This is a genomic window from Pseudomonas sp. LBUM1649 (assembly GCF_059716155.1).
In genome coordinates this window covers 4,165,289-4,219,374 of the sequence record NZ_CP166807.1, presented here as the reverse complement: position 1 = coordinate 4,219,374, position 54,086 = coordinate 4,165,289, and the positions used below count along the sequence as shown (strand labels likewise).

Genomic DNA, 54,086 nt, shown 5'->3' with positions numbered 1-54,086 from the left:
GGCGTCATGCTGTTCGTAGGCGTAACGCGACTGCCCTGTGGTTTTCAGCGGCCCTTCGATGCGCGTGGTGGCGTGGCCGATGACCTTGCCTTGGTCGATGGGGTTGGTGGTGGCCGGGGTGTCGAATTTCATGCCTGGGCCCTCGCTTGCGCCATCACTAGAGCGAGCGTGCGCTCGACCAGCGTCAGTTTGAAGGCGTTTTCATGGGTGGGTGTGGCGCCGGCCAGTAACTGTTCGGCGAGCGCTTTTGCGCCTTTGGCCATCGCTGTTTCAGCGGTTTCTACGCGCCACGGTTTGTGCGCGACGCCGCCGAGGGCAATGCGACCGGAACCGTCCTGCTGGATCACCGCGGCCACCGAGACAAGGGCGAATGCGTAAGAGGCGCGGTCACGAACTTTCTGGTAAATGTGCGTGCCGCCAATCGGCGCTGGCAAGGTCACGGCGGTAATCAGCTCGTGCGGCGCCAAGGCGGTTTCGATGTTCGGCGTATTGCCGGGCAATCGATGCAGGTCGGCGATGGCAATGACGCGTGTCGTGCCGTCGGGTCGAACCGTTTCGACCTGGGCATCGAGCGCGCGCATTGCCACGGCCATGTCGCTGGGATGGGTGGCAATGCAGGCATCGCTGACACCGATAATGCCCAACTGCCGACTGAATCCGCCAATGGCGGCGCAGCCACTGCCGGGCTGGCGCTTGTTGCAGGCCTGATGGGTGTCATAGAAGTACGGGCAGCGCGTGCGTTGCAGCAGGTTGCCGGCGGTCGTGGCCATGTTACGCAGCTGTCCGGAAGCGCCGGCGAGGAGGGCGCGGGAGAGCACCCCGTAATCCTTGCGGATGCGCGCGTCGGCGGCGAGGTCGGTGTTCCTGACCAACGCACCGATTCTCAAACCACCTTCTGGCATGTCTTCGATGCGGTCCAGAGCCAGGTCGTTTACGTCGATAAGTTGCGTCGGCGTCTCGATGTCCAGCTTCATCAGGTCCAACAGATTGGTGCCGCCAGCGATGAAGCGCGAGCCATGGACCTGCGCGGAGAGCGAGGCGGCTTCGGCCGGCGACTGGGCGCGTAAATAGGTAAAGGGCCTCATGCGCTGGTCTCCGCGACTTCGGTGATCGCTTCGATAATGTTGGAGTACGCACCGCAGCGGCAGATGTTGCCGCTCATGCGCTCCTGGAGTTCGCTGGCGATTAGCTTGGGTGGTTCGGTGAGACTCGGGCTGGCGTGGCTGGGAATGCCATCGCGGATTTCCCCCAGCACCGCGACCGCCGAGCAGATCTGCCCCGGCGTGCAATAGCCGCATTGATAGCCGTCATGCTTGATGAACGCCGCCTGCATCGGATGGAGCTTGTCCGGCGTTCCGAGCCCTTCAATGGTGGTGACCTTCGAGCCTTCGTGCATCACCGCCAGTGTCAGGCAGGAATTGATGCGGCGACCGTCGACAATCACCGTGCAGGCGCCGCATTGACCGTGGTCGCAACCCTTCTTGGTGCCGGTGAGCTGCAGGTGTTCGCGCAACAGGTCGAGCAGGGTGGTGCGGGTGTCGAGTTCCATTGTCTGTTGCGCACCGTTGATCCAGATCGACACTTTGGTTTTGACCGGCAGCGCCGCGTTGGCGGCCGATGCTTGTGCAGAAATGAACGGAGGCAGGATCATGGCCGCTGCTGTTACCACGCCCACTATCAGCAATTCTCGTCGGGAAATCGTCATCACGTCGAGCATCGGTGCGTTTCCTATGGTTGATTGGTGATTACAGCTCTCATCCAATGACTGACCTGCGTGGTCAGGGAAATGTTTTTGCGGTTTTCGGCTATAGAGTTATGCGTGTGGCTCATGAGTCGATCAAGACAGGCGAGTAACGCGGTCCGGCACGCTATGATAGGCAGCCGCGCCCATTCCCCGGAGTCAATCCCAGCAATGCCCCAGATCACCCACTACAAAACCCCGTGCCCTGAGTCGGTCAACAGTCAGATCCTGCAGATGGTGGTCGACAACCTGACCGACATCAGCATGGTCGCCATCGCGCCGAGCAACCTGTTGTACAACGTCTACCAGTACGCGATTGGCTACGAGGTGCACCTGTACCTGGAGGCATTGAACGGGGCGAAAGGGATTGAGGTGGAATTGATCGTCGCCACGGATCTGGACGATCTGGACAAGGTCGTCGGTTTCCTGTTGTACCTGCCGGTCAAGGACGATCCCGACGCGTGCAGCGTGGCCTATATGGCCGTGGATGCCGGTCATCGGCGACAAGGGATTGCGCGCAGGATGCTGCGGGAGATGGTCGGTCGTTATCCGCATGCCGAGCTGACGTGCGCAGTGGCCAAGGTGCCGTACTTTGAGTCGATGGGCTTTCAGGTGGTGGGCGTGCGCGCCACCCAGGTGCTGATGAACACCCGCGATCACGGCAGCGACGGCTTGATGGCGCTGCTGGATGTGGCGCCGATCTATAGCTCGCTGGAGGTGCGGCAGATTCATACCTACCTGCTGCAAAAGCACGGCAAGCGTGCGATGCTTGATGCGGAGAAGCAGCGAGACCGGCATCTGGATCAGTTGACGCGCAAGGCCAATGAGTTTGTCCGCGAGCGATTGGAAAAACGCGACTAATAACTGTGGGAGCGAGCTTGCTCCCACATTGGTTCGCGTGTGATCAGGACAGCTTCACATTCATGGTAATCCGCGCCGTGAACACCTTCTTGCCTTCCACATCGTGAATGTCCACTGGCACGATCTTGTCGCCTTCCGAACTCCAGTCCACCGCTTCGCCATCAGCCACCGCCGTCACATCACTTTTGGCCTTGGCCAAGTATTCGACCGTCATGCCTTTGGGAATCCAGCGTGCGCCTTTCGGAATGGACACGTCGGTCATCATCCCGGCCGCCAGCTCGGCCGCATTGCACATCGCTATCGCATGCACGGTGCCCAAATGGTTGGTGATCTCCCGGGCGAACGGCACCTGGACGGTGGCGGAGCCTTTGCGCAGGTCCGTGACCTGCGGATTGATGGTAGAGAAGTAGGGCGCCACTTGGCAGGCCATTTTGCTGAACGCTTGCGGGCCTGCACTGCTGAACATGCTGAGGAATTGACTCATTGGTTGAAACCTCCTGGATGGCGAATTTGCAGAATGTTGTTCCGTCACAGAATATTGTTCTGTAACGGAACAGTATTCTGTCGGCGCGAAATCTGTCAACCTAGCATCAGCCTCAACCTTGGACTTTTTTGGACTGCATCCGCATGGAAACTGCCGATTTACTCGAACGCTGTTACCCCGGCCGCCGCGCCGAACTCAAGCGCGACATCTTCAGAAAGTCCCTCAAACTGTTTAACAAGCAGGGCATCGAGGCCACCACCATCGAGATGATTCGGGCCGAGTGCGATACCAGCGTCGGCGCGATCTACCACCACTTCGGCAACAAGGAAGGGCTGGTGGCGGCGTTGTTTTTCACGGCGCTGGACGATCAGGCCAAGCTGCGCGACAGCTACCTGGCCGACGCCGAAACCACCCAGGCGGGCGTTCACGCGTTGGTGCACAGCTACGTCGATTGGGTCGATAGCCAGCCTGAGTGGGCGCGTTTTCAATATCACGCTCGATTCGCCGTCACCAAAGGTCCGTTCAAGGACGAACTGGTGACGCGCAACAAGGCGCGCAACAAACTGCTGTTCGAGTGGCTGGGCGCCTCGGAGCGGGTCGAAGTGTTGCGCGGTTATCCGCCAGAGTTGCTGCCGTCATTGATCATCGGCCAGGCCGAGAGCTACTGCCGCGCCTGGTTGTCGGGTCGGGCCAAGGGCAGTCCGAAAGCGTATCGGGATCTGTTGGCCGACGCGGCGTGGCGCTCGATTGCCACATTCGAAAACCAATGACGCCCCCTTGTAGGAGCGAGCATGCTCGCGAAAAACCTGAGCACGCCGCGGGGTGTCAGGCTTCCAGCGCTATCGTTAACGGCCATCGCGAGCAGGCTCGCTCCTACAGGGGATTTGCGGTGGTATCAGAATGCACAAAGCCCGGCCAGGTGCCGGGCTTTTCAGTGTCTGGTTTTCGCGCATTTAAAAAAAGAGCCTCAAAGCTCTTTGATGGGGAGAAGTGGAGCCATTGAGGCTCAAGATGCGCATGAAGCAGGCGGTGAGCTTGATAGGGGTTCAGTGCACTCACCACCTGCGCAACGGCTTGGACAAGCAAGCGGCTGCGCAACTCCATCGTAGGAAGATGGGGGGGCGGTCTCAAGTACCACTAGTCGAATCCCCCCACAAGTGTCAGCTTCTGCGATTGCGTTCCCCGGGCCAACCGGCCTGATTCAGGGCCTCGAGCAGCGTTTCGGCATCCAGCCCCGGCACCGCGTGGCCGTTACCTTCGGTCGTTTCGGCGGCGAGCAAGGCGTTGATGATGGCTTCTTCAACGGCCTCGGTCGCCGCCAGGAACAATTCGCTGATGTGATCGTTGTTGACCATGTTCAGGTTGTCACAGGTCGGCGCTTTTTTGCTCTCGTAAGCCGCCGGTGGTACATGCCGGTTGCCGGTGGCGAAAGCGATGAAGATGTCGCCGCTGTGGTCTTCATTACCGCCACCGGTGCGGGCCAGGCCTAGGCTGGCGCGCTGGGCCAGGCGTGTGCATTGGTGCGGCAGCAACGGCGCATCGGTGGCCAGGCACACCACGATCGAGCCCATGCCCGGATGCGGCAGTGAAGCCTTGAGAAACGGTGAGTCGACCTGCTCCATGTAGCGCCCGACCGGGTAGCCATCGACGCGCAACTCATTGCGGATGCCATGGTTGGCCTGAACAATCGCGCCAACCGTCCAGCCGCCCTGGGCATTGTTCAACCGTCGCGAAGCGGTGCCGATGCCGCCCTTGAACTCGTGACAGATCATGCCGCTGCCGCCGCCGACATTGCCTTCGGCTACCGGGCCGCCCACAGCCGTGCGCAAGGCTTCGGCCACATGCTCGACGTTAACGTGAAAGCCGTTGATGTCATTGAGCAAGCCGTCGAAGGTTTCCAGCACCACCGGCATGTTCCAGTAGAGCCGCCCGTCGTCCGGTTGCTGCTCACGGTCCAGCACGATCAATGCATCGCGCACCACGCCCAGGCTATGGGTGTTGGTAAAGGCGATCGGGCTGGTCAATAGACCGGCCTCGCGAATCCACTCAAGGCCCGTCGCATCGCCGTTGCCATTGAGCACATGGACCCCGGCAAAACACGGTTGCTGGCTGGTGGAACCGGCACGGGGTTCGATCACGGTAACCCCGGTGAGGATATCGCGACCCTTGGCGGTGCGACCGCGCACATTGCTGTGGCCGACCCGCACGCCGGGTACATCGGTGATGGCGTTGAGGGGGCCGGGTTGCAGTTGGCCGAACTGGATGTTGAGGTCGCGGGCACGTGGTTTCATGGTTTCTCTCGTCTTCAAATTCGTGGTGGAAAAATGCTTTTGTGAGCACCGCATTCCCTGTGGGAGCGAGCCTGTGGCGAGGGGATTTATCCCCGTTGGGCCGCGAAGCGGCCCCAGCATTCCTTCAGGCACACCGAGTTGTCTGGCTTTGCGACTGCTTCGCAGCCTTACGGGGATAAATCCCCTCGCCACAGGCCCACTCCCACAGGGGATTGCGCCGGTTTACTGCCCGTTTTTGACCTTGCTCCAGATCCGCGTACGCACGCGCTCGGTGGCCGGTGGCAAGGGTTGCAGGGTGAACAACGTGGCCAGGGCTTCGGCCGACGGGTAAACAGCAGGGTTGGTGCGCGTAGCTTCCGCCACCAGCGCTGTCGCGCTGCGGTTGCCGTTGGGGTAGTTGAGGTGATTACTGACCGGGGCGATGACTTCGGCGCGCATCAGGTAATCGATGAAGGCCAGGCCCTGTTGCGGATGCGGTGCGTCCTTGAGTAATACAAGCGTGTCGAACCACACCGGCGCGCCTTCCTTGGGCAAGCTGTAGGCAATCTTCACGCCATTGCCGACCTGCTCGGCGGTGGCCTTGGCTTCGAGCATCGCGCCCGACCAACCCACGGCGACGCAGATGTTGCCGTTGGACAGGTCACTGATGAACTTCGACGAATTGAAATAGGCGATATGCGGGCGCAGCTTGAGCAGCAGCGCTTCGGCCTTCTTGTAGTCCTCGGGGTTGGTGCTGTTGGGCGGCAGGCCCAGGTAGTGCAGGGCGACCGGCAGCATTTCCGAGGGCGAGTCGAGCATCGCCACGCCGCATTCGCCGAGTTTGGCCAGGTTTTCTTCCTTGAACACCAGGTCCCAGGAGTCCACCGGGGCCTTGTCGCCCAGCACGGCGCGCACCTTATCCACGTTGTAGCCGATGCCGTTGGTGCCCCACAGATACGGCACGGCGTACTGGTTGCCCGGATCGTTGCTGGCCAGTTTCGCCAGCAGATCGGTGTCCATGTTCTTGAAATCCGGCATTTGGGCGTGAGGCAAAGGGGCGAGGGCACCAGCCTTGATCAGGGTCGGCAAACTAAAGTTGCTGGCCACCACTACGTCGTAGCCGCTGCGGCTGGTCAGCAGTTTGCCTTCGAGGACTTCGGCACTGTCAAAGGTATCGTAGACCGGCTGGATACCGGTGTCCCGCTTGAAGTCATGCAGGGTGTTCGGGCCGATGTAGTCGTACCAGTTGTACACGTGCACAGTTGGGCCATCGGCAGCAACCGCAGTCAGCGAGGCCACCAGACAGGCGCCCATCCCCAGATTGAAATACGAGCGGTGACCACTCATGATGCGGCACTCCTGGCCTGCTGCAGGCCGGTGATGATCAGGAGCTTGCAGCGTATCGACCGGGGTGGCCGTTACCCATTCCCATCATGGGTTACTCGAAAGGGGTAGTGCGTGGACGCGTTGTTGAAAGAGTTGCCGCTGCACCAGGGATTGGCGCGGGTATTTGGCGCGGTGGGCCAGGACGGGTTCTGGCGTGCGCTGGTCGACACCCTGCGCTTGCTGGTACCGCTGGACAACGCCTTGGTCGCAGTGATGCAACCGGGAAGGGTGCCGCGCTTGCTGATCGATTTCGACTCCAAGGACAGCGGCGACGAACATGAAGAACTGGCGGACTACAGCGCCGGCATGTACCTGCTCGATCCGTTTTACCTGGCCGTATGCGCCGGCATCGCCGATGGCTTACACAGCCTCGATTCGGTGGCGCCCGATCAGTTCCAGCAGAGCGAGTATTACCTGAGCTACTTCCGCACGGTGGTGGGTGGGGACGAGTTGCAGTTCATGCTCAACGTTGACGGCGCCGTACTCGGTTTATCCCTGGGCCGCTCGACCCGCTTCACACTGCAAGAGCAGGGCCGCTTGCTGTGCGTGCGCGACTGGGTGCTGGCCGCGATGCGTCGGCACCTGCAATTGCTCCCGCCGGAAGGCCCGGCTGTCGAAGCTGTAGCTGGGGACCTGGCGACCTTGCTCGATCGCTTCGACGCTCGCCTGTCGGTCCGCGAAATCGAAACCGCACGCCTGATTCTCCAGGGCTTCTCCAGCAAGGCCATCGCCCAGCAAATGGGCATTTCCCCGGAGACGGTGAAGGTGCATCGGCGCAATCTCTATCACAAGCTCAACGTGAACGGGCATGGTGAATTGTTTGCGTTGGTGCTCAATCCGCCAGGGTAAACACCAACGCCTTCAACCCACACTCAACATCGGCATCCGCAAACTCCGGCGGATTGTCCAGCCGTTGTTCAAACCGCAGGCTTGGCGCTTCACGGGTCACGCCGTCGATGAGGAAGTCCGCACCGAAGGCAGGGTCGTTCATGCAGGCCAGCACCGTGCCTTGGGGGCTGAGCAGTTCCGGCAGGCGACGCAGCACCCGTTGGTAGTCCTTGGTCAGCAGGAAACTGCCTTTCTGAAACGACGGCGGGTCGATGATGACCAGATCGTACGGGCCCTTGCCGATGACTTTGCCCCAGGACTTGAACAGGTCGTGGCCGAGGAAAGTCACCTTGCCGAGGTCATGTCCGTTGAGCCGGTGATTGTCGCGACCGCGGCTCAGGGCCGGGCTGGACATGTCCAGGTTGACCACGTGGGTCGCGCCGCCTTCGATGGCCGCCACCGAGAAGCCGCAGGTGTAGGCGAACAGGTTCAGCACCCGTTTGCCCTGGGCATTGGTCCGCACCCAGTCGCGGCCATAGCGCATGTCGAGGAACAGCCCGGTGTTCTGTTTGCGCCCCAGGTCCACCCGATATTTCAGACCGCCCTCGGTGATGGTCATTTCCTCGATGACGTCCCCGAGTAGCCATTCGGTGGTGCTTTGCAGCAGGTAGCGATGTTGTAGCAGCAGGGTATGCGCGCCGGATTGCGCCCATGCCGGTGACTGCGTGACGTCCAGCAACAGCTGCTTCAAAGCGTCCAGTTGCGCCGTTTCCGGTTCCTTGAACAGCGACACCAGCACCACGCCCTGCAACCAGTCGACGGTCAGTTGTTCGAGCCCCGGCCAGCAGCGGCCGCGGCCGTGGAACAGGCGGCGGGTTTCGGCGGGGGCGGCCGCCAGGGCGGTCGACAAATGCGCGTGGAGGGTGGCGAGGGCTTCAGGGTTCATCGGTCTGGGTCGGTAATCTGGGGGGGCGGCATTTAACCATAATTGCGCCCACAGATTTGTGGTGAGTTATCACGTTTAATTTAACTTTACGTGAGGATTTGGCGATCTTCCGGCCCCCATACTCGGCTCCAACGAACAACAACCGGGAGCCGGACATGTCGCAGTCAACTGCTTCACCCAAGGCCAGCCATCCACGCTGGCTACGGCTCACCCATTGGCTGAACGCCCTGGCGGTGCTGGTGATGGTTACCAGCGGTTGGCGCATCTACAACGCCTCACCGCTCTACGATTTCAGCTTTCCCAAGTCGATCACCCTTGGCGGCTGGCTTGGCGGCGCCTTGCAATGGCACTTCGCGGCGATGTGGTTTCTCGCGCTTAACGGCCTCGGCTACCTGATCATCAACCTGGCCAGTGGCCGCCTGAAACGACGCTTCTTCCCGGTTTCCCCCAAAGGTGTGCTGCAGGACCTGTGGGCCGCGTTGCGGGGCCGGTTGGGGCATGCCGACCTGAGTCATTACAACCAGGTGCAGCGTGTGGCGTACCTGTTCGTGATGGTCGATATCACGCTGCTGGTGATCTCCGGGCTGGTGCTGTGGAAGTCGGTGCAGTTCCCGCTGTTGCGTGAATTGCTGTGGGGCTACGAAGGTGCGCGCCATGTGCACTTCATCGCGATGGCGTTGTTGGTGGCATTTGTCGCGGTGCACCTGGTGATGGTGGCACTGGTTCCAAAAACGCTGCTGGCCATGATCGTTGGTCGCAAGGAGCACGTATGAACAAGCGCATTCAAGGCTCCGGGCTGGACGAGTCGTCCATCCTGACCGACGCCCGGAAAATCCTCGCCCCGCAGATCGAAGACCGCTCACGCCGCTCGTTCCTGCTGCGTGGCCTGACACTTGGCGGCGTGGCCATGTTGTCCGGTTGCAACCTCACCGACAACGACAGCGTCGAGACCGCGTTGTCGTCCATGTCGCGCTTCAACGACCGGGTGCAAGGCTGGCTATTCAACCCCAATGCCATGGCGCCGACCTATCCGGCGTCGATGATCACCCGGCCATTCCCGTTCAATGCCTTCTACGGCATCGACGAGGCGCCGACGGTGGAGGAGCAGAGCTACCGGCTGGAAGTCACCGGCCTGGTGGCGGACAAGCGCAGTTGGCGCCTCGAAGAGTTGCGCGCCATGGCGCAAACCGAGCAGATCACCCGGCATATCTGCGTCGAAGGCTGGAGCGCGATCGGCCGTTGGGGTGGCGTGCGCTTCAGCGATTTCCTCAAACGGGTCGGAGCCGACACCGACGCCAAATACATCGGCTTCAAGTGCGCCGACGATTACTACACCAGCATCGACATGGCCACCGCACTGCATGCGCAAACCCTGTTGACACTGACCTATGACGGCGCCGTGCTGCCGCGCGAATACGGCTTCCCGATGAAGCTGCGCATGCCCACCAAGCTCGGCTACAAGAACCCCAAACACATCCAGGCGATTTTCGTCAGCAACACCTACAGCGGCGGCTACTGGGAAGACCAGGGCTACAACTGGTTCGGTGGCAGCTGATGAAGTCCCGGCAATACCCCTCGTCCACACCCCATGCATCAAGGAGTTTCATCATGAAAAAGTTGACCACCGTTGTTCTGTCCATGTGCCTGGCCATCGGCGCCGCCAGTGTCTTTGCTGCCGATACGATGAGCAAGGACAGCATGAGCAAAGACTCGATGTCCAAGGACGCCATGCACAAAGACGAAATGAAAAAGGACGCCATGGCCAAGGACACGATGAAAAAAGACAGCATGTCCAAGGATGCAATGAGCAAGGACGGCATGAAGAAAGACGCCATGTCCAAGGACGCCATGAAAAAAGACCCGATGTCCCAGTAACGCAAACCTTCATTCGGGGTGTGACCTGAGCTCATGCCCCCATGACATTTGATAGCTTGGTAATATTGCAACGTCCTCAGAAACACCGATTTCGTCGACCGTTTGTATCAAAAATGAATTTCCGCAGAAGCCGCTGCTCATACTTGTAGGTAGCGGATTTCGAGCCCGCGTATTTATTGGTGCGATCAGGGAGCGGCAAGGTCATGAGTCGAGTATCGACAGCGGGCGAACACCTTCCTGGCGGGTTGATTCTGGTGGTTGAAGACGACCCGCTGATCCTGGAATTTCTCTGTGAAATTCTTCAGGACGAAGGTTATGTGGTGCAAGCGCAGACCAATGCGGACGCAGCATCGGTGTATTTGCAGGGGCATGCGCCCGAAGTCGGGATGTTGCTTACGGACATCACCATGCCGGGCACGCTCAACGGCGCGGACCTGGCCAATCTGTTCGGTGATCGTTGGCCGGACAAACCGATCATGATCATGTCCGGCTTCGAAACCCCGGCCAGCTCCGGGGTTCGGCATGAGGTGTCGTTCATCAAGAAACCCTGGGCGCTGGGGCAGCTACTTGATTGCGTAGACAGCGCCCTCAAGTCTCGTCGGACCCTGTAGGAGCTGCCGCAGGCTGCGATCTTTTGACTTTGATTTTAAAAAGCCAAATCAAAAGATCGCAGCCTGCGGCAGCTCCTACATTGATCGTGTACATTGCAGGAATCCCGCTGATCCTTGATAGGAAGGGCCCTTTGCCTGCTCCCACATCCGTCTTCAATGTCCCTTACCGCGCCTTCCTCTTCGACATGGACGGCACCATCCTCACCTCGATTGCCGCCGCCGAGCGAGTCTGGGCCACCTGGGCCAGGCGCCATGGTGTCGATGTCGAGACCTTCCTGCCCACTATTCACGGCGCCCGCGCAATCGACACTATCAATCGCCTGGCGTTGCCTGGCGTCGATGCCGCGGCTGAAGCGGCGTGGATCACCGAAGCTGAAATCGAGGATGTCGATGGCGTTGAAGAGGTGGCTGGCGCGGCGGCTTTTCTCCAGTCTTTGCCCGCTCATCAATGGGCGATCGTGACCTCTGCACCAAGGGCGCTGGCATTGCGGCGGATGGCAGCCGCGGGGATTCCCGAGCCGGATGTGATGGTCACTGCCGAAGACGTCACCGCCGGTAAACCCGACCCGGCCGGTTATCGATTGGCTGCGCAGCGGCTGGGTGTCGAGATATCGGATTGCCTGGTTTTCGAGGATGCGACGGTAGGCATTCTTGCGGCCGAGGCGGCGGGGGCGGATTTGCTGATCGTTACGGCGACGCATGAACAGCCGATTGTGACGGCGCATGCCACGGTGGCAAGTTATGACGAAGTTGTGGCCCGTGTAGACACCGACGGCGTGATTCGACTTAACACAATCTAATGTGGGACTTAGTAGATTTTAGGAATCAACCGCCAGCTCCGGGCGCAATAAGCCTCATATTCACCACCAAATTGCGCCCGTAACAGCGCTTCCTCGGCGTGAATGCGCGCGATCAGCGGAATCACGGTCAGCGCGGCCAGGAGCAGCCCGACCCCCGAACGAAAGGCCAGCGCCCAACCCACGGCAATCACCAACATCCCCAGGTAACTGGGGTTGCGCAAGCGGCGATAGATCCCATCGGTTACCAGGCTATGGCCCGGCTGAATCGCCACCAGTCCACTGAAGCGTTTGCCGAGCACGAACACCGGCCACATTCGCAGCACGCCGCCGATGATGAAGAGCAGCGCCCCGAGCCAACGCATGCCCTCGCCACCGAAGGTCCAGAAGTCAATCCGGTCGGTGTAGGCCGGGAAAAAACCGCTCAACAATCCGATCACCCCGAACGCTGGCAGCACCCAGCGATTGGCTCGGTCCTCGCGTTCACCGGAGCTTAGGTTGACCTCGGTAAACAGCGAAGCAATGGTCATGACCAGCGTTGCCAGGGCAACAACCACCAAGGCTGCATGGGAGAAAAACGCCGCCATGCCGCCCAGCCCCCAAATCGCCAGCCAGAGGTAAGCGAGGGTAGAGACGATGGCAAAAAACGCCAGTTTTGCGGAGATTTTCATAGGCGATTCCCATAGGGCTGCCGACACTCTTCAGTGTAGCGCCGATCGTTCCCACGCTCTGCGTGGGAATGCCTCAAGGGACGCTCCGCGTCCAGTGACGCGGAGCGTCACGGGCTGCATTCCCACGCAGAGCGTTTGGGAACGATCAGACTTCCAGCCGCGCATTGCGCCTGATCACCTGCGGCGGCTGCCCGAACGCTCGAAGGAACGCTTCGCGCATGCGCCGAGGATCAAGAAAGCCGGTTTCCAAAGCGACCTGCTCAAGCGTCAGGCGCCCACGTTCGAGCATCTGCCGTGCCGCCTCCAGGCGCAGGTTTTCGATGGCTTTAGCCGGCGACTGGCCGGTTTCGGCGCGAAATGCCCGGCTGAACTGCCGCGGGCTGAGACGCGCCACCTGCGCCAGTTGTTCCACCGATAACGTTTGGGCGAGGTGTTCCCTGGCGTAGCCGAGGACGGTCTGAATGCGGTCGGATTTCGGCTGCAGTTCCAGCAGCGCCGAGTGTTGTGACTGGCCGCCGGCACGGTGGTGGTACATCACCAGTTTCTGCGCCACGGCACGTGCGAGTTCGGCGCCGTGGTCCTTTTCGACCATGGCCAGCGCCAGATCGATGCCGGCGGTCATGCCGGCGGAGGTCCAGATCGAACCGTCGATCACGTAGATACGGTCGGCTTCTACCTTGATCGATGGAAAGCGTTCTTGCAGTTGCCGTGCATAAGCCCAGTGCGTGGTTGCCCGCCGGCCCTCGAGCAATCCGGCCTGGGCCATCACAAAGGCTCCGGAGCAAATCGACGCGGTGCGGCGCGCGGTTCTGGCGCTGGCACGCAAGTAGCCGAGTACGCCCTCGGGTGCCTGTTCGAGGATGGCGTCGCCACCGACCACGATCACCGTATCGAACACCCGCTCGTCGAACGCCTCGGTGCCGACACTCAGGCCACCGGAAGCGCGCAAGGTGCGGCCGTCTTCGGACAGTACACGCACGTCATACAGGGCTTCACCAGCGCTGAAGTTGGCGTACTCGAACACCGACATGGCCGCCAGCGCCATGGACTGGAAACCCTCGAAAACCACAAACGCCACGCTAATCATCTGCAGGTCCTCAAAACGCTGATGTCCGAAAAACGTAGATTAAACGTCATTTGCGACGGGCACGAGTCAATTTATAACTGCTCATGGCTGGCGACTGTCTCGCCTCACTGTGAAGGAAATTGAACATGGCTCTCTCCTCCAAAGGCACTGCACTGATCACTGGCGCCTCTTCCGGCATCGGCGCGGTGTATGCCGACCGTCTCGCCCGGCAGGGTTATGACCTGATTCTGGTCGCGCGCAGTCAGGCAAAACTCAATGCCCTGGCCAACCACCTGAGTGACTCGACCGGCCGCACTGTGGAAGTGGTTGCCGCGGATTTGAAAGACAAGGCCGGCTTGCTGCGGGTCGAACAGATTCTGCGTAGCGACGCTAGCATCACCCTGTTGGTCAACAACGCCGGAGTCGGCGCGGTCATGCCGTTGCTCGGCAGCCCCGTGGATGACATGGAAGACATGATCACCCTCAACATCACCGCGCTGACACGCCTGGCCTTTGCTGCGGTACCGGGCTTCGTCGCGCGTGGTGCCGGGACCGTGATCAACATTTCCTCGATCGTCGCCATCGCTCCGGAAATCCTCAACGGCGTATACGGCGGGACCAAGGCCTTTGTCCTGGGGCTGAGCCAATCGATGCATCGTGAACTGGCAGATAAAGGCATTCGTATCCAGGCCGTACTGCCGGGCGCGACCGCCACCGACTTCTGGAGTGAGGCCGGCAATCCGGTCGAGAACCTGCCACAGGAGATCGTGATGTCCGCCGAAGACATGGTCGATGCCGCACTGGTGGGGCTGGAGATGGGGGAAGTGGTGACCATTCCGGGATTGCACGACGGGGAGCAGTGGGATCGCTACGAAGCCCAGCGCCAGGTGCTTTCCGGGTTGTTCGGCAATTCCACGGCAGCGGCGCGTTATCGTTAACTAAAAGATCGCAGCCTCGCTTCGCTCGACAGCTCCTAGAGGTGACGTTAATCCCCTGTAGGAGCTGTCGAGCGAAGCGAGGCTGCGATCTTTTGATCTTTGCTATTGACCAGCCGGCACGCCTTCCTGGACGAGGATGGCGCGAGCCAGATCTTCGTCGCTAGCGCTGTTGAGGTCTGGATGTTCCTGGCGAATCCGCTGCAATACCTGCTCCAGATAAGCGCCGCGAATTGCACCGCCACTGGCCACGAAGCTGGAGGCGTCATCCCGGGCGGGAATCATCAGTTTGTGGTCCTTGAACGTCGAGTACAGCGAGGCGGAAACCCCGGCCGACGTGGCGACATCTTTTGCATCCACCTTGGCCATCGCGGAGCCGACGGGTAAGCACAGCAAAATGGAAGAAATGATAATCAGACGGCGCATGACGGTGTCCTCTGAAGGCGTGACGCAAAAAGGAAGTACCTCACCTTTAGGATGCGTGGTGGTCGTCTGGAGTTCCCCTGTCGTTGTTTGGCGCCGGTTATCCACGCCGGCATCTATTACGGTGCCACACCAGATGCCCGCACAGTTGAAGCATGGGATGCCAGGGCTGGTCAATCTGTTCGGCATCGTATGAGCGGGCCTGACCAGTTGCCTGGCGCTGGCTGAACGGGTGAAGGGGGCGCTGGATAGGTAACGGCCTCGCCACAAATGCAGGTGCCCGCATTCTACCGATAATCAGTGCCCGCACCGCTACGCGTGGATAGCGCTATCCTTGGAAGATGTGCTCTTCGCCATCGGAGAAGTCTGATGATCAACGTACGCACTGCCCGCATGCTTGCCGATTACAAACAATGGGCCAACCGGCGCCTCTTCGACAACCTGGCGCAACTGCCGCCGGGCGAAGTCGAAAAAGAACGCGCCGGGGTATTCAAGAACATGATCGGCACGCTCAATCACATCTATGTAGTGGACCGTATCTGGCAGGCTCACCTCGAAGGCCGAGGGCACGGCTTCAAGACCTCCCATGACCTGGTTCACCCTGAGCTGCCAGTGCTGCGCCTGGCGCAACAGGACGTGGATCGCTGGTACTGCAACTGGTGCGCGAGGCAAACCGATGCCTCGCTGGACAAACCCCTCAGGTTCACCTTCGTTTCCGGCGAAAGCGGCACCATGAGTGCCGGCGCGATGTTGATGCACGTGGTCAATCACGCCAGCTATCACCGGGGTTGGGTGATCCAGATGTACTTCGAAATCCCGGCCATGCCGCCGATGACGGACATGCCGATCTACCTGCGCGAGACCGACCCGAGATTCAACTCGCTCAATGCCCCGGCAGTGGCGCCGACATGTGCTCCACTATTCGCGAGCGCAACCAACGTTCTGCCGGATCGTTATCGTTGACGCCGTTCCAGACCATGGACAGTTCGGACGGCACGATCTCGAACGGCGGGTCGTCGGCGCGCAGCTGGCTGCTGCCATCGATCAGCGCGCCGGCTGCGTAATCGGGCACCGAGGCCAGCATGTCGGTGCCCGCCAGCAAGGCGCGCAGGCCTGAGAACTGCGGCACTGCCAGGACCACGCGACGGGAGCGACCGATGCGCGCCAGGTCATTGTCGATGGCGCCGCTCAGATCCCCGGAAAACGACACCAGTGCGTGGGGACGCTCGCAGAATTCATCCAGGGTCAGGGGGCCAGGCCGGTCATCGCCGCGCAGGACCTTGACGCTCAGATCCCGTAGCTTCTTGCGCTTGGCGTTGGCCGGCAGCTCCGTGGTGTAGCTGATGCCGACGGAAACCTCACCGCTGGCAAGCATCGACGACATCAACAGGTAATTGACCCGGCGCACCACTACCACGACGTTCTGCGCTTCTTCGCGGATCTGTTTGAGCAGCGGCGGGAACAGGCCGAACTCGGCATCGTCAGACAGGCCGATGCGAAACACATCGCGGCTGATGGACGGGTCGAAATCCTTGGCCCGGCTGACTGCCCCGGAAATGGTGTCCATTGCCGGTTGCAGCTCCTTGAGAATCACCAGGGCCCGCGGGGTCGGCTCCAGCACCCGCCCGTTGCGCACCAGCAGCGGGTCGTCGAACAAATCGCGCAACCGGGCGAGTGCCGCACTGACGGCGGGCTGGCCGAGGAACAGCTTTTCTCCGGCGCGGGTCAGGTTTTTTTCGAACATCAGGGTTTCGAAAATCACCAACAGGTTCATGTCCACGCGGCGCAGGTCGTTGCGGTTCATGGGTGGGGGCTCGGTGGGGTTTGGGGAATCTTCTCAGTAAAGCACCAAACCTTGAGAGAGTGGGGGTAGATAAGCTCAACCTGCCTCGTAGCAACGAGTCGCAATCGCCCTTGAGTTGCAAGGGTTCTGGTGATTGTATTTTTATTCCTTATCATTTTTTCGCTTTTATTTGCACGTGGCGTATTTTAGTAACTTTGGCGTTCATTCCTTTTAGAAAACTGGAAACTGGATTTAGTCTTTTGAATCGCGGTAAATAGTGTCCGGATCTATTGTTTATAGTTATGTGGGATTCGGTTGTAGGGGTAAGATATCCGGCACTAATAATTCTCTGGCTTTGAGAGGGTTCGCTAAGAACTGCATGGCTCATGTAAATCATTTCTCCTTCTGGATCAAGTTTTTTCAACGGTGTGCCAACGATAAGTTTCCCCTCATTTGTAAATATAAACTTGTGAGGTGTAATGTTGAGTGCTTTAACGTCTTCTAGGTTTGATATTGTTTTAATTGTATCGAATTCGTCATGGTGAAATTGAGCATTGGCGTACTCTCTTTGTTCGAAGACTAGCATATCTTTTTTTGTGTTTTGTAGAATGCTATAGTCTTCTGGCTTTCTGGGCTTGGAGGCGAAGAAACGAGTAATTTTTTTATTAAGGATATTTAGCGCTTGATCCAATCCGAACATTAAGGGGGCGTGTCCATCGGGATCATGTCTGTTAATGGGATCACCCAAGCAATATGCATATACATTCAATCCACCCCTTCCATACGGACTCCAACTGTCCGGACTGTTGAAACGCATCAGCACCGGATTGAATGCCCGATAACCATTTCCCAACAAATAATGCCCCGTCACCGGATCGGGACGTTCGCCATTGAACCCCAACAAACTGAGCAACCCATTTTCAGCAAAACCGTGACCATAGGGTGAATACGCGATGGATTTTTGCTGTTGATCCGCTTCGGAAACTACATGCAACACCGAATGCTGCTGATCGGTGGCCAACAGCGTGGTGTCGAGTGCATCACCAGATCTTTGCGCCAGCAACAAGTCGCCGTGCTGAACGATGGAGTGGCGAAGCGCGCCTTGTATCTCGGTAGCCAGACGGCTTTCGCAATAGAAACGCTGATGCTGTGCTTCGTTCGCTGGGGCATGGCCAATCAGCCGGTCGAGGGCGTCGTAGCGATACTGGCATAGTAGGGACTCGTGTGACGATGGCATGGGCGAGTGCTCCAAGGGTCCAACAGGCAGGCGTTCAGTATTGGTTTTTGCGCTGCTAGTTGGAACTATCAGAACTGCTAGGTTTTTCGGCCGATGATTCTCCGTGGCCAGGGAGCTTGGCCCCTCGCCACGGAGCTTGGCAGTACCTGCTAAGGCGGGTCGAGCTGATCCAGTGCGCGGTTCACCGCCAGTTCGCCCAGCATGATGACTTGTGCAATGCCCAGCAGGGTATTGCGGTGCGATCCCTGTAGAAAGCCGGCCAGATCGTTGGCCATGACATTGGCCGAGGCCAGTGATTCGCAGGCATGGGCAAGCAGGGTTTCGGTGTTGATTTGCGGGTTGATGGTGAACATCGTGGAGGGGGTGTGTGGCGGATCGGGTGTGATCTTGAGCATAGATGAAACTCCATATGGGAATAATGGAGCCATCACTTTCGCTACCAAACGAAGGGTGGTGGCCATACGAAGGTTGGTAGACCGGCCCATATGGAAAAACCGGCGCGCCCGAGGGCACCCTGCGCATAGCCACCATTGAATCAAGTACCGAAAAAGGACCTGAAAAGGGTGGCGCTATACGCCATATGAGAAGACGGGCTACCAAACCCGATCGCTGTGTTTTCAGCGACCGGCAAACGATAGAGCCCGGCCTCAAGGCGCACAAGCCGGCGGATTCTGGCGTAACCGTAGGCAATGACGCAAGGCGTTGTAGCTTTCATCAATTAACCTACAGCTCTTTTAAACAAATAGTATTAATCGATGTTAAACGCGGTCCATGTGGGAGCGAGCTTGCTCGCGATGGCGGAGTGTCAGGCGACATCATTTTCGCCTGCCAGAGTGCCATCGCGAGCAAGCTCGCTCCCACAGTGGTTGTGCACTAGGCAGGAACCGGCCGCGGCTCGGTCAGCACCTTCCTGAACGTCTCCACCAATGGCCGCAGATTGATCCGGTGCCACGCCGCCCACAGCGGTCTGGTGAGGGGAATCCACGGCACTTCCCGCAGCACCACGCCCGGCGGTGCGTTGCGGCTCAGGCCTTTCTGAATCATGGCGATGCCCAGCCCCGAGGCCACCAGAGCCATTGCGGTGAAGGGGCCGGTGGCTTCCATGCGGATATCCGGAGTGAAGCCGGCGCGGATGCAGGCGCTGACGAAGTTTTCGCGGCTGGTGACATTCTGTTGGTGCTGCACGCCGATCCATTCCTGCTTGGCAAGGTCGGCGGCGGTCAGTTGCGCCTGGCTGGCCAGCGGGTGATGTTCGGGCAGCGCCAGCAACATCGGGTCGTCCAGCACCTGAAAGCCCAGCAGGTCAGGGTCGTCATCGGTCGGCGGCACGCTGACCAGGGCGATATCCAGACTACGCTGACGCAGGCCTTCGAGTTGTTCGCTGGAGCTCATGTTGTACAGCGCGACGTGCACGTTCGGCCGCTCGCTTCGCAGCACGCGCAAGGCATTGGGCAGGACGCCGGCGTGCATGGCGTATTCGATGTAGCCGATGCACAGGCCGCCTTCCTCGCCACGCCCCAGCCGTTTACCAAGGGATTCCAAGCGATTGGCGTGGGTCAGCAGGGCGCGGGTTTCGGCGAGGAAGGTCTGGCCGTCCCGGGTCAGGCGGATGCGTTGCTGGCTGCGCTCGAACAGGGTCAGGCCCAGGCGTTCTTCGAGCTGGGCGATCTGCCGGCTCAGGGGCGACTGGGAAATGTGCAGGCGTTCGGCGGCGCGACCGACGTGCTCTTCTTCGGCGACGGCGACGAAGTAGCGCAGTTGGCGGATGTCGATCATGTAAGACCTCCAGGGACTCAAGTACTGCATATTATGTCTTGGACGGTCAGAACGTCGCAATTTAGGATCTGCTCATCGGTCAGTTGAGCTGACCACTGACACCAAGAGGATTCACTTATGAGCTTGAAAGACAGACTACCTGGCGCACTGGGTTTCGGCACTGCACCCTTGGGCAACATGAATACCAGAAGGCCAGCTCGGCGATCATCACCAGGGTCGAGCAGATCAAACGCATTGCGGCGGCCCATGGTGTCGACATCAAGGGGGCGGCGTTGCAGTTCTCGTTGGCCAACCCGGCCGTGGCAGCGGTGATTCCAGGCTCTAGTCGCCCGGAGCGGATTGCCGAAGATGTGGCCGCTTTGTCGGCGGTGATTCCCGCCGCTTTCTGGCAAGCGATGCGTGAAGCGAAGCTGGTGTCCGAGCGCGCACCGTTGCCGATCATTGGAGCTTGAGCATGAAAATCGATCTGAGTGGAAAACTGGCGATCGTCAGCGGCAGCACTGCCGGCATTGGCCTGGGCATCAGCAAGGCGCTGGCCGAATCCGGCGCCACGGTAGTGGTGATCGGCCGTGAGACGGACAAGGTCGAGCAGGCACTGGCGAGCATTCGCCAGCAGGTGCCCGGCGCACAACTGCGCGGGCTGACGGCGGATCTCGGTACGGCTGAAGGCGCCGAGAAACTGTTCGCCGCCGAACCACGGGCAGACATTCTGGTAAACAACCTTGGGATCTACAACGCGGTGGATTTCTTCGACACGCCCGATAGTGAGTGGACGCGCTTCTATGAGGTCAACGTGATCTCCGGTGTACGCCTGTCCCGGCAATACGTGCCGGACATGGTCAAGCAGGGCTGGGGGCGGGTGATTTTCCTGTCTTCGGAATCCGGGATCGCGATCCCCGCAGACATGCTCAACTATGGCGTGACCAAAAGCGCCAACCTGGCGGTGTCCCACGGACTGGCCAAACGGCTGGCGGGCACTGGGGTAACGGTCAACGCGATCCTGCCGGGCCCGACGTTGACCGACGGCGTGGAGCTGATGCTCAAGGATGCCATAGCCGCGTCCGGTCGCAGTGTTCAGGAAGAAGCCGACGCCTTTGTGCGCAAGGCGCGGCCGACGTCGATCATCCAGCGCGTGGCGAATGTCGAGGAAGTGGCGAACCTGGTGGCGTACATCGCTTCGCCGCTATCCTCGGCCACCACTGGCGCCGCTTTGCGAGTCGACGGCGGCGTCGTCGACAGCCTGGCCATCTGAACCTGCTAGATTAAGAGAGAGCATTACATGGCAACTGCATCAGCATTCATCGACATCCCGGCCTCGGCCGATCAGGTCTGGCAATTGATCGGCGGCTTCAACTCGCTGCCGGACTGGCTGCCGTTCATTCCCAAGAGTGAGCTCAGCGAAGGCGGGCGCGTGCGCAGCCTGCAGACGGCGGACGGCGCGGTGGTGATCGAACGTCTGCAAGCGTTCGACAATGACGGCAAAACCTACAGTTACTCGATCTTGCAGGCGCCGTTTCCGGCGACTGATTATCTGGCGACGATCCGCGTTGAAGCGCAGGGGCAGGGCGCCCGGGTGACCTGGTTCGGTCGGTTTGAGCCGGTCGGTGTGAGTGATGAGGAAGTGGTGGCGTTGTTTACCGGGATCTATCAGGGTGGCCTTGAGGCACTTCGGGCCAATTACCCGGCCTGACAAACACCACAAAACCCCTTGTAGGAGCGAGCCTGTGTGGCGAGGGGATTTATCCCCGTTGGGCTGCGAAGCAGTCGCAAAGCCAGACAACTCGGTGTGCCTGAAGGAATGCTGGGGCCGCTTCGCAGCCCAACGGGGATAAATCCCCTCGCCACAGGCTCGCTCCCACAGTGGTTGTTCGTTGCTAGGTCTGCGTAATCAAACTCTGCCCGCAATCCAGCACCAGTTTCGCCCCACCCAACTCACTCGTCCCCACCTCCAGCGCAAACCCGTGCAGGCTCACAATCGCCGCGACGATCGACAGCCCCAACCCGAAACCGCTTTTCTGATTGCCCGCCTCGGCCCGATAGAAACGCTGGAACACCGCCACCCGTTCAGCCTCTGGAATACCGGGGCCGGAGTCGAGTACTTCGATGCGGGTATGTCCGCGTTCATTGACCCCACGCAAAATCACCTGGCCACCGGGCGGGGTGAATTTGATCGAGTTGCTCAACAGATTGGCTATGGCCTCAAAGAGCAAGGCGCGGTCGCCATTGAGTGGCGGCAATGATTGCGGTAGTTGCAGTTCAAACGTCAGGCCGTCGTCTTCCGCCAGGGGCAAGTAGAAGTCATGCAGTTCCTGCAGCAAGGGCACCGGGTCGAGCTGCACAAAGCCGGAACGGCGCTGGCGATCCTCCAGTTCGGAAATCCGCAGCAAGCCGCGAAAGCGCGCCATCAGCGTATCGGCCTCGCCAAGCACCAGATCCAGTTGGGCCGCTTGCGCCGAGCCTTCGCCGGCCTGTTGTTGCATGCGGTAGAGCTGCGCGCGCAGGCGGGTCAGGGGGGTACGCAGGTCGTGGGCAATGTTGTCGCACACGCCCTTGACCTCGTGCATCAGACGCTCGATGCGTTCGAGCATGGCGTTGACGATGGCGGCGAGCATGTCCAGTTCGTCGCGTCGATTGGACAGCGGCAAACGTCGGGTCAGGTCACCGGCGACTATGGCTTCGGCGCTGGCCTGGATCGCGCGAATCCGCCTTAGCGGACGGCGGCGCAACAAGTGCCAGCCGACGATGCCCGGCAGGATGGTCAGGGTCACCCCCCAGAACAGCGCGTGCAAAATGATCCGCGTCACGGCAAACAGCGAGCCGTTATCACGCACCAGCACCAGCCAGAGGCCATCGCGGGTCTGGGTCGCCACGGCGTCGCAGCTGTCATTGGGCAGCGTAGGGTCGTCGGAGTCGGCGCAGTCGCTGAGCATGTAGATCTTGCCATCCAGCGGCAAGCCGTGAGGGATATGGTTCAGCGCGCCGCTGAGGTAGCGATGCTGGCTGTCGAACAGGCCATAGGCGTCGATGCCACGGATGTCGAAAGTCATGCTGACGGCGAGGGCGTCCAGCAGTTGTTCACCCTGGAAGCGCGAGAACAGGTGCTGGCGTTGCATCAGCGAATGCTTGGCCAGGTTGTCCAGGTAAGCGGATACCTCGTAGTACATGACGCCCATGAGAATCCCGCTCCAGACCACGAACAGCGCACTGTACAGCGCCAGCAAGCGACTGCTGGAAGAGCGCCAGCCTTTAGACGGGTTCGGCAATGACATAACCCGAGCCTCGCACCGTTCGAATCAGTGGAACATTGCCAGGTGGGTCGATCTTCTTGCGCAGGCGGCCGATGTGCACGTCGATCAGGTTGGTGCCAGGGTCGAAGTGATAACCCCAGACCTCTTCGAAAATCATCATCCGCGAGAGGATTTGCCCGGTGTTGCGCATCAGGAATTCCAGCAACTTGTACTCAGTGGGCAACAGCGTCAGCAACTGGCCGTCACGGCTGGCTTCGTGGCTGATCAGGTTCAGTTCCAGGTCCGCCACCCGCAACGTGGTGGCTAGCGCGATCACGGTGTTCTGGCGGCGCAGCAGGACTTCGACCCGGGCGGCCATTTCATCGGTGGCGAAGGGTTTGGTCAGATAATCGTCGCCCCCGGCACGCAAGCCGCGCACGCGCTCGTCGACGTCGGAGAGGGCGCTGATCATCAGGATCGGCGTGGCCACACCCATGGTGCGCAACGTGGTGACAATTGCCAGGCCGTCGAGCTCGGGCAGCATGCGGTCGAGGGTAATCAGGTCATAGTTGCCGCTGACCGCACGCTCAAGACCCTCTCGACCGTTGTCGACCCAATCGACGTCGAGGCCGTGGCTGCTCAGTTCGGCGACAATTTCCCGGGCTGTCACGGCGTCGTCTTCGATGGTCAAGATGCGGGTCATGGGGCTGGCCTGATTAGGTTTTCACAACGTTGTGCGCCATTTTGCCAAGAAATGATCGCAGGCTTACTAAATAAAAGTTCATGGACGAATCCATCGTCGGTCAATGCATAAAACCCGCTGCGCCCACCCCTTCATTGCAAATTGCATGGGTCGTGGAAGTTCAAATTTTCTAACCCGCTGAAAAAACAGGATTTATTAAAAACCCCCGACTGGCACGGTGACTGCAATTGCTCCTTTGAGACTTGTAACACCATCTTTCTGCCTGGAGCGATACAACAATGAATAGATCCTCTGAGGGTTTCTATCCCGCCACGGATGAGTCGAGCACGGTGTCCGGCGTGTCCTGGGGTGCGATCTTCGCCGGGGCCGCGGCTGCGGCGGCGTTGTCGCTGATTCTGGTGCTGCTCGGATTCGGCCTGGGGTTCTCGGCGGTTTCGCCGTGGGCCAATGAAGGCATGAGCGCCAAGGGCCTGGGCATATCGACGATTGTCTGGCTGGCCGTCACGCAAATTGTCGCTTCCGGTGCCGGGGGCTACATCGCCGGTCGGCTGCGGGTGAAGTGGGCTTATATGCACGGCGATGAAGTTTATTTCCGCGACACCGCCCACGGTTTTCTTGCGTGGTGCGTGGCGACGCTGGTGACGGCGACGCTGGTGGCCGGTTCGGTCAGCAGCATTGTCAGCGGTGGCGTACAGGCCGGGGCGCAGGTTGCCGGTGGCGCCGCCACTGCCATGACAGCAGCGGCGGGCACCGTGGCAGCCAACACCGACAGCGATCAGTACGGCTATTACATCGACAGCCTGTTTCGTACTGACCAGCCGGCCGCCGTCAGCGACGACGCCGCCCGAGGCACTGTAACGCGCATTTTCGTGCGCTCTCTGAGCGACGGTCAATTGTCCCCTGAAGACCGCACCTACCTGGCGCAACTGGTGGCGCAGCGGACCAACATGACGCAGGCGGACGCCGAGCGTCGTGTCGACGAGGTCTATGCCCGCACGCAAAAAGCCGTGGCCGACGCCAAGCTGGCTGCGCAACAGGCTGCTGACACCGCCGCCAAAATCGCTGCCTGGACCACCTTGTGGATGTTCGTCGCGCTGCTGGCCGGTGCGTTCTTCGCTAGCCTTGCCGCCACCTTCGGCGGTCGTCGCCGGGATGCCGTGGTGTATCTGGAAACCGACACCTACGTAAACACTACACCTGTTCGCTAACCCAGGAGATTCATCATGCGTTCATTACTGCTGCTATTTCTCGGCATACCGATCCCGATCATCATTCTGATCGCGTTGTTTACATGAACTGATAGTTCCTGGCCTCGTGCCTGTGCCGCTTCTGCCTTTGGCAGGAGCGGCATTTTTGTATATGGATGTAAAGGTGTGACACGCATCTGTAGGAGCCGGCTTGCTGGCGATGCGATGGTGGCCGTTATGCCGTCAGTCAATCGGAGTGTCGATAAACACCTCAAGCCCCTCGGCATAGTCGGTGAACGCACCGATCCTCGGGAACCGCTCCACTGCGACCTGATCCGGCACTACGTACTGGGTAAAGCTCCACGCCACCGCGAGGGTAATACCAGCCTGGTCAATCAAACCATCGGTTTTCAGCGGCTGCTTTTCCAGTTCCCGTTCCAGTGCCCAATAGGCGGCCGCCAATTGCCCTTCGACCCGCTCGACCCAGGGCTGGAACTGGATCTCTGTCGGACGCAGGTTGCGTTCATAATAAAGCTGCACCGATTTTTCACTGGCGGCCAACGCCAGGCCAATCAGGCGCAATGACCGCAGGCGATGTTCGATACCCGCAGGCATCAAGCTGCGATCCGGGCCGGCCAATGCTTCCAGGTAATCGATGATCAGCGTCGAATCCATCAACACTTCACCGTCATCCAGTATCAGGGTAGGCGCCTTGACCACCGGGTTGATTTGGCGAAATTGCTCGAAGGTCCTGAACACCGACACCGATTCGTGCTCCAGGGGGATGCCCAGGCGCTTGGCAGAAATGGCGACGCGTCGCACGTAAGGTGAATCCAGCATGCCGATCAGCTTCATATAACCGCTCCTTGAGATAGCCATTTCGCGAGCCACAACCATAGCTGAGCCCGATCGACCTGCAAACCGGGGTATGCAGCTCAGCGGTTTGTCTTCTATATAAGCTTCGCAGGATTGAATTTCTTGCTATAAACGCACTCCGATATCCGCCTGGATGCCCGCCATAGAGCATTTTCGAGGCTTTGTCGGACAAATTCGCTGTCTTTTCAGTTGCTGAGGCCTCAAGTCGGCCTTAGACTGCCGCCCCTCGTAAATTGAGTGCCGGGTGGCGCTTGGTATAAACGGCGCCTTTGCGATGACCTTCGATGGTCCGCCGCAACGCTCCCTAATTCGCCTTAATGCACGTTTTTTTATAGAGATATCAATGACAAAGGACAAGTTGCTGGCCATGCCGGCGGATGACTACATGAATGCCGAGCAACATGCTTTTTTCTCTGAGCTGTTGCAGAACATGAAAGTCGAAACCCATGAGCGCATCGAACAGAACCGCATCGCCATCGAAAGCCTGGACACCCCGGCCGACCCGGCTGACGCCGCTTCCGTCGAAGAAGAGCGCACCTGGCTGGTGAACGCGATCGATCGTGATCAGCGCATGCTGCCTCAGTTGGAACAAGCCCTGGAACGCATCAAGGAAGACAGCTTCGGCTGGTGCGATGACAGCGGCGAGGCGATTGGCCTCAAGCGCCTGCTGATCAGCCCGACTACCAAGTACTGCATCGAAGCTCAAGAACGTCACGAGCAGATCGACAAGCACCAGCGTCAGGCCTGATTCTGTTGGGTAGCCCCATTAACCCGGGATGCCTGGAAAAGATCGCAGCCAGCGGCAGCTCCCACAGGTTCACATGAAACCTTGGGAGCTGCCGCAGCCTGCGATCTTTGCTTTTTGCTGTCTGCAATTCCTGTGAAACTTCTATTGATCCGGGGCGATCGCCCGCGGCGCAGAATCCAACCGCGAAAAACTCGATAGCCTGCACTGTGCCTGATTCTAGTGGACCTGATGCATGCGCAGGTTCAGGTCGTCGACCACCCGCGCCCAGTCGGCGTCTTCACGCAGTTGTTCTTTGAGGAAGCCTGCCTGTTGGGGGGTCCAGAACTCGGCATCGATGAGTTTCTTGTTGTCGGGCAGGGGGGAATGGCTGGCAATGAAATCGTCAATGGCTCGCTGGCTGGAATCCAGGCCGAGCTGGTCGAACAAACCTTTCAAGTCGTGGGTCGGTGATTCCATCTTGATCTCCTTGCAGGTCATCGGTCGCGTCGAGTGAGAGTGATGAAGGACGTCTCTGTTTCATCTGAGGGAGCCGTGCTTCAGTAAATTCGAAAACGATGTTCAAACGCAGCAGTGAGCATAGACCGCAAATCCGCGTGTCAGTTTTTCAAGGCGCCTGCATCGACGGCGGCCTTCAATTCCCTGGCCGATTCCTGTGCGGCGAGGGCGGCGATATCGGAGGACTTGAACCAGCGATCTTTCTCGACCTGATGATAGGTCACGGTTTTCAGCGGCGGCTTGGCGCGCATCACAATCACGGCCTGGTATTCGCCGTCGATCTCTCTGGCTTCGCCCCTGATGAAAAACTCGCCGATATCAAATTCCGTCACGTTGCGGCCATCCCATGAAAAATATTGTTGTTTAACGCGCCCGCCTCAGCAAGGCGCGTTTGATTGGTCGGGCAGTATGGCAGCAGTTGCCTGCCTGCGGCTGAGTAAAGTCGCCGGCCTGACGAAACCTTCCAGGGAAAACGGGACGAAAGTGTCACATACGTGACTCGAGTGCGCGGGCGAGGGCGCAGGCCTGGTTATGATCGCCGCGGAAACCTCTTACGTGCCCCGTGGAAGTTTCCTTGATATGAAAGAAAGCGTTGCCCGCCAGGACCACGTGAAATCGTGGTGGCGAAGGGGCCCGGGGGGCGGCTTCGGCAGCAAGAAACACCGCGGGGTGCAGCGAAGGTGAGGTGTTGGAGTAAGATGCCTGGGGATGGGCAAAGTGTGTCAGTGTGCACATATGAAGTCCTTTTCGTAGGTTTGCCGACGTAATGTACGTCGTCATGGGTAGTCTCGGTGAGCATCGCTGCTCTAGAATCAGTGTCACTGGTGGGTGGACAAGGCTTATCTAAAGCAATTTCTGGCTAGCGATATGTAAGAAAAGTGCTTTTTTATAAGAGTTTTTTCACTAAAGTTGATAGTCCGTATTTCTCTGGCCGTTCCAAGGGCGTTTTCCTTCAGCCTTTGTCGAACGCCGGACGAGACGATGTGAGCGGCATCCAGTAATCTGCTCAAGCTTCGAGATGGATGAGCGCTCTGCTCATCCAGGATCTCAACCCGGGTTATCTGGCTTCACCTCGGCATTGCCGCTTTTTTTGCTGTGCGCTTTTTTCGTGTGCGGCGTCATTTTCAGATGTGGGGATGTTTCCTTGGCAGTAAGTAATCTCGATATGCATGCTTTGTTCGTGCTGGGTGATTTGCGCGCAAAGCTGGTTAAACAGTTTCAGTCTCGTTTCGTATACATCACCGAACAGAGCGCTGAAGGCATTTACGTTGCCGAAATCGACACCGAATCGGCGCTGGTGGTGGACGATAAACCGGGGCTCAAACTCAAGGTCGGCGATCATTTCAGCGCGTCGGTGTTGCCAAGTCGCGAAGGCGGCAAACTGGAAATCAAATTCCGTGACATCAAACTGACAGTCTACGGCCTGGGCGACTACGCCTTCGTGACCACCGCCGACGGCCATGCCATCCTGTTCAAGGAAGGCCACAGCGTGGTGACGGTGTTCGCCGCCCACCAGCAGCTGCAGGAAGGCCTGACCAAGACCCTCAAGGCCGTGACCGCCAAGGCCGCCAAGTGGCGCAAGGGTGAACTGGTGACGTTCAAGGCCAGTGAGTAGTGGATCTGCCCCGCGCCGATTTCCACCAACAGCACCAGGCCAGTGCGCAAGCCGAGGCCCTGCGTCTGTTTGAGCACAAGGCAGTTCTGCAGGGTGCCTGGCTGAACTGGGTGGCCTCGCAGATCTACGCGTTGCGACCTGCGGCGTACGCCAGCATGGTCAGGAGAGAACTGGCCCGCCTGCAGGACACGTCCGAAAACTGATCCACGTCCCTCGAAAGCAGGAACCTCTACTACAGTCAGTTGACTGAGTACTCAGAGGCTTCGCGGTCTTCTGCCAGGCCATCCTGCTATTGCTGTGAACAGCACGAGGTGCACAAGCATGAAAGGCATTCGCCGGTTGCTGGCCGCTGTCGTGGCCACGTTCGGATTGTGGGCGTCACCCGTTCCGGTGCTGGCTGCCAGCGCACCGATCCACTTCGCCGACCTCAACTGGGAAAGCGGCAGCCTGATCACCGATATCCTGCGGATCATCGTCGAAAAGGGCTACGGGCTGCCGACCGATACCTTGCCGGGCACCACCATCACCCTGGAAACCGCACTGGCCAACAATGACATCCAGGTCATTGGCGAAGAGTGGGCGGGGCGCAGCCCGGTCTGGGTCAAGGCGGAGGCCGAAGGCAAGGTCGCGAGCCTGGGCGACACGGTCAAAGGCGCCACTGAAGGCTGGTGGGTGCCGGAGTACGTGATCAAGGGCGACCCGGCCAAGGGCATCAAGGCGATGGCGCCGGACTTGCGCAGTGTCACCGACCTGCCCAAATACAAGGACGTGTTCAAGGACCCTGAAGCCCCGAACAAGGGACGCTTCCTCAACAGCCCCATCGGCTGGACCTCGGAAGTGGTCAACAAGCAGAAGCTCAAGGCCTACGGGCTCGATGACAGCTATGTGAACTTTCGCAGCGGTTCGGGAGCGGCGCTGGATGCGGAGATCAGCTCGTCGATTCGCCGTGGCAAACCGGTGCTGTTCTATTACTGGTCGCCCACGCCGCTGCTCGGTCGCTTCAAGTTGATCCAGCTGGAGGAGCCGCCCTTCGATGCGCAGGCCTGGAAAACCCTGACCGACGCCGACAACCCGAATCCGCAACCGACCCGCTCGCTGCCCTCGAAGCTGTCCATCGGCGTGTCCACGCCGTTCCAGAAGCAGTACCCGCAGATTGCCGAGTTCTTCGCCAAGGTCGATTTTCCCATCGACCTGTTGAACCGGGCGCTGGCCGAGATGAGTGAAAAGCACACGCCACCGCGTCAGGCAGCCGAAGCGTTCATGAAGGCGCATCCGCAGGTCTGGAAGGCCTGGTTGCCCAAAGAGGTCGCGGACAAGGTGTCTGCCGGCCTGTAGGTGCTGACTGTGAATGGCCCATGTGCCGCGTTGGTCGGGTCGCTGGTGTGAGGTCGTGCACTGCAGAAAAAGCCGACTAGGATGAGTCTGTTCAAATCCCTTTCAAGGATTTCAGACCATGACCTTCGTGTTGGCTCAATGGCTGGCGACGGTAATTGCGGCGATCGCTCTGGTACACGTGTATTGGGCGTTGGGTGGTGAACGGGCCGCCGTGGCAGTGGTGCCGCAGGTGCCGGTGGAGGGTGGTGCGCGGTTGCAGCCCGCCTTCAAACCCCGTGGCTGGATGACGATGCTGGTGGCGGCGGCGTTGCTGACCATTGCCCTGTTGGTGTGCTTGCGGGTCGGCTGGTGGCTGCCGCGGGTGGATCATCGAGTGTTGCAGTGGGTGATCAGCGCCATTGCGCTATTGCTGTTCGCCCGGGCGATTGGCGATTCGGAACTAGTGGGTTTTTTTAAGGAGGTCAAGGGGTCGAGATTTGCCCGTTGGGACACTTGGGTTTATTCGCCCTTGTGTGTGGTGCTGGGGGCCGGGTTGTTGGCGGTGGCCTGGGTCTAGGATCAAAGGATCGGAGCTTGCGTTGACAGAGTACATATCCGTTCCTGCGGTAACGGCTACTTATGGTTTCGCCTTTACTGTAGGAGCGAGCATGCTCGCGATGGAGGTCAACGATGACGCGGGGCGCCGAGAGTGTCAGATTTTTTGTGTGCGGGCCGGTAACAGCCTGCCGTAAGGCAGGCCTTCATTTCACCAAGTTGGCCTGATGAATCGATCTCCGTACAAAACCGCGAACTGATTCATTGCGTTCTTCCAGTCATGGGCCGGACTGCCCCAATTGGCGGTGATATTTTGCAGTGCCAGCCAGATCAGCTTTGTCGCCGCATCATCGGTTGGAAAATGTCCTCTTGTCTTGATGATCTTGCGCAACTGAGCATTGATGCTCTCGATGGCGTTGGTGGTGTAGATCACTTTTCGTATGGCTGGCGGGAAGATGAAAAACGGGATGACTCGGTCCCAGGCACGCCTCCAGGCAGCAGCCACCGTTGGATATTGTTTACCCCAAGGTCCAGATTCGAAGGCATCTAAAGCCTGCTCGGCAACTTCAGCGTTGAGTGCTTGATAAATCGGCTTCAGGGCTTTGGCCAGTTCGCGACGTTTATCCCAGGCCGCGTAATCAAGGCTGTTACGGATCAAGTGGACGATGCAGGTCTGCAGCGTCGTCTGAGGGAACACCGCACTCAAGGCTTCTGGCATGCCTTTGAGTCCGTCAGTGACAGCGATCAAAACGTCTTCGACGCCTCGAGTCTTGAGGTCATTGAAAACCTTCATCCAGAACTTGGCACCCTCGGTCGTTTCAATCCAGATGCCCAGAATATCTCGTGTACCGTCCGGCAATACGCCCAGGGCTAAGTAAATGGCCTTGTTGCGAACCACCCCCTCGTCACGGATTTTGACCCGCAGAGCATCGAAGAAAATGACTGGGTACATGGGTTCAAGTGGTCGCTGCTGCCAAGCACTGACCTCTTCCAGAACTGCATCGGTGACTGAGCTGATGAAGTCATGGGAGACATCTGTGCCGTATTGCTCCGATAGAAATGCACGAATCTCGCGCACGCTCATGCCGCGTGCATACATGGCAATAATCTTGTCATCGAAGCCGGTAAAGCGGCGCTCGTGCTTGGGGATCAGAATCGGAGCAAAGCTGCCATCGCGGTCTCTGGGGATGTCCAGGCGAAGCGGGCCGTCATCGGTCAGCACGGTCTTGCCGCTCTTACCATTACGCTGGTTGCTCGACTCCTCAGGGCGCTGCGCGCCCTGAGGGTAGCCAAGGTGGTGGCCGAGTTCGGCTCCCAAGGCTCGTTCAATCAGCGCCTTTTTGAACGCCATCGAAGCGTCCTGAATGGCTTCGGCACTCATCGGACCGTTCACGAACTGGTCGATCAGCTCTTTTGGAATGGATGGAAGGTCACGCTGGGCCTCGCGGGCCGGTTTCTTTTTGGTCGGCATACATGCACCTCTTCAACATGTTATGCCCGAACACAAAATTTATGACAGTCCCGGGCGCCTGACTCCCCGTGGTGCTCTCAGGTTTTTCGCGAGCATGCTCGCTCCTACAGGGCCCGCCGCGCTGGGCCATCCTTGGCCCAGCGCGGCTAAACCGGCATCCATGCCGGTTTACCCACTGCGCAGAACCGGAACGAAGCCTCTCGATATAGGTTGTCCGTTCCTTTCCTCTTCCATACTTCGGTGTCTGGAAGTCAGTTTTAATCAAGGGAAGGAGCATGCACCTGTGGGCTACGAATATGCCTCTCAAGCACGCGATGATTACCTCCTCACCTTCGAGCCCACAGGTGCGCTTGCGCCCTCTAACGAATACTCAGGGAAAGCCCGACACGGCTCTCTATATCGCTTTCGCTGGACGTAAGCATGCATGTTCCTGCATGTACTTTAGCGCCTGTGGAGGTTGTTGATGCAAACGCTCCTGTCTCAGAAATTCACTGCTTATGTCGGAATAGATTGGGCAGATACCAAGCATGACGTGTGTTTGCAGGTCGCGGGGGAAACCCGGCGGCACTTCTCTGTCATCGACCACACACCCCAATCGATTGATCGTTGGGCGAAATCGTTGTTTGAGCGCTACGGCGCTCCGATCGCGATTGCTCTTGAGCTCAACAAGGGCCCGTTGGTGGCGGCCCTGCAAAAGTACGAGTTCTTTTGCCTGTTTCCAATCAATCCGAGCACCTTGGCCAAACACCGTAAAACCTTTGTCCGCAGCGGTGCCAAGGATGATCCGACCGATGCTCAATGGGCGCTTGAGTTGTTGCTCACCTATCCCCAACGGTTTGCGCAGCTGATGCCGCAAAGCCCGGCCATGCGTATTTTGGCCAGCCTGACAGAACATCGACGTGCACTGGTTGATGAGCGAGTGAAGGTCAGCAACCGCTTGATCTGTACGCTCAAACAGTATTATCCATTGGCCCTGGAGCTGTTTAGCAGTCATGACACCGTGGTGTTCTGTGACTTTCTGATGCGCTGGCCCACGCTTGAGCACATCAAGCGTTCTCGCCAGAGTACTTTTCTCAAGTTCTTTAATGAGCACAACGCTCGTCACGCTCAACTCAATCAAACGCGCTGGGAAATCATCACCCAAGCGATGCCTTTGACACAGGACCCGGGGGTAATACGTCCTTCGCAGTTGTACGCAACAGCCTTGGCGTCGCAACTCAAAGGGCTCCTTTCCACCATCAAGGATTTTGATCGCGAGATCGAAGAAACGGCCAGCACCTTGGCCGATTACCCGATCTTTAAGGCACTCCCTGGCGCCGGCCAACATCTTGCGCCGCGCCTGATGGTGGCTTTTGGTGAACAGCGTGATCGATTTAGCGACGCCAATGCGATGCAGCGATATGCCGGAATCGCACCCGTTACCGAGCGTAGCGGAAAGAAGAAAGTCGTGTATTGGCGCTACCAATGCTCAACCTTCTTGCGTCAGACCTTTGTCGAATGGGCCGCTCACAGCATCACTCAATCAACGTGGGCCGAGGCTTATTATCGGCAGCAGCGGGCTAAAGGCTGCTCATACCAGGCGACCCTGAGAGCACTTGCTTTCAAGTGGATCAGAATCGTCTATCGCTGCTGGAAAAACGGCACCGTCTATGACGAAATGGCTTACTTGCAGGCTTTAACGCGGCGCGGATCAACGTTGGTAGAGGCGCCGATGGAGGTAGTCACAGGTTGACGGACAGGCTCAGGGCGTGAGGGGGCAAGAAAATCAAAAGCCAGATCAAAAGCCAAAGCAAGGCGGCCTTATAGCCGACCTGATTGCAGGTCTGTCCGCGATCCAATTGTGGGAGCGAGCCTGCTCGCGATGAACGTCCGGACAACGCGTTCATCCAGACAGCCAACGTTATCGTTGGCGTCCATCGCGAGCAGGCTCGCTCCCACAGGGGAGTGGGGGGTATCTGCAAAAGTCAGGTCGGCTGTCAGGCCGCCTCGCTTTGGCTTTAGATTTGGGCGCCCCGTTAAACCACGATGGCCGAACGCAGGCATTGCGCAGTGGGTAAACCGGCAGGACGCCGGTTTAGCCGCGCTGGGCCAGGGATGGCCCATCGCGGCGGACCCAGTAGGAGCGAGCCTGCTCGCGAAAAACCTGAGAGCACTGAGGATTGTCAGGTGCCCAGCGTCATCGTTGACGACCATCGCGAGCTCGCTCCTACAGTAAGGGCGAAACCATCGGTGGCCGTTACCGCAGGAATGGATATGTACGCCAAAGCTCTTTTGCTCAGCCCCCGCTTTCCGTACGCCGGCTCGAAACCTCCGCCGGCACATCATCCCCGGCCATGCGTTTGCGGAACAATGCCGCCCGGGCCAGCAACAAGGTGGTCACCGGCACGGTGATCGCCAGCAGGATCGGAATCAGCCAGGCATGCAGGACCGGCCCGGATTTGAGCGCCGAAAAGAAGATGATCGAGGCCAGGGCCACGCACCATGCGCCCAGGGTCGAGGCCAGGGCCGGTGGGTGCATGCGCTGGAAATAATCTTTCATCCGCACCAGGCCGATGGCGCCCACCAGGGCAAACAGGCTGCTGAGCACGAGCAGGATGGCCACGGGTATTTCGACCCACAGGGACAATGGCGCACTCATTCGATCACCTCGCCACGCAGGAGGAATTTCGCCAGGGCAAACGAGCCGACGAACCCGAATAGCGCGATCAGCAACGCTGCCTCGAAGTAAGTGTCACTGGCATAACGAATGCCCAGCGTCAGCATCATCAGCATCGCCACGATGTACAGGTAATCCAGGGCCAGGACCCGGTCCTGGGCCGACGGTCCCTTGAACAGGCGGATCAGGGTCAGGATCATCGCCACGCAAAACAGGAACAGGCTCAGCAGGATCGCGTTCGACAGCAAGCTGCTCATTCGAAAATCTCCATCAGCGGGCGCTCGTAGGTCGCCTTGAAGTGCTGGATGAACAGCGCTTCGTCATCCAGGTCGAACACGTGCAGCAGCAGGATGCTGCGGTCCAGCGCCAGTTCCGACCAGACCGTGCCGGGGACCACCGTGCAGATCATCGACAGCGCGGCCAGGCCGTTGGCGTCGCGCAGGTCCAGCGGCACCTTGATGAACCCTGAGCGCGGTGGCCGGCGGCCGGCATTGAGCACACCGAAGGCGACCGCCAGGTTGGACACCAGCACATCGCGACCGACCAGCAGGAACAGGCGCAGGATCACCCCGGGCCGCCGAATGCGGATCGGCAGCGGGCGCAGCTTGCGCATCATCAAGGGTGCGCAAAACCCCAACAGGGCGCCCAGCAGCACGTTGCCGGGGCTGAGCGACAGGTTCAGCAGCAACCACAACAGCCACAGCGCCAGCGATAGCCATGGCGCAGGCAACAGGCGCTTCATGGTTGCACCTCCAGCAGCGCCGCCCTGGCTTGCGGGCCTGGCACCGCACGGGTGCCGAGCACGGCCATCACATACTGCTGCGGGTTGTTCAGGGCGTTGGCGGCCGCCTGTGTGTAGCGCAGCAGCGGTTCGGCCTTGAGCGTGAGCAGGATGCTCAAGCCCAGCAGCGCGAAAATCGGTACGCACTCCAGGCGCCGGAGCACGGGCGAGGGGCGTTCTGCCGGTGTCCAGAAACGCTGGATGCCCACGCGGGAAAAAGCAATCAATGACGCCAGTCCCGAGAGGATCAGCAGCGCCAGCAAGCCCCACGCGGCATTCGATACCGGCGCGTCGCCGGCGTTGCCCAGGCCCATCGGATTGAGCAAGGCGCTGAGCAGACCGAGCTTGCCGATGAACCCGGAGAGCGGTGGCATGCCGATGATCAGCAGGGCGCAGGCGATGAAGCTCAAGCCGAGGAACGCCATGGTCCAGGGAATCACTTGGCCGACCACGGCTTTCTGGTCGTCGTCGAGGTTGATGCCCTTGACCGGATGCAACGATTCCAGCGGCCGTGGCAGCATTTCGTTTTCATCCTCCAAGGGGATTTCGACGGCCGAGCGCGAGCGTTCGATCAGTTCCGCCAGCAGGAACAGCGCGCTCAGTGCCAGAGTCGAGCTGACCACATAGAACAGTGCCGCACCGATCAGGTTGGGCTGGCCGAACCCGATCGCCGCCAGCAGAATCCCCGCCGACACCAGGATGCTCAGGCTGGCCATGCGTTCCAGGCGATGGGCCGCGAGGATCGCCAGTGCCGCGCAGACGATGGTGGCCATGCCTCCGTAGATCAGCCAGTCGCCACCGAAGTACGCCGAGGCGCCGGCCTGACCGGAAAACAGCAGGGTCCACAGGCGCAGCAAGGTGTAGATGCCGACCTTGGTCATGATCGCGAACATCGCCGCCACCGGCGCGCTTGCCGAGGAGTACGCAGGCACCAGCCAGAAATTCAGCGGCCACATCCCGGCCTTGGCCAGGAATGCTACCGCCAGAATGCCCGCGCCCGCGTGCAGCAGGCCGCGATCGGCCTGGGGCACCAGCGGGATCTTCAGCGCCAGGTCGGCCATGTTCAGGGTGCCGGTGACGCCGTAGATCAGCGCCGCGCCAATCAGGAACAGCGTCGAGGCCAGCAGGTTGATCGAGATGTAGTGCAACCCCGACGATACCCGCGCCCTCCCCGAGCCATGCAGCATCAGGCCGTAGGACGCGGCCAGCAGCACTTCGAAGAATACGAACAGGTTGAACAGGTCTGCCGTCAGGAAGGCGCCGTACAGGCCCATCAACTGGATCTGGAACAGCGCGTGGAAGCTCGAACCGGCACTGTCCCAACGTGCCATGGCGAACAGCAGGGCGCAAACGCCGATGATGCCGGTCAGCACCAGCATGAGCGCGGACAAGCGATCGACCACCAGCACCAGGCCGAACGGCACTTGCCAGTTGCCCGGCAGGTACACGCCGATGGAACCGGGGATGCCGGTGGTTTGCGTCCATTGCAGCAGCAGAACGGAAACACCGAGACCGAGCAGGCTAGAGAACAAATTGATTTTGGCTTTGAGCGGGCGATGTTTCTCGCCGAGCATCAGCATGATCGCGGCGGTCAGTAGCGGCAGCAGGATGGGCGCGGCGATCAGGTGCGACATCGGATTCATTCTTTAGGCTCCCGGCCATCCACATGGTCGGTGCCGGTCAGGCCGCGGGAAGCCAGCAAGACCACCAGGAACAGCGCGGTCATGGCGAAGCTGATGACGATCGCGGTCAACACCAGCGCCTGCGGCAGCGGGTCGGTGTAGTGCAGCAGATCCTGCGGTACGCCGTCCTTGATGATCGGCTCCTTGCCGATGAACAGGCTGCCCATGCTGAAGATGAACAGGTTGACGCCATACGACAGCAGGCACAGGCCCATGACCACCTGGAACGTCCGCGGACGCAGGATCAGCCAGACGCCGGACGCGGCCAGGACGCCGATGGCGATGGCGATGACTTCTTCCATCAGACAGCCTCCTTCATGACGGCGGGTTTGGGCTGCGCCGCAGTCTTGTGACCCCGCACCGATTGGTGGGCGAGGGCGGTGAGGATCAACAGCGTCGAACCGACCACCACGGCGTATACGCCGACGTCAAAGAACAGCGCACTGGCCAGGTGAATGTCGCCCAGCAGCGGCAGGTCGAAATGCCAGGTATGGGTGGTCAGGAACGGATAGCCGACGACCATCGCGCCAAGGCCGGTGACGGTGGCGAACAGCAGGCCGACGCTCATCCAGCGCAGCGGTCGCAGGCTCATTTGCGCTTCGACCCACTGGGTGCCGGCGACCATGTATTGCAGGATGAACGCCACCGACATCACCAGGCCCGCGACAAAGCCGCCGCCCGGCTGGTTGTGGCCACGCATGAACAGGTAGAACGAGACCACCAGTGCAATCGGCAGCAGCAGGCGCACCAGCACCGCCGGGACCATCATGAAGCCGAGCGCGGTGTCGCTGGCGTGACGCGGGTTGACCAGGTCGGTGACCACGTCGGGCGCGAGCAAGCGCTGCTGGGCCGGCAACTGCAGGCTTTCCTTCGGCGGACGGAAACGCCGCAGCAGGGCGAACACGGTCAGGGCCACCGCCACCAGCACGGTGATTTCGCCCAGGGTGTCGAAGCCGCGGAAGTCCACGAGCATCACGTTGACCACGTTGCTGCCACCGCCTTCGGGCAGGGCGCGGCTCAGGTAGAACGAAGAAATGACGTTCGGCGTCTGCCGGGTCAGCATTGCGTAGGATAGCAATGCCATGCCGCCGCCGACCACGGCCGACAGCAGCAAGTCGCGGATGCGGCGGATGCGCGCCTTGCGCAGGCTGCTCGGCAGCGGCGAAACCTCTTCGATCCGCCGTGGCAGCCAGCGCAGGCCCAGCAGGATCAGCACCGTGGTCACCACTTCGACCACCAGTTGCGTCAATGCCAGGTCCGGGGCCGAGAACCAGACGAAGGTCACGCAGGTCATCAGGCCGCAGACGCTGACCATGGTCAGGGCGGCCAGACGATGATACTTGGCCTGATACGCGGCACCGAGGGCGCAGGCAATCGCCAGCAGCCAGAGGATGACGAACACGATCGAGCCCGGAATCTTCGGCCGGTCGCCCCAACTCAGGCTGCTGTGCAGCATCGGGATCAACCCGGCCAGGACCGCGGCGAGCACCATCAGGAACAATTGCATCTGCAGGCGCCGGGTGCTGATCAGTGGCTCCAGGCGTCGGGCCAGGCGCATCATGAGCACCAGGCTGCGTTCGAACAGGCGCTTGCCGTTGAATCGGCCAATCAGCGGCGGGTAGTGGAAGCGTCCACGCTTGAGTTGGTTGCGCAGCAGCAGATACAACAGGATGCCGCCGGACATGGCGATCAGGCTCATGATCATCGGCGCGTTCAAGCCGTGCCAGATCGCCAGGCTATATTCCGGCAGGGTGCCACCCACGACCGGCTGCGCAGCGGCGGCGAGCAATGGGCCGACCACTTGCGCCGGGAAGATCCCCACCACCAGGCAGGTGAACACCAGCAGCTCGACCGGCGCGCGCATCCAGCGCGGCGGCTCGTGCGGGGTGTGGGGCAGGTCGGTGGCGGTCGGGCCGAAGAACACGTCAACGGTGAAACGCAGGGAGTAGGCGACACTGAAGGTCCCGGCGATGGTCGCGACGATCGGCAGGGTCGCTTCGATCCAGGCCGTGGCGTTGATGAACACGGTCTCGGCGAAGAACATCTCTTTGGACAGGAAGCCGTTGAGCAGCGGTACACCAGCCATCGAGGCGCTGGCGACCATGGCCAGGGTTGCGGTGAACGGAATCAGCTTGAACAGGCCATTGAGCCGGCGAATGTCGCGGGTGCCGCTTTCGTGGTCGATGATCCCGGCGGCCATGAACAGCGAGGCCTTGAACGTGGCGTGGTTGAGGATGTGGAACACCGCGGCCACGGCGGCCAGCGGGCTGTTCAGGCCCAGCAGCAGGGTGATCAGGCCCAGGTGGCTGATGGTCGAGTAAGCCAGCAGGCCCTTGAGGTCGCTCTGGAACATCGCGCAATAAGCGCCGAGCAACAGGGTGCAGGCTCCGGCGCCGCTGACGATGTAGAACCATTCTTCACTGCCCGAGAGCGACGGCCACAGCCGGGCCAGCAGAAACACCCCGGCCTTGACCATGGTCGCCGAGTGCAGATAGGCCGAAACCGGTGTCGGCGCGGCCATGGCGTGGGGCAGCCAAAAGTGAAAGGGGAATTGCGCGCTTTTGCTCAGCGCGCCGATCAGGATCAGGGGCAGCAGGATGGGGTAGAGGTCATGTGCGCGAATCATGTCGCCGGCGGCCAGGACTTTGTCCAGGTCATAGCTGCCGACCACATGGCCAAGCAGCATGACCCCCGCCAGCAGACACAGGCCGCCCGCGCCGGTGACCATCAGCGCCATGTACGCGCCGCGTCGTGCGTCGGCGCGGTGGTGCCAATAGCCGATCAGCAGGAACGAGAAGAGGCTGGTCAGCTCCCAGAAAAACACGATCTGGATCAGGTTGCCGGAAATCACCAGCCCGAGCATGGCACCCATGAACGCCAGAAAAAATGCGAAGAAACGCGGCACCGGATCGTCCGGCGACATGTAGTAGCGGGCGTACAGCGACACCAGGGTGCCGATGCCCAGCACCAGCATCGAGAACAGCCAGGCGAAACCGTCCATGCGCAGAACGAAATTCAGGCCAAGACTCGGCAGCCAGAAAAACTCTTCGCGGATTACGCCGCCATTGGCGATTTGCGGGTACAGGAGGGCGACCTGGACAGTGCCGATCAAGGCAACCAGGCCAGCCAGAAGCGATTCGGTATTTCGCGCGTTGTGTGGCAGCACCGCTGCCAGACAGCTGCCTATGAAAGGCAGAAGCAGTAGAACTATCAGAGACATAGGCTTCTAATCTGCGGAAGTTTGTGAAGCATCATACGTGCCAGCTCCCGGATCGCCAAACGCCAAGCTGTCGCAGAATCCTACAAGGTAGACGGAAAATCCCTGCTTAACATTGTTTCAAAGGGCTGTGTTCAGCAGGACCGGCCTCTTCGCGAGCAGGCTCGCTCCCACAGGGGAATGAATTTCACCTGTGGGAGCGAGCCTGCTCGCGAAAGCTATCTACCAGACGCTGCAGATTTAGCGTCTTAACCTCGGGTCTCCCGCTCCAGCACTTCCTCTACCACGGCAGCCTTACCCTTGGTCTTCAACTCACTGACAATCACCGCCGCCACAATCAACCCGGCCCCCAGCAGCGCAATCGCCGGCAGCCGCTCCCCGGCGATCCGCCCGACAATCCCCGCCCACACCGGCTCACCGGCGTAGATCAAGGTCGCCCGGGTCGGCGAAACACTTTTCTGCGCCCAGTTCATCGCCACCTGGATCGCCGCACTCGCTGCGCCCAGTCCAAGCGCACTGCACAACAGCAACCAGGAGAAATCCGGAATATGCTCCTGGGTTGGCACCACCATCAGAAACGATAGCAGCGACGTGACCGCCAACTGCACCACGGTCACCCGTTTCACATCGACAAGACCTGCGAAGTTGCTGATCAGAATGATCTCCGCCGCAATGGCAATGGCGCTGATTAATGTAGCGATTTCGCCAGGGCTGAAGTTCAACGCCGCGCCAGAAGGCCCCGACAACAGCATCAACCCGGTGAAGGCCAGCATGATGCCAATACTCGGCATCAGCCCCGGACGACGACCCAGTACCAGCCATTGCAGCAACGGCACGAAGGGTACGTACAACGCGGTAATGAACGCCGACTGACTGCTGGGAATGCTCTGCAACCCGACCGTCTGCAAGCCGTAACCGAGCATGATCGCCACGCCGATAAAGGCGCCGGCCTTGAGTTCGAACAAGGTCAATTCCCGCAGGCTGCGCCAGGAGAACAGGGCGACGATGATCGCGGCGGCGGCAAAGCGCAGGCCGACGAAAAACATCGGGCCGCTGACGGTCATCGCATGCTGGACCAGCAAAAAGGTCCCGCCCCAGACCATGGTGATCAACACCAGCACGCACTCGGCCTTGCTGAGCCGCAGGAAACGGGAGGAAGCCTGGGAGGAGTTCGCCGACGTCATGATCTTGCACACTATTTGAGGGGGACGCACAATGCGCCGGAAGTTGGGCAGTATACTGCGCAACACCACCAAGTGAGCAATATAGTGCACAAAGATTCCTCGCCCCGGGCTTCGGTCCTGCAGCACGTCAGCCAGAATATTCGGCGTTTGCGCCATGCCGCCGATATGAGCCAGACCGCTTTGGCGGAAAAATCCGGTGTCAGCCGCCGGATGCTGGTGGCCATCGAGGCCGGCGAAAAAAACGTCAGCCTGACCACCCTTGACCGTGTGGCCGAAGCATTGGACGTGGCCTTCAGCGACCTGATCCAGGCCCCCGATGTGCGCGACCATAGCCGCATCAACGAGCTGGCATGGGCCGGTACGATCCCCGGCAGCAAGGCGGTGCTGCTGGCCAAGGCCAATGCCACCCGTGAAGTCGAACTCTGGGAATGGCGCCTCGAACCTGGCGAGCATTACCCGTCGGAGCCGGACGCCGAAGGCTGGAGCGAACAGTTCTACGTCTTCGAAGGCTGCCTGACGCTGATGGTCGGTGACGTGCCGCACAAGATCGCCGCCGGCGAGTTCTTCATGTTCGCCAGCAACCAGCCTCATTCCTATCGCAATGAGGGAGAAGTGGCGGTGCGCTTTGTGCGCAATGTGGTGATCTGAACTGTTCGCCGATCAACACTGGATAAACACTTTGCTGTTCTGAAGCTAAAAGATTTTCTCTCGCTCGGCCAATGTCAGCCCTGCCCATGTTATCCGCTCGCGACTTTCATCCACCTAAGTTTTATTAGGTAGCTTGCGGAAAAATAAACAAGTTTTTCGGTAATAACTTCAAGCCTGGCGCAATGACAGGCTTTGTCGTAGCCCCCTTCGTGCTCGACGCAGCCAGTTAATCCTCCGTTACCATTCGTCTGAAACAAGAGTCGAGCTGTTATTTTTGACAGTAGACGCCTTCGCGTTGCCGGTTTTATATATTGCTCGGTGCAACTGCGAGCACTAACCAGGTTGGGCGCCGAAAACCAAATCAATCAAAATTTTATACTTTAGAAGGGAAATCCAAATGTCAGACAAACTTGAGGCTCCAAAGGTTGATGAAACAAAAACGGATTATAGCTTTATTATCCCAAAATCAATTGGTGAAGTGACCAAGGAAGATTATCATATTCACGCTTGGTTTAAAGGGACAAATACCACTAGGGTTGCGTTTGGCCGTCACCGAGTGATGTACGATGGGCAGGGCGGCGGGGTGGAATTCAAGCTTGAAAAAAACAAAGTGCACCTGAAGGGTAAGACCGTGATATTTCTTTATACTGTAGATGGCACCGACAGTTATGAGAAGTATCGCTCAAAAGAGATTATGCTTCCGCGTGTTTGATTAGAGCACTGTTAATTCCATGTGTTGCTTCAGGAACAGTTGTTCAACATTCTGTGTTGTTAGGCGGCCCTCTGTTTCTTGTCGCGCTGAATGAAGTGTCGAAATTGCGCGGCTTATCTATTCTGGCGCGACTCCTGCATAGACGCCTGTCGATCCTCGATCACCTGACCAAGGGCCGCGCCGGCTGGAACATAGTGACCTCGTACCTGGAGAGCGGCGCGAAGAACCTCGGGCAGAACACCCAGACCGAACACGACGCCCGCTACGACTTCGCCGAAGAGTATCTGCAGGTTTGCTACAAACTGTGGGAAGGCAGCTGGGAAGAGGATGCCATCCTGCGCGATCGTGAGCGGCGGATTTTCAGCGACCCGAGCAAAATCCACGAGATCCAGCATGTCGGCAAACACTTCCAGGTGCCGGGGATTCATCTCTGCGAGCCGTCGCCGCAACGCACCCCGGTTTTGTATCAGGCCGGCGCGTCGAGCCGGGGCAAGCAGTTCGCCGCCGAACATGCCGAATGCGTGTTCGTTGCCGCACCGTCGAAAGTGCTGCTGAAGAAAACCGTGGCCGATATCCGCCGGCGTGCGGCGCAGGCGGGGCGTGATCCGTCGAAGATCCTGATTTTCAACCTGCAGACGGTGATCCTCGGCGAGACCGACGCCAAGGCCAAGGCCAAGTTCGAGGAATACAAGACCTGAGTCAGTTATGAAGGTGCGATGGCACTGATCTCTGGCTGGACCGGCATCGATTTCAGCCAGTTCAAACCGGATGAACCGCTCAAGCATGTGCACACCAACGCCATTCAATCGGCGGTGGAAGCGTTCTCCACGGCCGATCCGAACAAGGTCTGGACTCCGAATGTGGCCGACTGGGTCGGCATCGGCGGTTTTGGGCCGCTGTTTGTCGGCAGTCCAGAAACCGTTGCCGATCTGTTGCAGGAATGGGTCGAGGAGACCGATGTCGACGGCTTCAACCTGGCCTATGCCCTGACGCACGAAACCTTCATCGACGCCGTGGAATTGCTGGTGCCGGAGTTGCAGAAACGCGGGGTGTACAAGACCGAATACGCGCCGGGGACCCTGCGCGAGAAGCTGTTCGGTGAGGGACCGCGTTTGCCCCAGATTCATCCGGGCAGCGGTTATCGCGACCTGGCGGCGTTGCGGTAGCAGGAGAAGAAGGTGGTGTCGGCCTAGACGCCATCGTCGGAACGCCGCCCGGAGCAAGCTCGCTCCCACAGGTTGTTGTGTCGTTCACAAATTCTGTGGTCACCGCAAAACCCTGTGGGAGCGAGCTTGCTCGCGATGAGGCCAGCACAGCCAACATCGATGTCGCCTGGCAAAACGCCATCGCGAGCAAGGCCCATGACATAGAGGTCAACCCATGAGCGTGCACGAACTCAAGCGTCCGGCGGTTGCGGATACCAAGGAATGGCAGGTCAGCGCGCCCAAGGCGCTGGAGCAATTGCGCCATTGGGCGCAAGTCAGTCCATTGCAGCCGGCATTGCGGCACAAGCGTCACGGGCAATGGTTCGTCTGGCGCTGGATCGATGTCTTGCGCGATGTCGAGCGCCTGGCCGATGGCTTGCGCCAGCAAGGTTTCAGCGAAACTTCTCGCCTGGCCCTCAGTGGCGCCTTCGAGCCAAACCTGTTGCTGCTGGCCCTGGCCGCGCAACACATCGGCGGGGAGCTGCTGGCCATCGCGGACAACCTCGACGCACCCGCCTTGCACAACGTCCTGTGGCGCAGCGGTCCTACCTACGCCTTTGTGCAGGGCCGGCAGACGCAGCAACTCTGGCTGAACCAAGGCCGGTCGCTGCTCGACTTCACCGAACTGCTCGGCCCGACAGAACATCCGCAACGCCTGCGCCTCGGGGTCTCCAGTGCGCAGTTGTGGAGCGAAGAGGGCACCGAGTGGCAGGACGGCCTAACCGTGTTGTTCGAACTTTGGCTAAGCAGTGGGCAAACCCTGGCCTTCCCGGAAAGCCCCGGCAGCGCCAGTCGTGATCGCCGTGAAATGGCGCCCTCGGGCCTGCTGCTCTCCGCCGAGCGCCTGCAACTGCTCGCGACGGAAATCAAAAGCCGTCTCGCGTCATCGGGCACCTGGCGCCGACGCCTGTGCGACTGGGCCATTGCCCACCCGGAAAAGCGCCTGCAACGCCTGATCAAAAACCGCGTTCGCCGGCTGCTGGGTTTTCACAACCTGCACTTCATCTGGCAAGCCACGCGCACAGCGCAGACGCAAGCCGAGCCGACCTGGCTCGCCGAATTCAAACGGAACATCGCATGACCTCGACCGATTCCATCCTGCAAGACGCATCCTACTTTGGTACTGCTCGATGAACCTTCCATGGATTTGGCGCCTATTATCGTCCAGGACATTTTCGAGATCCCCCGGAGCGATCTGCATGACTTCTATCCAGGTAAACACTGATCAGTGAGAACGGCATGAGTGAAACCCAAAACGGACAGGCGACCGGCGTCATCCGTCACGCGGACATCCTGATCATCGGCGGCGGCCTCAGTGGCGCGATGCTGGCGGCGCAACTGTTGCGCCTGCCGGGCAAGCGCCAGGTGCTGGTGATCGAACCGCGCGCCGAACTGGGTCGCGGCGAGGCCTACAGCGCCGTGGAGCTGGGGCATACGCTCAACGGCAACGCGGCGCGCATGAGTGTCGACCCGGACAACGCCGATGACCTGACCCAATGGCTGACCAGCTACATTGCGGCTGGCGGCTGGCCGGAGTCGGATCAGCAGCATGTACCGATCAGCGAGCTGTTCCCGCCACGGGGAATTTTCGGCCTGTACGTGCAGCAACGTCTGGCCGAGGCGCAAGCGGTGGGGGCGTTGAGCGGCTCAACGGTCGAGCATGTGCAAGCCGAGGTGGTTGATCTGCAAACCGATGTTCAGTCGGTGCGCTTGACCTTGAGCGACGGCCAGCGATTGCTGGGTTCTTTAGCCGTGCTCGCTACGGGGATGTTCGCGGCCGCGCGCACGCCGCAGACTGAATCCAGCGGTTTGAACGCGGCGGCGCTTGACCCGTGGGACGTGGCTGCGATGCAGCAGCTCGATCCGCAGTCGACGGTGCTGATCATCGGCTCGGGCCTGACCATGGTCGATGCCGTGGTGTCGCTGGAACAGGCCGGGCATCGCGGGCCGATCGAAGTGTTTTCCCGTCACGGCCTGCTGCCCCATGTGCGGCGACAGCCACCGGCCTGGGTGGATTTTCTCGCCGAGGATCACAGCATTCGCACGCCACGACAGCTGGTGCGTGAATTGCGCCGGCATTGCCGCAACGCCATCGCCCAGGGCATTGACTGGCAGGCGCCGCTGGACACGGTGCGGGCGCACATCGGGCGTTTGTGGAATCAGGCCAGCGACGTACAGCGCCGGCAATTCGTGCGGCATGTACGGCCGTGGTGGGAAAGCCATCATCACCGCTCGCCGCCGTTGAGCGCCGAACTGGTGGAACGCTTGCACGGGGAAGGGCGGTTGCGGATTCAGGCGGCGTCGTTCAAAGGGCTGGAGCCTTCTTCGGGTCATCAAGTGAGGATTCGTATCCGCCGTCGGGGTGAAGCGCAAACGGTTGTTGTCAGTGGCGCGGCATTGATCAACTCCAGCGGCATCGAATATGACTGGCGACGGGTGGCTCGACCGTTGCCACGGCAATTGCTGGCGCGGGGGCTGATCCGACCGGGACACCTGGCGCTGGGCATTGCCGCAGAGGTCGACGGTGCGGTGCTGGATGCCGACGGCCAGGCCGCCAGCCGTCTGTTTGCCATGGGCCCACCGTTGCGCGGGGTGTGGTGGGAAAGCACTGCCGTGACGGACGTGGCAAGTCAGGCAAAAGCGCTGGCCACACGATTAGCAGCGACGCAAAACCTGTAGGAGCTGCCGAGCCCTGCGAGGCTGCGATCTTTTGATCTTGCACTTGATACTCAAGTGTTCGCGGGAAAAGATCGCAGCCTCGTTTCACTCGACAGCTCCTACAGACCTGTGTAGATGCAAGAAACCCCGCACTTGGCGGGGTTTCTTGTTTCAGGGAGGCCAAGGCCGTTGATCAATAGCGCTGATATTTGGAGCCGAACTCAGGGCGGTTTTCCGCGACGTAGAGTGTGTCTTTGTGGTCAACGTTGACAGTGTTCACGTTCAGTGTGGCCGGTTGGCTGACTTTCGCCGCTGCAACGATGGGTGTGGTGGCGTGTGGGGCGGCGATGGCGGAAGTGGCGCCAAGGACCGAAAGGGCGAACCCGAGACCGATGATGCTTTTCATGATGTTGCTCCAGAGCGTGGTGAGAAGATGTGGCCACTGTAGAGCTGGGGCATCGCGATGAAAAAACACCCTTGCGCATAGTCGTTATCGAGACTGTTGATCTTCACAGGGGTATCTGTTGCATGCGGGATCGCGGCCATTCAGGCCTGTGCATCAAGCATTTCCACCGGGTAGGAGAACACGTAGCCCTCGCTGCGCACGGTCTTGATGTAGGTCGATTCCCGCGAGTCGTCCTTGAGCCGTTGGCGCAGGCGGCTCACCAGCAAGTCGATCGAGCGGTCGAACAGGTCGGCGTCGCGGCCCTGGGTCAGGTTGAGTAACTGGTCGCGACTCAGCACCCGTTGCGGGTGATCGAGGAATACCCGTAGCAGGCGGTATTCGGCGCCACTGAGGGCCACCAGGGTACCGTCTTCGTCCAGCAGGTGACGGGCGGTGGTGTCCAGGCGCCAGCGGCCGAAGCCGAGCATGCGGCCGCTTTCACTGATCAGCAGGTTGGGTGGCAGCATGCGGGTGCGGCGCAATACGGCGTTGATCCGCGCCAGCAGTTCGCGGGCGGCGAACGGTTTGGTCAGGTAGTCGTCGGCGCCCATTTCCAGGCCGAGGATACGGTCGGTTTCGTCGTTGCGTGCGGTGAGCATCAGGATCGGCGTGGCTTTGTGCTTGCCCGCGCGCAGTTCGCGGCACAGGACCAGGCCGTCGTCACCGGGCAACATGATGTCGAGCACGATCAGGTCGACCTGGTTGGTTTCGAGGAAGCTGCGCATGTGCCGGCCGTCGGCGACCACGGTGGTGCGCAGGCCGTTTTTCTTCAGGTAGTTGCCGACCAGTTCGCGAATTTCGCGATCGTCGTCGACGATCAGGATGTGGTTGACGTGGTCCATCGGTCGATCCTCTTTTTTTTCTTTGCCTGCCTCTGGGCCAACCATACATTTTGTGGGAGCTGGCTTGCCAGCGATGTCGGCATAACAGTCGCCATCGCATCGCCAGCAAGGTGAACTGGCCGTATGATGTTGGCTTCATTGTCGATAAGGACGTCGCCATGTCACCGAACAAGGCTTGCCCTGTAATCCTCTCCAATATTTCCGGACCACGCATCCTTCTGTTTCGCCATCCCCTGGCAGGCGTGCAACTGGTCAAAGGCACTATCGAGTCAGGTGAAACACCCGCCGAGGCCGCTCTTCGTGAATTGAGCGAGGAGTCCGGAATTGACGACGCCTCGGTTGTCAGTGATTTGGGTTGCTGGAACGCCGAACATCTCGAGCAGGTATGGTCATTTCAACTGTGCCACGCACAGGCGCAGCTGCCGGAGCAATGGACACACCAAACGCTCGATGACCATGGCCACACCTTCAGCTTTTTCTGGGCCCCGCTTGGTGAATTGCCGATTGCCGATTGTCATCCGGTCTTCCGTCGGGCATTACGGTACCTGACGGCCACGCTTCGGCCTGAAGCACTGGAGAGTTGATAAATGTCGTCAACGCCATCGTTTGATCAGGCGCTGAAAAAATAGGTGCAAAGGCCTGGTAATTCCATCCCGCTGGTCGTCTACGCTGGATACACAAGCCTGCCACGTAAATTCATCCGCCGGAGCGTGAAGACATGCCCGAACATTTTGACGTGGTGGTTGTGGGTTCTGGTTTCGGTGGATCGGTAATGGCCTACGAACTGGCTAAAGCCAAAATGAAGGTTTGCCTGCTGGAGCGTGGCCAGGCCTTCCCCCCAGGCTCTTTCCCGCGCAGCCCGCGTGAAGTGGCGCGCAATTTCTGGGACCCTGGCGAGCGTCTCTACGGCATGTTTGACCTCTGGTCATTCCGCAAGAGTGAGGCCGTGGTGGCGAGCGGGCTGGGCGGTGGGTCCTTGATCTACGCCAACGTGCTGATTCGCAAACCTGCGGAATGGTTCGAACGTGACCTGGCGGATGGGACGCGGGGGCCATGGCCCCTGAGCTACAAGGCGCTCGAACCTCATTACGATGAAGTCGAGCGGATGCTGGGTGGCCAGGCCTATCCGTCAAGCGATCTGCCGAAGGAGGCAACGACCAAGGCGCGAGCGTTCGCTGAGGCCGCTGCAAAGGCGGGACTCAATCCTTATCATCCATTATTGGCCGTGTCATTTGCCAATCCAGGCGGCCGGCCAGCCATGGGCGAGCCAATCAGGGAGGCCGAGCCAAACCTGCACAACGCTCCTCGTTCCACCTGCAGGCACTGCGGTGAATGCAATATCGGCTGTAACCACGGAAGCAAGAACTCACTCGACTTCAACTACCTCAGTGCGGCGAAGCGCTTCGGTGCAGATTGTCGAACGCTTGCCGAGGTGCGAAGTATCAGCCCTGTCGATCACAGCGATCCCTCGCACGGCTACGAGGTCTCCTACGTTCGACATACGCCTTTGGTTCAGACGCCTTCGCGTCATTTGCCCCTTGATGTGATCACCTGTGATTGGCTGATACTCTGCGCCGGTACACTGGGCACAAGCTATCTGCTGCTCAAGAACCACCATCGTTTCCCGCGAATCAGTCACCTGCTTGGTAGCGGTTACTCAACCAACGGCGACCTTCTTGCCTTTGTCATGCGCTGCCGCGACGGCGCCACCCGCTCAGCGCAACCACGAGTTCTCGACCCAAGCCTGGGCCCGGTGATCACGACGTCTGCGCAAATCGAATTCGGCCCAGGGAGGGGAGGCATGATCCAGGATGCGGGCTATCCAGAGTTCGTCAACTGGCTGGTCGAAGCGAGCGATGTGGGCGGGGTCATGCCGCGAGCGCTGCGGTTCGTCATGAACCGGATCCACGCATGGTGGTCGGCTAACCCACGCAGCGAGTTCGGCATCGAGATATCGAAGCTGCTGGGGCCGGCGGCATTGAGCAGCAGCTCCCTCCCGCTACTGGGCATGGGATGTGACAGGGCAGACGGCCGTCTGAGGCTGCGCAAGTCCCGTCGTGGGAGCGCGTATCTCGATGTTGACTGGACGTCACGCAACTCGGCAGAGTGCTTCGATACGCTGACCGAATGGTGTCGCAAGATCGCCGTGGAAATGGGTGGCACGCTCGCTTCAAACCCATTGACCCGGTATCTGCAACGCATCATCACCGTTCACCCGCTCGGTGGTTGTCCGATGGGCAAAGATGCCGACTCCGGGGTGGTCGGTACTAATGGTGAAGTATTCCATTATCCCAATCTCTACATAGCCGACGGCTCGATCATGCCCGGGCCCGTTGGCTCCAACCCCAGTCTCACCATTGCAGCGATGTCGCGCCTGATTGCACTGGGCATCATTGATCGCAGGAACGGTTGCAACACCCCGCAGAAGGGGCCTGCGCCATGACAAATGACAGGGCAGGCAAAGATTCGGCCAGGCCGTCACTGCAGTTTACCGAGACCATGAAGGGGTATGTGGGGGCAGGGCAGAAGGACTTTCAAAGTGGCTATGAAGCGGGTAAAGGCGTTGCGTCGTCTATCGCCTTCACGCTCACGATCGGCATTGACGACGTCAACCGCTTTGTCGACTCGCCTTTGCACCAGGCCGATGCGGCAGGCCATCTCAATTGTGGCTTGCTGGGCGGTCATGCGCATGTAGAGAAGGGGCGCTTCAACCTCTTCGTGGAGAGTGTCGGTGATCGTCTGCGGAAAAAGATGTTGTACCGCTTGTTCGTCCGCAACCGGCAGAACGAGCCGCTGACGATTGCAGGCCATAAAGACATCTTTGATGACCCTGGCCCTGACCTTTGGTCCGACACGACGACCCTCTACGTGACGATTCTCCAAGGCCACGTCGAACCGGCAGATGACTCGAAGGCTGATGTTGTCGCCGCAGGCATCATGCGCCTGGGCGCGCTCGATTTCATGAAGCTGATGGCGACGTTCCGTTGTTTCGCCGCCACCAGTTCCGAGCGTTGGGCATTGCTGGAACGCTTCGGTCGTTTCTTTCTGGGAAACCTCTGGGACGTGTATGGGCGTCCCGGGTTTTCGCTGGCGAACACCAGGTACGAGCGGGAGATCCCGTTGTTCACCACAGAGGGCGTGCCGGATGCACAGTGCACCCACCACTCCATCACCACGGCAGATAAACTCGGGTTGGGAATGCTACGGTTCAAACGCGCCGCTTGCGATGACGTGGTGATGCTCATACATGGGCTAACTTCGTCCAGCGACATGTTCATAATGCCGGAGCACTACAACCTCGTCAGCTATCTGCTCGACCACGGTTTTACTGATGTTTGGACGCTCGATGGCCGCATGAGCAACCGGTTGCCCTACAACCTGCTGCGACACCGCTTCACCTTGGACGACGTCGCTCTGTTCGACTACCCGCCAGCGCTGGAGCGGATCAGGGAGGAGGTCGGGCAGTCGGTACGGATCCATGTCATTTGCCATTGTCTCGGTGCCGTGTCCTTTACCATGAGCCTCTTCGGCAAGGCCGTGACAGGTGTGAGCAGCGTCGTGGCCAACAGCGCGGCACTGACACCGCGGGTACCCAACTGGTCCAGGGTCAAGCTGACGGTCGCGCCGTTCGTGACCGAGTACGTTTTGGGAATGACGTATCTGGACCCTTTGTTCAGTGAGCGACCAGGGCTGACCATTGGCAAGATCATGGGCAAAGTCACGAGCTACTTTCACCGTGAATGCGATGTGCCGGCGTGCCATATGCTGAGTCTTATGTGGGGTGCAGGCAGCCCGGCACTCTACAACCACAAGAACCTCGCAGACATCACCCACCGGCGCGGTGGTGACCTCTATGGCCCAACGAGTGTGCATTACTACCGCCATGTGCTGAAGATGGTGAAAGCGGACAACACCGCGGTCAAGTATGACCCGTTGAACACTGAACACGGCGCGTTACCCGACAACTTCATGACGTACGCCCACGAGATTGAAACACCTGTCCTTTTCATGACGGGCCAGGAAAACCATGTGTTCAGTGATTCCAACATCCTCTGCCATGTCAGGCTCGAGCGCAGGGTTCCAGGTCGTCATCAACTGCGCGTCATTCCAGGGTACGGGCATCAGGACGTGTTCATGGGCATCAATGTTCATCGAGATGTCTTTCCCCATATTCTTGAGTTTCTGACTGCCAATGCTCGTCCGGCGCGGCACTCGACGCGGGAAGGGGAGGTGTTGCAAGAGGATGCCGATGCGGCCGAGTGATGACTCGGCGCTCACCCTTTGGCCCGGTGACGCAAGCGCGAGTAGGAAATCAGCATGCTGGTCAGTTCCTGTGTCACTTGGGTGAAGGGTGTCACTCGACGGCTGATCAAGCACACCTCACTCGACTCCAAAGGCTCGCGAATCGCAATGCTGACAAGCGACGAGGAAAACAGCTTCATGTCGGCAAGCATGCCGGGCTCAATGGTCAGGTAATCCGTCTCGGAGATGATGTGCAGGATTTCCAGGAGCGATTCGGTTGTGATGGCGATCTTTGGCGGTGGCAAGCCTTGGGCGCTGAACAACTCGAGCAGATGCTTCTCCGCGCTACCTGCAACCCCGGCCGGGCGGACGCTGACCCACTGGCAATCGACCAGGTCGTGTAGCGAGCGAGCATTCGCCAGGGGATGTCCCTTGCGCGCAACGACGCTGGTTTTGGAGCGGTAAAGCCGCTCGATGTGCAGGTCGATATCGCAGACGTTGGACGTCAGCGGGCACATCACGAAGTCGAGTCGGCCAGCGCGAATCATCTCGATCAGCATCCTGGTCTTGCCACTGGCGACGTGTAGCCGCACCTGAGGAAATCGACGGGTAAAACTGCTGAAGACCGGCATCAGGCAAGCCGCCAAAGGTTCCGCCGTGACACCCAATGCGATCTGGCCTTCGGGCATGCCATTGCACTGGCGGACGTCTTGTACCGCGCGATCGCAGTCCAGGATGATCGAGCGGGCCCGGGTCAGGAACACCTTGCCGGCGGTGGTCAGGCTGATGCCCTGATTGGAGCGTACCAACAAGGTTGCCCCCAGTTCTCTTTCCAGGCTTTGAATCGACTCTGTCAACGTGCTTTGGGCCGCGTCCAGTTCTCGTGCCGCCGAACGAAAGCTGCCCATGTCGACCACTGAGCAGAAGGCTCGAAGCTGAACCAGCTTCATGCGGCACAGCCTCTGGGACGGTTATAGGGTGCAGTGATCCAGTTGTTGCCGTTGTGGCCATGGGAAGCGTGATCAGTAGGGATAAACATTTTGTGGCGGGTATTCATGGCTGAATCTCCAAAGGGTAAACGCATCTAATCGATATCGATAAGATCGCATGCGATATATAAATATTCAACCAAAGACCTGATGATGTCAAAGCCAATGTGGCGCTTTGACGACGAGCGGTGGTGTAGCGGCGGTGGGCGGAAAAGGCGAAGGAGATCGGTTTTTCCGTTCTATTCGCGCCGCAGTCGTGCCTATAAAATCAATCCCGTCAGTTGGTTAGCTGACGTTGTTAATTTTAAATATCATCATTAACAGTGGCCAATCAAAAGTTGGCGCTGCGTATCACTTCGCGCCCAGGAATCTTGACGCTATGACCAATACTGCAATAAAAACAAACAGTGCCGCTGAAATACGTCCCTTTCATTTTCACGCCCAGGAAGCCGAACTTGCAGAGTTGCGCAGACGTATTGCAGCAACCCGCTGGCCGGACAAGGAAATAGTCAATGACTCCTCGCAAGGAGTACAAATGGCGACGATCCAGAAACTGGCCAAACACTGGGCAACCCAGTATGACTGGCGCGTCATTGAATCGAAAATAAACGCAGTTCCAAACTTCATCACCCATATTGATGGCCTGGATATACATTTCATTCATGTCCGCTCGAAACATGAGAACGCGTTGCCACTATTGATGGCGCACGGATGGCCTGGGTCGGTGATCGAGTTGATGAAAGTCATCGGGCCACTCACCGATCCGACGGCGCACGGTGGCAGTGCCGCCGATGCGTTCAGCCTGGTGATTCCATCGATGCCTGGTTATGGTTTCTCGCAGAAGCCGACCGAGGCCGGTTGGAATCCTGAGCGAATCGCCGATGCATACATCGAGCTGATGAAGCGTCTGGGCTACACCCGGTATGGGGCACAAGGCGGTGACT

59 protein-coding genes and 4 pseudogenes (2 of these 63 running past the window's edge) are annotated in these 54,086 nt (G+C 59.6%); 31 read left to right on the top strand and 32 right to left on the bottom strand.

The genetic code is table 11. The annotated features are described in order from the left end of the window. The 3 genes in view from paoC to paoA are tightly spaced (each overlapping or abutting the next) and all read right to left on the bottom strand, a layout consistent with a single transcriptional unit that may run on beyond the window. A protein-coding gene (gene paoC / locus ACA058_RS19495; protein ID WP_497635487.1) for an aldehyde oxidoreductase molybdenum-binding subunit PaoC crosses the window boundary here: on the bottom strand, window positions 1-132 show its beginning. The gene continues 2,067 nt to the left of window position 1, outside the view; the window shows 132 of its 2,199 coding nt (coding positions 1-132); the start codon lies at window positions 130-132; its stop codon lies off the left edge, out of view. Further along, window positions 129-1,085 carry an FAD binding domain-containing protein gene (locus ACA058_RS19490; RefSeq protein ID WP_497635486.1) on the bottom strand — a complete coding sequence of 319 codons (957 nt, stop codon included), beginning with the start codon at window positions 1,083-1,085 and terminating at the stop codon, window positions 129-131. Before ACA058_RS19490 ends, paoC begins: the two co-directional genes overlap by 4 nt. After that, the gene (gene paoA / locus ACA058_RS19485) at window positions 1,082-1,705 is read right to left on the bottom strand and encodes an aldehyde dehydrogenase iron-sulfur subunit PaoA (protein WP_497639966.1); all 624 of its coding nucleotides are present in this window, start codon (window positions 1,703-1,705) and stop codon (window positions 1,082-1,084) included. The genes ACA058_RS19490 and paoA overlap by 4 nt, the downstream gene beginning before the upstream one ends. 207 nt (window positions 1,706-1,912) lie before the next feature. Between paoA and ACA058_RS19480 the strand changes: the two genes are divergently transcribed. After that, a complete protein-coding gene (locus tag ACA058_RS19480) occupies window positions 1,913-2,602 on the top strand; it encodes a GNAT family N-acetyltransferase (RefSeq protein ID WP_497635485.1) in 690 nt (229 codons plus the stop codon). Window positions 2,603-2,645: 43 nt separating this feature from the next. On the opposite strand, the gene ACA058_RS19475 is transcribed toward ACA058_RS19480, so the two are convergent. Then, window positions 2,646-3,086, bottom strand: coding sequence for a hotdog fold domain-containing protein (locus ACA058_RS19475; protein ID WP_497635484.1), 441 nt, complete (start codon window positions 3,084-3,086; stop codon window positions 2,646-2,648). A gap of 143 nt (window positions 3,087-3,229) precedes the next feature. Here ACA058_RS19475 and ACA058_RS19470 point away from each other — a divergent pair, with 143 nt between their 5' ends. Continuing rightward, window positions 3,230-3,856, top strand: coding sequence for a TetR/AcrR family transcriptional regulator (locus tag ACA058_RS19470; RefSeq protein WP_497635483.1), 627 nt, complete (start codon window positions 3,230-3,232; stop codon window positions 3,854-3,856). A 390-nt stretch (window positions 3,857-4,246) separates the two neighbouring features. Here ACA058_RS19470 and ACA058_RS19465 read toward each other — a convergent pair whose 3' ends face one another. Both ACA058_RS19465 and ACA058_RS19460 read right to left on the bottom strand, forming a co-directional pair. Further along, complete coding sequence (locus tag ACA058_RS19465) at window positions 4,247-5,377, bottom strand: DmpA family aminopeptidase (protein ID WP_497635482.1); 1,131 nt, start codon at window positions 5,375-5,377, stop codon at window positions 4,247-4,249. A gap of 222 nt (window positions 5,378-5,599) precedes the next feature. Further along, window positions 5,600-6,703: a polyamine ABC transporter substrate-binding protein gene (locus ACA058_RS19460; protein ID WP_497635481.1), complete on the bottom strand. Its 1,104-nt coding sequence runs from the start codon at window positions 6,701-6,703 to the stop codon at window positions 5,600-5,602. Window positions 6,704-6,814: 111 nt separating this feature from the next. On the opposite strand from ACA058_RS19460, the gene ACA058_RS19455 reads away from it, so the two are divergent. Next, entirely contained in the window at window positions 6,815-7,591 is a 777-nt protein-coding gene (locus ACA058_RS19455; protein ID WP_497635480.1) for a helix-turn-helix transcriptional regulator, read from the top strand. On the opposite strand, the gene ACA058_RS19450 is transcribed toward ACA058_RS19455, so the two are convergent. Further along, complete coding sequence (locus ACA058_RS19450) at window positions 7,575-8,516, bottom strand: class I SAM-dependent methyltransferase (protein WP_497635479.1); 942 nt, start codon at window positions 8,514-8,516, stop codon at window positions 7,575-7,577. The two genes, ACA058_RS19455 and ACA058_RS19450, sit on opposite strands and share 17 nt — an antisense overlap. Before the next feature lie 155 nt (window positions 8,517-8,671). Here ACA058_RS19450 and ACA058_RS19445 point away from each other — a divergent pair, with 155 nt between their 5' ends. The 5 genes from ACA058_RS19445 to ACA058_RS19425 all read left to right on the top strand — a co-directional run bounded on the left by ACA058_RS19445 (window position 8,672) and on the right by ACA058_RS19425 (window position 11,802). Then, entirely contained in the window at window positions 8,672-9,289 is a 618-nt protein-coding gene (locus tag ACA058_RS19445) for a cytochrome b/b6 domain-containing protein (RefSeq protein WP_497635478.1), read from the top strand. Continuing rightward, window positions 9,286-10,071, top strand: coding sequence for a molybdopterin-dependent oxidoreductase (locus ACA058_RS19440; RefSeq protein ID WP_497635477.1), 786 nt, complete (start codon window positions 9,286-9,288; stop codon window positions 10,069-10,071). The genes ACA058_RS19445 and ACA058_RS19440 overlap by 4 nt, the downstream gene beginning before the upstream one ends. A 53-nt stretch (window positions 10,072-10,124) precedes the next feature. Continuing rightward, entirely contained in the window at window positions 10,125-10,391 is a 267-nt protein-coding gene (locus ACA058_RS19435) for a pentapeptide MXKDX repeat protein (protein ID WP_497635476.1), read from the top strand. A 203-nt stretch (window positions 10,392-10,594) separates the two neighbouring features. Further along, a complete protein-coding gene (locus tag ACA058_RS19430; RefSeq protein WP_497635475.1) occupies window positions 10,595-11,002 on the top strand; it encodes a response regulator in 408 nt (135 codons plus the stop codon). A 131-nt stretch (window positions 11,003-11,133) separates the two neighbouring features. Further along, the gene (locus ACA058_RS19425) at window positions 11,134-11,802 is read left to right on the top strand and encodes an HAD-IA family hydrolase (RefSeq protein ID WP_497635474.1); all 669 of its coding nucleotides are present in this window, start codon (window positions 11,134-11,136) and stop codon (window positions 11,800-11,802) included. Window positions 11,803-11,810: 8 nt separating this feature from the next. On the opposite strand, the gene ACA058_RS19420 is transcribed toward ACA058_RS19425, so the two are convergent. Both ACA058_RS19420 and ACA058_RS19415 read right to left on the bottom strand, forming a co-directional pair. After that, entirely contained in the window at window positions 11,811-12,470 is a 660-nt protein-coding gene (locus ACA058_RS19420) for a methyltransferase family protein (RefSeq protein ID WP_497635473.1), read from the bottom strand. 145 nt (window positions 12,471-12,615) lie between these two features. Continuing rightward, window positions 12,616-13,557 (bottom strand): GlxA family transcriptional regulator, encoded by a 942-nt coding sequence (locus ACA058_RS19415; RefSeq protein ID WP_497635472.1) that lies wholly within the window; start codon window positions 13,555-13,557, stop codon window positions 12,616-12,618. A gap of 125 nt (window positions 13,558-13,682) precedes the next feature. On the opposite strand from ACA058_RS19415, the gene ACA058_RS19410 reads away from it, so the two are divergent. Further along, entirely contained in the window at window positions 13,683-14,474 is a 792-nt protein-coding gene (locus tag ACA058_RS19410; RefSeq protein ID WP_497635471.1) for an SDR family NAD(P)-dependent oxidoreductase, read from the top strand. Window positions 14,475-14,576: 102 nt separating this feature from the next. Here the strand turns inward: ACA058_RS19410 and ACA058_RS19405 are convergent, their stop codons facing one another. After that, window positions 14,577-14,897, bottom strand: coding sequence for a DUF2388 domain-containing protein (locus ACA058_RS19405; RefSeq protein WP_497635470.1), 321 nt, complete (start codon window positions 14,895-14,897; stop codon window positions 14,577-14,579). 130 nt (window positions 14,898-15,027) lie between these two features. On the opposite strand from ACA058_RS19405, the pseudogene ACA058_RS19400 reads away from it, so the two are divergent. Together ACA058_RS19400 and ACA058_RS19395 are read left to right on the top strand one after the other, a co-directional pair. Next, a pseudogene (locus tag ACA058_RS19400) lies at window positions 15,028-15,090 on the top strand (hypothetical protein); the annotation flags it as partial. A 173-nt stretch (window positions 15,091-15,263) separates the two neighbouring features. Beyond that, the gene (locus ACA058_RS19395; RefSeq protein ID WP_497635469.1) at window positions 15,264-15,857 is read left to right on the top strand and encodes a DinB family protein; all 594 of its coding nucleotides are present in this window, start codon (window positions 15,264-15,266) and stop codon (window positions 15,855-15,857) included. On the opposite strand, the gene ACA058_RS19390 is transcribed toward ACA058_RS19395, so the two are convergent. The 4 genes from ACA058_RS19390 to ACA058_RS19375 form a co-directional block, all read right to left on the bottom strand. Continuing rightward, complete coding sequence (locus ACA058_RS19390; protein ID WP_497635468.1) at window positions 15,778-16,698, bottom strand: LysR substrate-binding domain-containing protein; 921 nt, start codon at window positions 16,696-16,698, stop codon at window positions 15,778-15,780. The two genes, ACA058_RS19395 and ACA058_RS19390, sit on opposite strands and share 80 nt — an antisense overlap. 151 nt (window positions 16,699-16,849) lie before the next feature. After that, a complete protein-coding gene (locus ACA058_RS19385) occupies window positions 16,850-17,914 on the bottom strand; it encodes an RHS repeat-associated core domain-containing protein (protein WP_497635467.1) in 1,065 nt (354 codons plus the stop codon). Window positions 17,915-18,063: 149 nt separating this feature from the next. Next, window positions 18,064-18,309, bottom strand: coding sequence for a DUF6124 family protein (locus tag ACA058_RS19380; protein WP_497635466.1), 246 nt, complete (start codon window positions 18,307-18,309; stop codon window positions 18,064-18,066). A 478-nt stretch (window positions 18,310-18,787) separates the two neighbouring features. Next, window positions 18,788-19,690, bottom strand: a complete 903-nt coding sequence (locus ACA058_RS19375) for a LysR substrate-binding domain-containing protein (protein ID WP_497635465.1) — start codon at window positions 19,688-19,690, stop codon at window positions 18,788-18,790. Window positions 19,691-19,785: 95 nt separating this feature from the next. On the opposite strand from ACA058_RS19375, the gene ACA058_RS19370 reads away from it, so the two are divergent. From ACA058_RS19370 to ACA058_RS19360, 3 genes are read left to right on the top strand one after another with little or no spacing between them, the layout of a single operon-like run. Continuing rightward, window positions 19,786-20,142: an aldo/keto reductase gene (locus ACA058_RS19370; protein WP_497639965.1), complete on the top strand. Its 357-nt coding sequence runs from the start codon at window positions 19,786-19,788 to the stop codon at window positions 20,140-20,142. A 2-nt stretch (window positions 20,143-20,144) separates the two neighbouring features. Continuing rightward, complete coding sequence (locus ACA058_RS19365; RefSeq protein WP_497635464.1) at window positions 20,145-20,942, top strand: SDR family NAD(P)-dependent oxidoreductase; 798 nt, start codon at window positions 20,145-20,147, stop codon at window positions 20,940-20,942. A gap of 27 nt (window positions 20,943-20,969) precedes the next feature. Then, window positions 20,970-21,380, top strand: coding sequence for an SRPBCC family protein (locus tag ACA058_RS19360; RefSeq protein WP_497635463.1), 411 nt, complete (start codon window positions 20,970-20,972; stop codon window positions 21,378-21,380). Window positions 21,381-21,564: 184 nt separating this feature from the next. Here the strand turns inward: ACA058_RS19360 and ACA058_RS19355 are convergent, their stop codons facing one another. Together ACA058_RS19355 and ACA058_RS19350 are read right to left on the bottom strand one after the other, a co-directional pair. Next, window positions 21,565-22,959, bottom strand: a complete 1,395-nt coding sequence (locus ACA058_RS19355; protein WP_497635462.1) for a sensor histidine kinase — start codon at window positions 22,957-22,959, stop codon at window positions 21,565-21,567. Then, entirely contained in the window at window positions 22,937-23,620 is a 684-nt protein-coding gene (locus ACA058_RS19350) for a response regulator transcription factor (RefSeq protein WP_497635461.1), read from the bottom strand. The genes ACA058_RS19355 and ACA058_RS19350 overlap by 23 nt, the downstream gene beginning before the upstream one ends. Before the next feature lie 278 nt (window positions 23,621-23,898). Between ACA058_RS19350 and ACA058_RS19345 the strand changes: the two genes are divergently transcribed. Further along, the gene (locus ACA058_RS19345) at window positions 23,899-24,828 is read left to right on the top strand and encodes a hypothetical protein (RefSeq protein WP_497635460.1); all 930 of its coding nucleotides are present in this window, start codon (window positions 23,899-23,901) and stop codon (window positions 24,826-24,828) included. A gap of 222 nt (window positions 24,829-25,050) precedes the next feature. Here ACA058_RS19345 and ACA058_RS19340 read toward each other — a convergent pair whose 3' ends face one another. Next, window positions 25,051-25,662, bottom strand: coding sequence for a glutathione S-transferase (locus tag ACA058_RS19340; RefSeq protein ID WP_497635459.1), 612 nt, complete (start codon window positions 25,660-25,662; stop codon window positions 25,051-25,053). Between the two features lie 364 nt (window positions 25,663-26,026). Here ACA058_RS19340 and ACA058_RS19335 point away from each other — a divergent pair, with 364 nt between their 5' ends. After that, on the top strand, window positions 26,027-26,431 hold the full coding sequence (locus tag ACA058_RS19335; protein ID WP_007907888.1) for a TraR/DksA family transcriptional regulator: 405 nt from the start codon (window positions 26,027-26,029) through the stop codon (window positions 26,429-26,431). A 216-nt stretch (window positions 26,432-26,647) separates the two neighbouring features. On the opposite strand, the gene ACA058_RS19330 is transcribed toward ACA058_RS19335, so the two are convergent. The 3 genes from ACA058_RS19330 to ACA058_RS19320 all read right to left on the bottom strand — a co-directional run bounded on the left by ACA058_RS19330 (window position 26,648) and on the right by ACA058_RS19320 (window position 27,661). Beyond that, window positions 26,648-26,887 carry a DUF2789 domain-containing protein gene (locus ACA058_RS19330; protein WP_497635458.1) on the bottom strand — a complete coding sequence of 80 codons (240 nt, stop codon included), beginning with the start codon at window positions 26,885-26,887 and terminating at the stop codon, window positions 26,648-26,650. Window positions 26,888-27,027: 140 nt separating this feature from the next. Beyond that, entirely contained in the window at window positions 27,028-27,258 is a 231-nt protein-coding gene (locus ACA058_RS19325; protein WP_497635457.1) for a hypothetical protein, read from the bottom strand. 154 nt (window positions 27,259-27,412) lie between these two features. Beyond that, entirely contained in the window at window positions 27,413-27,661 is a 249-nt protein-coding gene (locus ACA058_RS19320) for a hypothetical protein (protein ID WP_497635456.1), read from the bottom strand. Window positions 27,662-28,070: 409 nt separating this feature from the next. Between ACA058_RS19320 and ACA058_RS19315 the strand changes: the two genes are divergently transcribed. From ACA058_RS19315 to ACA058_RS19300, 4 genes are all read left to right on the top strand, one after another. Continuing rightward, window positions 28,071-28,541 carry a hypothetical protein gene (locus ACA058_RS19315; RefSeq protein ID WP_497635455.1) on the top strand — a complete coding sequence of 157 codons (471 nt, stop codon included), beginning with the start codon at window positions 28,071-28,073 and terminating at the stop codon, window positions 28,539-28,541. Beyond that, entirely contained in the window at window positions 28,541-28,744 is a 204-nt protein-coding gene (locus ACA058_RS19310; protein ID WP_497635454.1) for a hypothetical protein, read from the top strand. The genes ACA058_RS19315 and ACA058_RS19310 overlap by 1 nt, the downstream gene beginning before the upstream one ends. A 118-nt stretch (window positions 28,745-28,862) precedes the next feature. Continuing rightward, window positions 28,863-29,876, top strand: coding sequence for an ABC transporter substrate-binding protein (locus ACA058_RS19305; RefSeq protein WP_497635453.1), 1,014 nt, complete (start codon window positions 28,863-28,865; stop codon window positions 29,874-29,876). Between the two features lie 118 nt (window positions 29,877-29,994). Next, window positions 29,995-30,432: a DUF3995 domain-containing protein gene (locus tag ACA058_RS19300; protein WP_497635452.1), complete on the top strand. Its 438-nt coding sequence runs from the start codon at window positions 29,995-29,997 to the stop codon at window positions 30,430-30,432. Window positions 30,433-30,621: 189 nt separating this feature from the next. Here ACA058_RS19300 and ACA058_RS19295 read toward each other — a convergent pair whose 3' ends face one another. After that, a complete protein-coding gene (locus tag ACA058_RS19295) occupies window positions 30,622-31,881 on the bottom strand; it encodes an IS256 family transposase (protein ID WP_497635083.1) in 1,260 nt (419 codons plus the stop codon). 463 nt (window positions 31,882-32,344) lie between these two features. On the opposite strand from ACA058_RS19295, the gene ACA058_RS19290 reads away from it, so the two are divergent. Further along, complete coding sequence (locus tag ACA058_RS19290) at window positions 32,345-33,613, top strand: IS110 family RNA-guided transposase (RefSeq protein WP_497635127.1); 1,269 nt, start codon at window positions 32,345-32,347, stop codon at window positions 33,611-33,613. A 383-nt stretch (window positions 33,614-33,996) separates the two neighbouring features. Here the strand turns inward: ACA058_RS19290 and ACA058_RS19285 are convergent. The 8 genes and pseudogenes from ACA058_RS19285 to ACA058_RS19250 form a co-directional block, all read right to left on the bottom strand. Continuing rightward, a pseudogene (locus ACA058_RS19285) lies at window positions 33,997-34,074 on the bottom strand (outer membrane lipoprotein carrier protein LolA); the annotation flags it as partial. An 82-nt stretch (window positions 34,075-34,156) separates the two neighbouring features. Continuing rightward, window positions 34,157-34,519 (bottom strand): Na+/H+ antiporter subunit G, encoded by a 363-nt coding sequence (locus tag ACA058_RS19280; protein ID WP_459732965.1) that lies wholly within the window; start codon window positions 34,517-34,519, stop codon window positions 34,157-34,159. Then, entirely contained in the window at window positions 34,516-34,794 is a 279-nt protein-coding gene (locus ACA058_RS19275) for a K+/H+ antiporter subunit F (RefSeq protein ID WP_008063386.1), read from the bottom strand. The genes ACA058_RS19280 and ACA058_RS19275 overlap by 4 nt, the downstream gene beginning before the upstream one ends. After that, a complete protein-coding gene (locus tag ACA058_RS19270) occupies window positions 34,791-35,279 on the bottom strand; it encodes a Na+/H+ antiporter subunit E (protein ID WP_497635451.1) in 489 nt (162 codons plus the stop codon). Before ACA058_RS19270 ends, ACA058_RS19275 begins: the two co-directional genes overlap by 4 nt. Next, a complete protein-coding gene (locus ACA058_RS19265; protein WP_497635450.1) occupies window positions 35,276-36,961 on the bottom strand; it encodes a monovalent cation/H+ antiporter subunit D in 1,686 nt (561 codons plus the stop codon). Before ACA058_RS19265 ends, ACA058_RS19270 begins: the two co-directional genes overlap by 4 nt. Further along, window positions 36,958-37,302, bottom strand: a complete 345-nt coding sequence (locus ACA058_RS19260) for a Na+/H+ antiporter subunit C (RefSeq protein WP_007986256.1) — start codon at window positions 37,300-37,302, stop codon at window positions 36,958-36,960. Before ACA058_RS19260 ends, ACA058_RS19265 begins: the two co-directional genes overlap by 4 nt. Beyond that, window positions 37,302-40,220 (bottom strand): monovalent cation/H+ antiporter subunit A, encoded by a 2,919-nt coding sequence (locus ACA058_RS19255; RefSeq protein ID WP_497635449.1) that lies wholly within the window; start codon window positions 40,218-40,220, stop codon window positions 37,302-37,304. The genes ACA058_RS19260 and ACA058_RS19255 overlap by 1 nt, the downstream gene beginning before the upstream one ends. 245 nt (window positions 40,221-40,465) lie before the next feature. Further along, window positions 40,466-41,491, bottom strand: a complete 1,026-nt coding sequence (locus ACA058_RS19250) for a DMT family transporter (RefSeq protein ID WP_497635448.1) — start codon at window positions 41,489-41,491, stop codon at window positions 40,466-40,468. Between ACA058_RS19250 and ACA058_RS19245 the strand changes: the two genes are divergently transcribed. From ACA058_RS19245 to ACA058_RS19220, 6 genes and pseudogenes are all read left to right on the top strand, one after another. Next, window positions 41,486-42,049, top strand: coding sequence for a helix-turn-helix domain-containing protein (locus ACA058_RS19245; RefSeq protein ID WP_497635447.1), 564 nt, complete (start codon window positions 41,486-41,488; stop codon window positions 42,047-42,049). The genes ACA058_RS19250 and ACA058_RS19245 overlap by 6 nt on opposite strands. Window positions 42,050-42,446: 397 nt before the next feature. Next, window positions 42,447-42,761, top strand: a complete 315-nt coding sequence (locus ACA058_RS19240) for a hypothetical protein (protein WP_497635446.1) — start codon at window positions 42,447-42,449, stop codon at window positions 42,759-42,761. Window positions 42,762-42,901: 140 nt separating this feature from the next. Beyond that, window positions 42,902-43,927: pseudogene (locus tag ACA058_RS19235) on the top strand (NtaA/DmoA family FMN-dependent monooxygenase); the annotation flags it as partial. Between the two features lie 214 nt (window positions 43,928-44,141). Beyond that, on the top strand, window positions 44,142-45,047 hold the full coding sequence (locus ACA058_RS19230; RefSeq protein ID WP_497635445.1) for an AMP-binding protein: 906 nt from the start codon (window positions 44,142-44,144) through the stop codon (window positions 45,045-45,047). Window positions 45,048-45,071: 24 nt separating this feature from the next. Then, a pseudogene (locus ACA058_RS19225) lies at window positions 45,072-45,149 on the top strand (ABC transporter ATP-binding protein); the annotation flags it as partial. Window positions 45,150-45,205: 56 nt separating this feature from the next. After that, a complete protein-coding gene (locus tag ACA058_RS19220) occupies window positions 45,206-46,645 on the top strand; it encodes an FAD/NAD(P)-binding protein (RefSeq protein ID WP_497635444.1) in 1,440 nt (479 codons plus the stop codon). Window positions 46,646-46,817: 172 nt separating this feature from the next. Here the strand turns inward: ACA058_RS19220 and ACA058_RS19215 are convergent, their stop codons facing one another. Together ACA058_RS19215 and ACA058_RS19210 are read right to left on the bottom strand one after the other, a co-directional pair. After that, on the bottom strand, window positions 46,818-47,030 hold the full coding sequence (locus ACA058_RS19215; RefSeq protein ID WP_497635443.1) for a hypothetical protein: 213 nt from the start codon (window positions 47,028-47,030) through the stop codon (window positions 46,818-46,820). 140 nt (window positions 47,031-47,170) lie between these two features. Further along, window positions 47,171-47,911 carry a response regulator gene (locus ACA058_RS19210; RefSeq protein ID WP_497635442.1) on the bottom strand — a complete coding sequence of 247 codons (741 nt, stop codon included), beginning with the start codon at window positions 47,909-47,911 and terminating at the stop codon, window positions 47,171-47,173. Between the two features lie 158 nt (window positions 47,912-48,069). Between ACA058_RS19210 and ACA058_RS19205 the strand changes: the two genes are divergently transcribed. From ACA058_RS19205 to ACA058_RS19195, 3 genes are all read left to right on the top strand, one after another. Beyond that, the gene (locus ACA058_RS19205) at window positions 48,070-48,495 is read left to right on the top strand and encodes an NUDIX hydrolase (protein ID WP_497635441.1); all 426 of its coding nucleotides are present in this window, start codon (window positions 48,070-48,072) and stop codon (window positions 48,493-48,495) included. A gap of 134 nt (window positions 48,496-48,629) precedes the next feature. Next, complete coding sequence (locus ACA058_RS19200) at window positions 48,630-50,354, top strand: FAD-dependent oxidoreductase (protein WP_497635440.1); 1,725 nt, start codon at window positions 48,630-48,632, stop codon at window positions 50,352-50,354. Further along, window positions 50,351-52,174 carry an alpha/beta hydrolase family protein gene (locus ACA058_RS19195; RefSeq protein ID WP_497635439.1) on the top strand — a complete coding sequence of 608 codons (1,824 nt, stop codon included), beginning with the start codon at window positions 50,351-50,353 and terminating at the stop codon, window positions 52,172-52,174. The genes ACA058_RS19200 and ACA058_RS19195 overlap by 4 nt, the downstream gene beginning before the upstream one ends. Before the next feature lie 11 nt (window positions 52,175-52,185). On the opposite strand, the gene ACA058_RS19190 is transcribed toward ACA058_RS19195, so the two are convergent. Continuing rightward, a complete protein-coding gene (locus ACA058_RS19190; protein WP_497635438.1) occupies window positions 52,186-53,103 on the bottom strand; it encodes a LysR substrate-binding domain-containing protein in 918 nt (305 codons plus the stop codon). Between the two features lie 418 nt (window positions 53,104-53,521). On the opposite strand from ACA058_RS19190, the gene ACA058_RS19185 reads away from it, so the two are divergent. After that, window positions 53,522-54,086 carry the beginning of an epoxide hydrolase family protein gene (locus tag ACA058_RS19185; RefSeq protein ID WP_497635437.1) on the top strand. It continues 638 nt past the right edge of the window, so 565 of the gene's 1,203 nt are visible here — the first part of the coding sequence; its start codon is at window positions 53,522-53,524; its stop codon lies beyond the right edge, outside the window.

What these genes read in the sequence shown, in the direction of transcription:
- ACA058_RS19305 (WP_497635453.1), top strand. Translation starts at nt 28,863, where the DNA reads ATGAAAGGCATTCGCCGGTTGCTGGCCGCTGTCGTGGCCACGTTCGGA.
- ACA058_RS19430 (WP_497635475.1), top strand. Translation starts at nt 10,595, where the DNA reads ATGAGTCGAGTATCGACAGCGGGCGAACACCTTCCTGGCGGGTTGATT.
- ACA058_RS19385 (WP_497635467.1), bottom strand. Translation starts at nt 17,914, where the DNA reads ATGCCATCGTCACACGAGTCCCTACTATGCCAGTATCGCTACGACGCC.
- ACA058_RS19345 (WP_497635460.1), top strand. Translation starts at nt 23,899, where the DNA reads ATGAATAGATCCTCTGAGGGTTTCTATCCCGCCACGGATGAGTCGAGC.
- ACA058_RS19410 (WP_497635471.1), top strand. Translation starts at nt 13,683, where the DNA reads ATGGCTCTCTCCTCCAAAGGCACTGCACTGATCACTGGCGCCTCTTCC.
- ACA058_RS19255 (WP_497635449.1), bottom strand. Translation starts at nt 40,220, where the DNA reads ATGTCTCTGATAGTTCTACTGCTTCTGCCTTTCATAGGCAGCTGTCTG.
- ACA058_RS19360 (WP_497635463.1), top strand. Translation starts at nt 20,970, where the DNA reads ATGGCAACTGCATCAGCATTCATCGACATCCCGGCCTCGGCCGATCAG.
- ACA058_RS19375 (WP_497635465.1), bottom strand. Translation starts at nt 19,690, where the DNA reads ATGATCGACATCCGCCAACTGCGCTACTTCGTCGCCGTCGCCGAAGAA.
- ACA058_RS19445 (WP_497635478.1), top strand. Translation starts at nt 8,672, where the DNA reads ATGTCGCAGTCAACTGCTTCACCCAAGGCCAGCCATCCACGCTGGCTA.
- ACA058_RS19205 (WP_497635441.1), top strand. Translation starts at nt 48,070, where the DNA reads ATGTCACCGAACAAGGCTTGCCCTGTAATCCTCTCCAATATTTCCGGA.
- ACA058_RS19270 (WP_497635451.1), bottom strand. Translation starts at nt 35,279, where the DNA reads ATGAAGCGCCTGTTGCCTGCGCCATGGCTATCGCTGGCGCTGTGGCTG.
- ACA058_RS19470 (WP_497635483.1), top strand. Translation starts at nt 3,230, where the DNA reads ATGGAAACTGCCGATTTACTCGAACGCTGTTACCCCGGCCGCCGCGCC.
- ACA058_RS19440 (WP_497635477.1), top strand. Translation starts at nt 9,286, where the DNA reads ATGAACAAGCGCATTCAAGGCTCCGGGCTGGACGAGTCGTCCATCCTG.
- ACA058_RS19480 (WP_497635485.1), top strand. Translation starts at nt 1,913, where the DNA reads ATGCCCCAGATCACCCACTACAAAACCCCGTGCCCTGAGTCGGTCAAC.
- ACA058_RS19435 (WP_497635476.1), top strand. Translation starts at nt 10,125, where the DNA reads ATGAAAAAGTTGACCACCGTTGTTCTGTCCATGTGCCTGGCCATCGGC.
- paoA (WP_497639966.1), bottom strand. Translation starts at nt 1,705, where the DNA reads ATGACGATTTCCCGACGAGAATTGCTGATAGTGGGCGTGGTAACAGCA.
- ACA058_RS19210 (WP_497635442.1), bottom strand. Translation starts at nt 47,911, where the DNA reads ATGGACCACGTCAACCACATCCTGATCGTCGACGACGATCGCGAAATT.
- ACA058_RS19490 (WP_497635486.1), bottom strand. Translation starts at nt 1,085, where the DNA reads ATGAGGCCCTTTACCTATTTACGCGCCCAGTCGCCGGCCGAAGCCGCC.
- ACA058_RS19295 (WP_497635083.1), bottom strand. Translation starts at nt 31,881, where the DNA reads ATGCCGACCAAAAAGAAACCGGCCCGCGAGGCCCAGCGTGACCTTCCA.
- ACA058_RS19475 (WP_497635484.1), bottom strand. Translation starts at nt 3,086, where the DNA reads ATGAGTCAATTCCTCAGCATGTTCAGCAGTGCAGGCCCGCAAGCGTTC.
- ACA058_RS19405 (WP_497635470.1), bottom strand. Translation starts at nt 14,897, where the DNA reads ATGCGCCGTCTGATTATCATTTCTTCCATTTTGCTGTGCTTACCCGTC.
- ACA058_RS19265 (WP_497635450.1), bottom strand. Translation starts at nt 36,961, where the DNA reads ATGAATCCGATGTCGCACCTGATCGCCGCGCCCATCCTGCTGCCGCTA.
- ACA058_RS19415 (WP_497635472.1), bottom strand. Translation starts at nt 13,557, where the DNA reads ATGATTAGCGTGGCGTTTGTGGTTTTCGAGGGTTTCCAGTCCATGGCG.
- ACA058_RS19215 (WP_497635443.1), bottom strand. Translation starts at nt 47,030, where the DNA reads ATGAAAAGCATCATCGGTCTCGGGTTCGCCCTTTCGGTCCTTGGCGCC.
- ACA058_RS19200 (WP_497635440.1), top strand. Translation starts at nt 48,630, where the DNA reads ATGCCCGAACATTTTGACGTGGTGGTTGTGGGTTCTGGTTTCGGTGGA.
- ACA058_RS19460 (WP_497635481.1), bottom strand. Translation starts at nt 6,703, where the DNA reads ATGAGTGGTCACCGCTCGTATTTCAATCTGGGGATGGGCGCCTGTCTG.
- ACA058_RS19275 (WP_008063386.1), bottom strand. Translation starts at nt 34,794, where the DNA reads ATGAGCAGCTTGCTGTCGAACGCGATCCTGCTGAGCCTGTTCCTGTTT.
- ACA058_RS19395 (WP_497635469.1), top strand. Translation starts at nt 15,264, where the DNA reads ATGATCAACGTACGCACTGCCCGCATGCTTGCCGATTACAAACAATGG.
- ACA058_RS19390 (WP_497635468.1), bottom strand. Translation starts at nt 16,698, where the DNA reads ATGAACCGCAACGACCTGCGCCGCGTGGACATGAACCTGTTGGTGATT.
- ACA058_RS19190 (WP_497635438.1), bottom strand. Translation starts at nt 53,103, where the DNA reads ATGAAGCTGGTTCAGCTTCGAGCCTTCTGCTCAGTGGTCGACATGGGC.
- ACA058_RS19260 (WP_007986256.1), bottom strand. Translation starts at nt 37,302, where the DNA reads ATGGAAGAAGTCATCGCCATCGCCATCGGCGTCCTGGCCGCGTCCGGC.
- ACA058_RS19330 (WP_497635458.1), bottom strand. Translation starts at nt 26,887, where the DNA reads ATGGAATCACCGACCCACGACTTGAAAGGTTTGTTCGACCAGCTCGGC.
- ACA058_RS19220 (WP_497635444.1), top strand. Translation starts at nt 45,206, where the DNA reads ATGAGTGAAACCCAAAACGGACAGGCGACCGGCGTCATCCGTCACGCG.
- ACA058_RS19230 (WP_497635445.1), top strand. Translation starts at nt 44,142, where the DNA reads ATGAGCGTGCACGAACTCAAGCGTCCGGCGGTTGCGGATACCAAGGAA.
- ACA058_RS19355 (WP_497635462.1), bottom strand. Translation starts at nt 22,959, where the DNA reads ATGTCATTGCCGAACCCGTCTAAAGGCTGGCGCTCTTCCAGCAGTCGC.
- ACA058_RS19340 (WP_497635459.1), bottom strand. Translation starts at nt 25,662, where the DNA reads ATGAAGCTGATCGGCATGCTGGATTCACCTTACGTGCGACGCGTCGCC.
- ACA058_RS19280 (WP_459732965.1), bottom strand. Translation starts at nt 34,519, where the DNA reads ATGAGTGCGCCATTGTCCCTGTGGGTCGAAATACCCGTGGCCATCCTG.
- ACA058_RS19195 (WP_497635439.1), top strand. Translation starts at nt 50,351, where the DNA reads ATGACAAATGACAGGGCAGGCAAAGATTCGGCCAGGCCGTCACTGCAG.
- ACA058_RS19380 (WP_497635466.1), bottom strand. Translation starts at nt 18,309, where the DNA reads ATGCTCAAGATCACACCCGATCCGCCACACACCCCCTCCACGATGTTC.
- ACA058_RS19290 (WP_497635127.1), top strand. Translation starts at nt 32,345, where the DNA reads ATGCAAACGCTCCTGTCTCAGAAATTCACTGCTTATGTCGGAATAGAT.
- ACA058_RS19320 (WP_497635456.1), bottom strand. Translation starts at nt 27,661, where the DNA reads ATGTGCACACTGACACACTTTGCCCATCCCCAGGCATCTTACTCCAAC.
- ACA058_RS19420 (WP_497635473.1), bottom strand. Translation starts at nt 12,470, where the DNA reads ATGAAAATCTCCGCAAAACTGGCGTTTTTTGCCATCGTCTCTACCCTC.
- ACA058_RS19450 (WP_497635479.1), bottom strand. Translation starts at nt 8,516, where the DNA reads ATGAACCCTGAAGCCCTCGCCACCCTCCACGCGCATTTGTCGACCGCC.
- ACA058_RS19350 (WP_497635461.1), bottom strand. Translation starts at nt 23,620, where the DNA reads ATGACCCGCATCTTGACCATCGAAGACGACGCCGTGACAGCCCGGGAA.
- ACA058_RS19365 (WP_497635464.1), top strand. Translation starts at nt 20,145, where the DNA reads ATGAAAATCGATCTGAGTGGAAAACTGGCGATCGTCAGCGGCAGCACT.
- ACA058_RS19300 (WP_497635452.1), top strand. Translation starts at nt 29,995, where the DNA reads ATGACCTTCGTGTTGGCTCAATGGCTGGCGACGGTAATTGCGGCGATC.
- ACA058_RS19465 (WP_497635482.1), bottom strand. Translation starts at nt 5,377, where the DNA reads ATGAAACCACGTGCCCGCGACCTCAACATCCAGTTCGGCCAACTGCAA.
- ACA058_RS19335 (WP_007907888.1), top strand. Translation starts at nt 26,027, where the DNA reads ATGACAAAGGACAAGTTGCTGGCCATGCCGGCGGATGACTACATGAAT.
- ACA058_RS19240 (WP_497635446.1), top strand. Translation starts at nt 42,447, where the DNA reads ATGTCAGACAAACTTGAGGCTCCAAAGGTTGATGAAACAAAAACGGAT.